General features: G+C 71.8%; 50 protein-coding genes and 3 pseudogenes. 32 read left to right on the forward strand and 21 right to left on the reverse strand.

Features of this window, described 5'->3' with window-relative positions:
* Positions 1 to 94: 94 nt before the first annotated feature.
* The gene (locus ACIA8D_RS23475) at positions 95 to 2,272 is read right to left on the reverse strand and encodes an acyl-CoA dehydrogenase (RefSeq protein WP_399235082.1); all 2,178 of its coding nucleotides are present in this window, start codon (positions 2,270 to 2,272) and stop codon (positions 95 to 97) included.
* 332 nt (positions 2,273 to 2,604) lie between these two features.
* Between ACIA8D_RS23475 and ACIA8D_RS23480 the strand changes: the two genes are divergently transcribed.
* Entirely contained in the window at positions 2,605 to 4,338 is a 1,734-nt protein-coding gene (locus tag ACIA8D_RS23480) for an MFS transporter (RefSeq protein ID WP_399235084.1), read from the forward strand.
* Positions 4,339 to 4,484: 146 nt separating this feature from the next.
* The gene (locus ACIA8D_RS23485; RefSeq protein WP_399235085.1) at positions 4,485 to 4,988 is read left to right on the forward strand and encodes an N-acetyltransferase; all 504 of its coding nucleotides are present in this window, start codon (positions 4,485 to 4,487) and stop codon (positions 4,986 to 4,988) included.
* Between the two features lie 4 nt (positions 4,989 to 4,992).
* Here the strand turns inward: ACIA8D_RS23485 and pepE are convergent, their stop codons facing one another.
* Together pepE and ACIA8D_RS23495 are read right to left on the reverse strand one after the other, a co-directional pair.
* The gene (gene pepE, locus ACIA8D_RS23490) at positions 4,993 to 5,712 is read right to left on the reverse strand and encodes a dipeptidase PepE (protein ID WP_399235087.1); all 720 of its coding nucleotides are present in this window, start codon (positions 5,710 to 5,712) and stop codon (positions 4,993 to 4,995) included.
* A 46-nt stretch (positions 5,713 to 5,758) separates the two neighbouring features.
* On the reverse strand, positions 5,759 to 6,580 hold the full coding sequence (locus ACIA8D_RS23495; protein ID WP_399235089.1) for an IclR family transcriptional regulator: 822 nt from the start codon (positions 6,578 to 6,580) through the stop codon (positions 5,759 to 5,761).
* Positions 6,581 to 6,710: 130 nt separating this feature from the next.
* On the opposite strand from ACIA8D_RS23495, the gene ACIA8D_RS23500 reads away from it, so the two are divergent.
* From ACIA8D_RS23500 to ACIA8D_RS23530, 7 genes are all read left to right on the forward strand, one after another.
* Positions 6,711 to 7,664: a DUF1177 domain-containing protein gene (locus ACIA8D_RS23500; RefSeq protein ID WP_399235091.1), complete on the forward strand. Its 954-nt coding sequence runs from the start codon at positions 6,711 to 6,713 to the stop codon at positions 7,662 to 7,664.
* 3 nt (positions 7,665 to 7,667) lie between these two features.
* Complete coding sequence (locus tag ACIA8D_RS23505; protein WP_399235092.1) at positions 7,668 to 9,029, forward strand: cytosine permease; 1,362 nt, start codon at positions 7,668 to 7,670, stop codon at positions 9,027 to 9,029.
* On the forward strand, positions 9,026 to 10,336 hold the full coding sequence (locus ACIA8D_RS23510; protein ID WP_399235094.1) for a M20/M25/M40 family metallo-hydrolase: 1,311 nt from the start codon (positions 9,026 to 9,028) through the stop codon (positions 10,334 to 10,336). The genes ACIA8D_RS23505 and ACIA8D_RS23510 overlap by 4 nt, the downstream gene beginning before the upstream one ends.
* Before the next feature lie 114 nt (positions 10,337 to 10,450).
* Positions 10,451 to 11,116: a class I SAM-dependent methyltransferase gene (locus tag ACIA8D_RS23515; RefSeq protein ID WP_399235097.1), complete on the forward strand. Its 666-nt coding sequence runs from the start codon at positions 10,451 to 10,453 to the stop codon at positions 11,114 to 11,116.
* Between the two features lie 21 nt (positions 11,117 to 11,137).
* Positions 11,138 to 12,166: an N-acetylmuramoyl-L-alanine amidase gene (locus ACIA8D_RS23520; protein WP_399235098.1), complete on the forward strand. Its 1,029-nt coding sequence runs from the start codon at positions 11,138 to 11,140 to the stop codon at positions 12,164 to 12,166.
* 138 nt (positions 12,167 to 12,304) lie between these two features.
* Positions 12,305 to 13,183: a hypothetical protein gene (locus tag ACIA8D_RS23525; RefSeq protein WP_399235100.1), complete on the forward strand. Its 879-nt coding sequence runs from the start codon at positions 12,305 to 12,307 to the stop codon at positions 13,181 to 13,183.
* A gap of 139 nt (positions 13,184 to 13,322) precedes the next feature.
* The gene (locus tag ACIA8D_RS23530; RefSeq protein WP_399235102.1) at positions 13,323 to 14,333 is read left to right on the forward strand and encodes an LLM class F420-dependent oxidoreductase; all 1,011 of its coding nucleotides are present in this window, start codon (positions 13,323 to 13,325) and stop codon (positions 14,331 to 14,333) included.
* On the opposite strand, the gene ACIA8D_RS23535 is transcribed toward ACIA8D_RS23530, so the two are convergent.
* Positions 14,330 to 14,860, reverse strand: coding sequence for a hypothetical protein (locus ACIA8D_RS23535; RefSeq protein WP_399235104.1), 531 nt, complete (start codon positions 14,858 to 14,860; stop codon positions 14,330 to 14,332). The genes ACIA8D_RS23530 and ACIA8D_RS23535 overlap by 4 nt on opposite strands.
* A 201-nt stretch (positions 14,861 to 15,061) precedes the next feature.
* Here ACIA8D_RS23535 and ACIA8D_RS23540 point away from each other — a divergent pair, with 201 nt between their 5' ends.
* Positions 15,062 to 15,307 (forward strand): hypothetical protein, encoded by a 246-nt coding sequence (locus tag ACIA8D_RS23540; RefSeq protein WP_399235106.1) that lies wholly within the window; start codon positions 15,062 to 15,064, stop codon positions 15,305 to 15,307.
* Here the strand turns inward: ACIA8D_RS23540 and ACIA8D_RS23545 are convergent.
* The 3 genes from ACIA8D_RS23545 to ACIA8D_RS23555 are packed head-to-tail and all read right to left on the reverse strand — an operon-like array spanning position 15,304 to position 18,442.
* A complete protein-coding gene (locus ACIA8D_RS23545; RefSeq protein ID WP_399235108.1) occupies positions 15,304 to 16,374 on the reverse strand; it encodes a prenyltransferase in 1,071 nt (356 codons plus the stop codon). The genes ACIA8D_RS23540 and ACIA8D_RS23545 overlap by 4 nt on opposite strands.
* Positions 16,371 to 17,111 (reverse strand): methyltransferase domain-containing protein, encoded by a 741-nt coding sequence (locus ACIA8D_RS23550; protein ID WP_399235109.1) that lies wholly within the window; start codon positions 17,109 to 17,111, stop codon positions 16,371 to 16,373. Before ACIA8D_RS23550 ends, ACIA8D_RS23545 begins: the two co-directional genes overlap by 4 nt.
* Positions 17,105 to 18,442, reverse strand: coding sequence for a glycosyltransferase family 4 protein (locus tag ACIA8D_RS23555; protein ID WP_399235111.1), 1,338 nt, complete (start codon positions 18,440 to 18,442; stop codon positions 17,105 to 17,107). Before ACIA8D_RS23555 ends, ACIA8D_RS23550 begins: the two co-directional genes overlap by 7 nt.
* A gap of 176 nt (positions 18,443 to 18,618) precedes the next feature.
* Between ACIA8D_RS23555 and ACIA8D_RS23560 the strand changes: the two genes are divergently transcribed.
* Both ACIA8D_RS23560 and ACIA8D_RS23565 read left to right on the forward strand, forming a co-directional pair.
* Complete coding sequence (locus tag ACIA8D_RS23560) at positions 18,619 to 19,257, forward strand: TetR family transcriptional regulator (protein ID WP_399235112.1); 639 nt, start codon at positions 18,619 to 18,621, stop codon at positions 19,255 to 19,257.
* Positions 19,258 to 19,369: 112 nt separating this feature from the next.
* Positions 19,370 to 19,954 carry a LuxR C-terminal-related transcriptional regulator gene (locus ACIA8D_RS23565; RefSeq protein WP_399235114.1) on the forward strand — a complete coding sequence of 195 codons (585 nt, stop codon included), beginning with the start codon at positions 19,370 to 19,372 and terminating at the stop codon, positions 19,952 to 19,954.
* A 23-nt stretch (positions 19,955 to 19,977) separates the two neighbouring features.
* On the opposite strand, the gene ACIA8D_RS23570 is transcribed toward ACIA8D_RS23565, so the two are convergent.
* From ACIA8D_RS23570 to ACIA8D_RS23595, 6 genes and pseudogenes are all read right to left on the reverse strand, one after another.
* Complete coding sequence (locus ACIA8D_RS23570; protein ID WP_399235116.1) at positions 19,978 to 20,466, reverse strand: ATP-binding cassette domain-containing protein; 489 nt, start codon at positions 20,464 to 20,466, stop codon at positions 19,978 to 19,980.
* Between the two features lie 76 nt (positions 20,467 to 20,542).
* A pseudogene (locus tag ACIA8D_RS23575) lies at positions 20,543 to 21,289 on the reverse strand (hypothetical protein); the annotation flags it as partial.
* A gap of 4 nt (positions 21,290 to 21,293) precedes the next feature.
* Positions 21,294 to 21,563 (reverse strand): annotated as a pseudogene (locus tag ACIA8D_RS23580) (ABC transporter ATP-binding protein); the annotation flags it as partial.
* A gap of 29 nt (positions 21,564 to 21,592) precedes the next feature.
* Positions 21,593 to 23,381 (reverse strand): annotated as a pseudogene (locus ACIA8D_RS23585) (lantipeptide synthetase); the annotation flags it as partial.
* A gap of 134 nt (positions 23,382 to 23,515) precedes the next feature.
* Positions 23,516 to 23,749 (reverse strand): ferredoxin, encoded by a 234-nt coding sequence (locus tag ACIA8D_RS23590; protein ID WP_399235119.1) that lies wholly within the window; start codon positions 23,747 to 23,749, stop codon positions 23,516 to 23,518.
* 2 nt (positions 23,750 to 23,751) lie between these two features.
* On the reverse strand, positions 23,752 to 25,218 hold the full coding sequence (locus ACIA8D_RS23595; RefSeq protein ID WP_399235121.1) for an aldehyde dehydrogenase: 1,467 nt from the start codon (positions 25,216 to 25,218) through the stop codon (positions 23,752 to 23,754).
* Positions 25,219 to 25,421: 203 nt separating this feature from the next.
* Here ACIA8D_RS23595 and ACIA8D_RS23600 point away from each other — a divergent pair, with 203 nt between their 5' ends.
* From ACIA8D_RS23600 to ACIA8D_RS23640, 9 genes are all read left to right on the forward strand, one after another.
* Positions 25,422 to 26,480 carry an MBL fold metallo-hydrolase gene (locus ACIA8D_RS23600; RefSeq protein WP_399235122.1) on the forward strand — a complete coding sequence of 353 codons (1,059 nt, stop codon included), beginning with the start codon at positions 25,422 to 25,424 and terminating at the stop codon, positions 26,478 to 26,480.
* A 169-nt stretch (positions 26,481 to 26,649) separates the two neighbouring features.
* Positions 26,650 to 26,895, forward strand: coding sequence for a hypothetical protein (locus ACIA8D_RS23605; protein WP_399235124.1), 246 nt, complete (start codon positions 26,650 to 26,652; stop codon positions 26,893 to 26,895).
* Between the two features lie 14 nt (positions 26,896 to 26,909).
* Entirely contained in the window at positions 26,910 to 28,073 is a 1,164-nt protein-coding gene (locus tag ACIA8D_RS23610) for a flotillin family protein (protein ID WP_399235125.1), read from the forward strand.
* Between the two features lie 237 nt (positions 28,074 to 28,310).
* Positions 28,311 to 29,537 carry a prenyltransferase/squalene oxidase repeat-containing protein gene (locus ACIA8D_RS23615; RefSeq protein WP_399235127.1) on the forward strand — a complete coding sequence of 409 codons (1,227 nt, stop codon included), beginning with the start codon at positions 28,311 to 28,313 and terminating at the stop codon, positions 29,535 to 29,537.
* 62 nt (positions 29,538 to 29,599) lie between these two features.
* Positions 29,600 to 30,190, forward strand: a complete 591-nt coding sequence (locus ACIA8D_RS23620; protein WP_399235196.1) for an SCO2322 family protein — start codon at positions 29,600 to 29,602, stop codon at positions 30,188 to 30,190.
* Positions 30,191 to 30,195: 5 nt separating this feature from the next.
* Positions 30,196 to 31,311: an energy-coupling factor transporter transmembrane component T gene (locus ACIA8D_RS23625; protein WP_399235129.1), complete on the forward strand. Its 1,116-nt coding sequence runs from the start codon at positions 30,196 to 30,198 to the stop codon at positions 31,309 to 31,311.
* Positions 31,308 to 32,933 (forward strand): ABC transporter ATP-binding protein, encoded by a 1,626-nt coding sequence (locus ACIA8D_RS23630; RefSeq protein ID WP_399235131.1) that lies wholly within the window; start codon positions 31,308 to 31,310, stop codon positions 32,931 to 32,933. The genes ACIA8D_RS23625 and ACIA8D_RS23630 overlap by 4 nt, the downstream gene beginning before the upstream one ends.
* Positions 32,930 to 33,778 (forward strand): ECF transporter S component, encoded by an 849-nt coding sequence (locus tag ACIA8D_RS23635; RefSeq protein WP_399235133.1) that lies wholly within the window; start codon positions 32,930 to 32,932, stop codon positions 33,776 to 33,778. The genes ACIA8D_RS23630 and ACIA8D_RS23635 overlap by 4 nt, the downstream gene beginning before the upstream one ends.
* Before the next feature lie 217 nt (positions 33,779 to 33,995).
* The gene (locus tag ACIA8D_RS23640) at positions 33,996 to 34,406 is read left to right on the forward strand and encodes a transglycosylase SLT domain-containing protein (RefSeq protein WP_399235134.1); all 411 of its coding nucleotides are present in this window, start codon (positions 33,996 to 33,998) and stop codon (positions 34,404 to 34,406) included.
* Between the two features lie 310 nt (positions 34,407 to 34,716).
* Here ACIA8D_RS23640 and ACIA8D_RS23645 read toward each other — a convergent pair whose 3' ends face one another.
* Positions 34,717 to 35,886, reverse strand: a complete 1,170-nt coding sequence (locus ACIA8D_RS23645; RefSeq protein WP_399235135.1) for a steroid 3-ketoacyl-CoA thiolase — start codon at positions 35,884 to 35,886, stop codon at positions 34,717 to 34,719.
* 252 nt (positions 35,887 to 36,138) lie between these two features.
* On the opposite strand from ACIA8D_RS23645, the gene ACIA8D_RS23650 reads away from it, so the two are divergent.
* On the forward strand, positions 36,139 to 37,380 hold the full coding sequence (locus tag ACIA8D_RS23650; RefSeq protein WP_399235137.1) for a cytochrome P450: 1,242 nt from the start codon (positions 36,139 to 36,141) through the stop codon (positions 37,378 to 37,380).
* Between the two features lie 46 nt (positions 37,381 to 37,426).
* Here ACIA8D_RS23650 and ACIA8D_RS23655 read toward each other — a convergent pair whose 3' ends face one another.
* Positions 37,427 to 39,454 (reverse strand): bifunctional glycosyltransferase 87/phosphatase PAP2 family protein, encoded by a 2,028-nt coding sequence (locus ACIA8D_RS23655; protein WP_399235139.1) that lies wholly within the window; start codon positions 39,452 to 39,454, stop codon positions 37,427 to 37,429.
* Positions 39,455 to 39,811: 357 nt separating this feature from the next.
* Here ACIA8D_RS23655 and ACIA8D_RS23660 point away from each other — a divergent pair, with 357 nt between their 5' ends.
* Together ACIA8D_RS23660 and ACIA8D_RS23665 are read left to right on the forward strand one after the other, a co-directional pair.
* Positions 39,812 to 41,197: an MFS transporter gene (locus ACIA8D_RS23660; protein WP_399235141.1), complete on the forward strand. Its 1,386-nt coding sequence runs from the start codon at positions 39,812 to 39,814 to the stop codon at positions 41,195 to 41,197.
* 299 nt (positions 41,198 to 41,496) lie between these two features.
* Positions 41,497 to 42,183: an O-methyltransferase gene (locus tag ACIA8D_RS23665; protein ID WP_399235144.1), complete on the forward strand. Its 687-nt coding sequence runs from the start codon at positions 41,497 to 41,499 to the stop codon at positions 42,181 to 42,183.
* Here the strand turns inward: ACIA8D_RS23665 and ACIA8D_RS23670 are convergent.
* The gene (locus ACIA8D_RS23670; RefSeq protein ID WP_399235146.1) at positions 42,168 to 42,575 is read right to left on the reverse strand and encodes a hypothetical protein; all 408 of its coding nucleotides are present in this window, start codon (positions 42,573 to 42,575) and stop codon (positions 42,168 to 42,170) included. The genes ACIA8D_RS23665 and ACIA8D_RS23670 overlap by 16 nt on opposite strands.
* A gap of 77 nt (positions 42,576 to 42,652) precedes the next feature.
* On the opposite strand from ACIA8D_RS23670, the gene ACIA8D_RS23675 reads away from it, so the two are divergent.
* Both ACIA8D_RS23675 and ACIA8D_RS23680 read left to right on the forward strand, forming a co-directional pair.
* Positions 42,653 to 43,078, forward strand: a complete 426-nt coding sequence (locus ACIA8D_RS23675; protein WP_399235148.1) for a DUF1992 domain-containing protein — start codon at positions 42,653 to 42,655, stop codon at positions 43,076 to 43,078.
* A gap of 25 nt (positions 43,079 to 43,103) precedes the next feature.
* Positions 43,104 to 43,421 (forward strand): antibiotic biosynthesis monooxygenase family protein, encoded by a 318-nt coding sequence (locus tag ACIA8D_RS23680; RefSeq protein ID WP_399235149.1) that lies wholly within the window; start codon positions 43,104 to 43,106, stop codon positions 43,419 to 43,421.
* A gap of 352 nt (positions 43,422 to 43,773) precedes the next feature.
* On the opposite strand, the gene ACIA8D_RS23685 is transcribed toward ACIA8D_RS23680, so the two are convergent.
* Positions 43,774 to 44,217 carry a hypothetical protein gene (locus ACIA8D_RS23685; RefSeq protein WP_399235151.1) on the reverse strand — a complete coding sequence of 148 codons (444 nt, stop codon included), beginning with the start codon at positions 44,215 to 44,217 and terminating at the stop codon, positions 43,774 to 43,776.
* A 5-nt stretch (positions 44,218 to 44,222) separates the two neighbouring features.
* A complete protein-coding gene (locus tag ACIA8D_RS23690; protein WP_399235152.1) occupies positions 44,223 to 44,864 on the reverse strand; it encodes a hypothetical protein in 642 nt (213 codons plus the stop codon).
* A 126-nt stretch (positions 44,865 to 44,990) separates the two neighbouring features.
* Between ACIA8D_RS23690 and ACIA8D_RS23695 the strand changes: the two genes are divergently transcribed.
* Positions 44,991 to 45,545, forward strand: coding sequence for a GNAT family N-acetyltransferase (locus ACIA8D_RS23695; protein WP_399235154.1), 555 nt, complete (start codon positions 44,991 to 44,993; stop codon positions 45,543 to 45,545).
* Here ACIA8D_RS23695 and ACIA8D_RS23700 read toward each other — a convergent pair.
* Positions 45,472 to 47,544 carry a DHA2 family efflux MFS transporter permease subunit gene (locus ACIA8D_RS23700; RefSeq protein ID WP_399235156.1) on the reverse strand — a complete coding sequence of 691 codons (2,073 nt, stop codon included), beginning with the start codon at positions 47,542 to 47,544 and terminating at the stop codon, positions 45,472 to 45,474. The genes ACIA8D_RS23695 and ACIA8D_RS23700 overlap by 74 nt on opposite strands.
* Positions 47,545 to 47,798: 254 nt before the next feature.
* Between ACIA8D_RS23700 and ACIA8D_RS23705 the strand changes: the two genes are divergently transcribed.
* Entirely contained in the window at positions 47,799 to 48,632 is an 834-nt protein-coding gene (locus tag ACIA8D_RS23705; protein ID WP_399235157.1) for a peptidoglycan-binding protein, read from the forward strand.
* Positions 48,633 to 48,723: 91 nt separating this feature from the next.
* On the opposite strand, the gene ACIA8D_RS23710 is transcribed toward ACIA8D_RS23705, so the two are convergent.
* The gene (locus ACIA8D_RS23710) at positions 48,724 to 49,401 is read right to left on the reverse strand and encodes an HAD-IA family hydrolase (RefSeq protein WP_399235158.1); all 678 of its coding nucleotides are present in this window, start codon (positions 49,399 to 49,401) and stop codon (positions 48,724 to 48,726) included.
* 215 nt (positions 49,402 to 49,616) lie between these two features.
* Positions 49,617 to 50,363 carry a DUF4142 domain-containing protein gene (locus ACIA8D_RS23715; RefSeq protein ID WP_399235160.1) on the reverse strand — a complete coding sequence of 249 codons (747 nt, stop codon included), beginning with the start codon at positions 50,361 to 50,363 and terminating at the stop codon, positions 49,617 to 49,619.
* A 246-nt stretch (positions 50,364 to 50,609) separates the two neighbouring features.
* Between ACIA8D_RS23715 and ACIA8D_RS23720 the strand changes: the two genes are divergently transcribed.
* From ACIA8D_RS23720 to ACIA8D_RS23735, 4 genes are all read left to right on the forward strand, one after another.
* Positions 50,610 to 51,281: an HNH endonuclease family protein gene (locus ACIA8D_RS23720; protein WP_399235161.1), complete on the forward strand. Its 672-nt coding sequence runs from the start codon at positions 50,610 to 50,612 to the stop codon at positions 51,279 to 51,281.
* A gap of 106 nt (positions 51,282 to 51,387) precedes the next feature.
* A complete protein-coding gene (locus tag ACIA8D_RS23725; protein ID WP_399235162.1) occupies positions 51,388 to 53,019 on the forward strand; it encodes an alkaline phosphatase D family protein in 1,632 nt (543 codons plus the stop codon).
* Positions 53,020 to 53,414: 395 nt separating this feature from the next.
* A complete protein-coding gene (locus ACIA8D_RS23730) occupies positions 53,415 to 55,346 on the forward strand; it encodes an FAD/NAD(P)-binding protein (protein ID WP_399235163.1) in 1,932 nt (643 codons plus the stop codon).
* Positions 55,347 to 55,442: 96 nt separating this feature from the next.
* Positions 55,443 to 55,895, forward strand: a complete 453-nt coding sequence (locus ACIA8D_RS23735; protein WP_399235165.1) for a DoxX family protein — start codon at positions 55,443 to 55,445, stop codon at positions 55,893 to 55,895.
* The last annotated feature ends 16 nt before the right edge of the window (positions 55,896 to 55,911 follow it).

Raw genomic sequence — 55,911 nt, forward strand, 5'->3', positions numbered from 1 at the left:
CCCGGGGGGGGGGGGGGGGCCCCCCCCCCGGGTGACCTAGGGCCTGTCGTTTGGATCAGGCCGGGCTCGCGGGGCCTGATCCAAACGACAAGCCCTAGTCCCTCGGGAGGCCCAGGATCCGTTCCGCCACCACGTTGAGCTGCACCTGCGTCGTGCCACCGGCAATCGTCAGGCACCGCGACAGCAGGAACCCGTGCAGCGCCCGCTCCCCCGGCCCCTCGCGGAGCGCCCCCGCCGGGCCGAGGAGTTCGAGTGCCAGTTCCGCCACCTTCTGCTGGTGCGGCGTCTGCACCAGCTTCCGCACCGACGCCCCCGCACCCGGCTCCACACCCGCGACCTGCTGCATGGTCGTACGCAGCCCGACGCACCCCAGCGCGTGCGCCTCCGCCGCGAGCGCCCCGATCCTCGCCCGGTACGCCCCGTCCAGGTCACCGGCGCGCGCGAGCAGCGCCTCAAGACCCGTGTCGAACGTCAACTGGTCCGCCATGTGCACCCGTTCGTTGCCGAGCGTGTGCCGGGCGACCCGCCAGCCGTCGTCGACCTCGCCGACCACCGCGTCGGCGGGCAGCACCACGTCGTCGAAGTAGACCTCGTTGAACAGGGAGTCCCCCGTGATCTCCCGCAGGGGCCTGATGTCGATGCCCTCCGTCGCCTTCATGTCGAGGACGAAGTACGTGAGGCCCTTGTGCTTGGGCGCGTCCGGGTTGGTGCGGGCGAGCAGGATGCCGTGGTCCGCCCACTGCGCGGCGCTCGTCCACACCTTCTGCCCGTTGATCCGCCACCGCCCGTCGGGCATCCGCTCCGCCCGCGTGCGCAGCGAGGCGAGGTCGGAGCCCGCGCCCGGCTCGGAGAACAGCTGGCACCACAGCGTCTCGCCGCGCAGGGTCGCCGGAAGATACCGGTCGCGCTGCTCCTGGGTGCCGTACGAGATGAGGGAGGGCACGACCCACGTGGCGATGCCGAGGTCGCTGAGCTTCACCCCGGCGGCCTTCAACTCCTGCTGCACGGCGAGCTGTTGGACCGGCCCGGCGCCGAGCCCGTACGGCGGCGCGAGGTGCGGCGCCGCGTAGCCGGTGGGCGCGAGGGCCCGGCGCGCCGCCTTCGGGTCGAGGCCGTGCGCCTCCTCGATCACCGCGCGGGCCGCCTCCCGGTGCCCGTCCGCCTCTGCGGGCAGCGCGAACCGCAGTTCGCGGCGGACCCCGGACTCGGCGAGCCGCACGGCGCGCAGCCGGTGCGCGTCCCCGGCGCCGAGCAGCTGGCGGGCGACGACGGCGCGGCGCAGGTAGAGGTGGGCGTCGTGCTCCCAGGTGAAGCCGATGCCGCCGAGGACCTGGATGCAGTCCTTGGCGCAGGAGTACGCGGCGTCGAGCGCGGCCCCGGCGGCGAGCGCGGCGACGAGCCCGCGCACGTCCGCCCCGCAGTCCTCCTCCACGGCCCGCGCCGCGTCCCACGTCAGTGCGGCCGCCTGCTCCACCCGTACCAGCATGTCCGCGCACAGGTGCTTGACGCCCTGGAACTGTCCGATGGGCCGCCCGAACTGCTCGCGCACCTTGGCGTGTTCGGCCGCGGCGTGCAGCGCCCAGGCGGCGGTGCCGCAGGCGTCGGCGGCGAGCAGCACACCCGCCAGGTCGCGCACAAGGGTGCCGTCCACGTCGAGGACCCTGTCGCCGGGCACGACGGCGCCCGCCGCCGTGACCTCGGCGGTGGGCCGGGTCGGGTCACCGCTCTCGTGCGCCCGCACCGTGAGGCCGGTGGTCTCCGCGTCGACGGCGAACCACACCACGCCGTCGGCGCTCTCCGCCGCGAGCACGAGCAGGTCGGCGTCGGCACCGGCGAGGACGGGCGGCGCGGCCCCGTCGAGCACGAACCCGTCGGGTCCGGCGACGGCGCTGAGCCCGCCGGGGCCGAACGCGACGGCACCGATCCGCTCCCCTTCGGCGAGGGCGCGGGCCGGCTCGCGCCGCCCGGCCCCGCGCAGCACCTCGGCCGCGAGCACGCTGCCGAGGAAGGGTCCGGGCAGCGCCGCGCGGCCCGCCTCCTCCACGACGACCGCGAGGTCGAGCAGGGTCCCGCCCCCGCCGCCGTACGACTCGGGGAGGTGTACCCCGAGGAGGCCCTGCCCGGCGACGCCGTCCCAGTAGGAGGGGCGGCGGCCGGGCGCGGCCGGGGCGTCGAGCAGCTTGCGCACCTCGTCGGGCGGTACGGCGCGCGCGATCCAACCGCGCACGGCGTCCGCGAGTTCCCGCTGTTCCTGCGTGATGGCGATCCCCATGCGGCGCACGGTAGAACACGTTCCAGTAGACCGGAAGACCAAATCTGACACCGGGTCAGGAACTTGGGGAATCACTGTTCATCGAGCGGTGACGTAATGAAGAGGTAAAGGATTCCGCTCGTACGACGACCGTCGGAATAGTCGCCCCAGCCGACCGGTTCGACATACACACAACCTGCCCGCAGACCGTCCGCGGACGGCCGCGCACCGAGCGCGGACAGCCCGCACACCGACCGCACAGCGCGCGCCCCGACCCCGGCGGCGCGCGTTCGCCGTCCCAAGCGTCACGTCTCAGTACGTGGACCGAGACCGCCTTCCGGAGGCCTTCCTTCATGTCCCAGCCGACGACTCAAGCCCGCCCGTCAGGCGGCGTCGTCCCCGTCCTCGCCTTCGCCGGCATCACCGTGGCGGTCATGCAGACGCTGCTCGTGCCGGTGATCAAGGACCTGCCCGAGCTGCTGACCACCGCTCCCTCCAACGCCACCTGGGTCATGACGTCGACGCTGCTCGCCGGCGCCGTGTCGACCCCCATCATGGGCCGCCTCGGCGACCTGGCCGGCAAGCGCCGGATGCTGCTCATGAGCCTCGCCATCATGGTGGTCGGCTCCCTGATCTGCGGGTTCACCGACAACCTGCTCGTCATGATCGTGGGCCGCGCGCTCCAGGGCTTCGCGATGGGCGCCATCCCGCTCGGCATCGGCCTGATGCGGGACATGCTGCCGCGCGAGAAGCTCGGCTCCGCGATGGCCCTGATGTCCTCCTCCATCGGCGTCGGCGGCGGACTCGCCCTGCCGGCCGCCGCGCTCGTCGCCCAGCACGCGAACTGGCACGCGCTGTTCTTCGGCGCCGCGGGACTCGGCGTCGTCGCGATGGTCCTCACCCTCGTCTTCGTCCCGGAGAGCCCGCTGCGCGCGCAGGGCACCTTCGACGTCGCGGGCGCCCTCGGCCTCTCCGCGGGCCTGGTCCTCTTCCTGCTGCCCATCACCAAGGGCAGTGACTGGGGCTGGAGTTCGGGCACGACGCTCGGTCTGTTCGCGGCGGCGCTCGTGGTCCTGCTCGCCTGGGGCGCGATGGAGCTGCGCCTGAAGGCCCCGCTGGTCGACCTGCGCACGACGGCCCGCCGTGAGGTCCTGCTCACGAACCTCGCCTCGATCATGGTCGGCGTCGCCTTCTACGCGATCTCCCTGGTCCTGCCCCAGCTGCTCCAGCTCCCGAAGGGGACGGGCTACGGCCTCGGCCAGTCGATGGTCGTCGCGGGCCTGTGCGTGGCGCCGCTCGGCCTGACGATGATGCTGACGGCGCCGGTCTACGCCCGCCTGTCCGCGAAGTTCGGCCCGAAGGTCACCCTGCTCCTCGGCCTGCTGATCATCGCGATCGGCTACGGCGCGGGCCTCGGCCTCATGAGCGCCGCCTGGCAGACCATCATCATCTCGGTCCTGGTCGGCGCGGGCATCGGCCTCGCCTACTCCTCGCTGCCGGCCCTGATCATCGGCGCGGTGGACGCCTCCGAGACCGGCGCGGCCAACGGCCTCAACACACTGATGCGTTCCATCGGAACGTCGGTGTCCTCCGCCGTCATCGGCATGGTCCTGGCCAACACGGCGGACAACGTGCACGGCGTCGCCGTCCCGACCATGGACGGCTTCCACATCTCCTTCCTCATCGCCACGGCCGCCGTCGCGGTCGGCGTACTGCTGGCCTTCGGGCTGCCGGGCCGCCGGAAGCCGACGGTGCAGCTGCGCGCGAGCAGCGAGGAGGACGCGGTCCTGGAGCGCGTCGAAGAGGCCCTGGCCGCCCGGTTCCACGGCCGGGTCCTCGACCCGGCGGGGCTGCCGGTGCCGCGCGCCAAGGTCACCCTGATCGACCGCCGCGGCCGCCAGGCGGGCGCGGCCCTCACCGACGTCGAGGGGCAGTACGCCCTCGACGTCCCGGCGGGCGGCTCGTACGTGCTCGCGACCACGGCCTCCGGCCACGCCCCGCGCGCGTCGGCCGCCACGCACCACGGCGAGAACCGTCCGGTGCGCGTGGACCTGGCGCTGGAGGCGCCGGCGGAGGCGGTCCGGTAGCGGCGGGGGGGGGCAGGGGCTGCGGGCAGCCTCGCCGAGGGGACGCGGAGCGCGGGAGCGCGACGCGTCCCCTCGGCTTTTGTGACGCCTGCCCTCCGCTTTTATGCGGTACTGCGGGCGCCGCACCGCCAGTACGCTCGCCCCTCATGAGCTGGCTACCCGCGGACTTCGTCCACCCCGTCCACGTCCCCGTACCGGGGACCGCCCTCCATCTGCGGCCGATCCGCGAGGCGGACACCGCGATCGACTACCCCGCCGTGATGGGCTCCCGCGAACGGCTGTGGGAGATCTTCGGCCCGGCCTGGGGCTGGCCCGCCGAGACCATGACGTACGAGGCGGACCGCGTCGACCTGCTGCGGCACGAGAAGGAGATCGCGGCCCACCAGTCGTTCAACTACGCCCTGTTGAACGAGGACGAGACCGCGCTCCTCGGCTGCGTCTACATCGACCCGCCCGAGCGCACCGGCGCCGACGGGGAGATCTCCTGGTGGGTGGTGGACGAGCTGGCGGGCGGCGCGGACGAGCGCGCGCTCGACGTGCTGGTCCCCGAGTGGATCGCCGCCGACTGGCCGTTCCGGCAGCCCCGCCTCATCGGCCGCGACCTCACCTGGCAGGAGTGGCTGGCGCTGCCCGAGGCCCCGCAGGACTGACGCCCTACGCGTCGAACCTCGCCTCCACGCCCAGGAGTTCGGACACGTCCGAGCCCGCCGCCAGCTCCCGCGGCTCGGCGCCGCGCCGGAACAGCCGGGCCGGGTGGGCGCCCTCCACGGAGGCGCGCTCCCCCGCCACCCGCAGCCACGAGCCCTCCCGCAGACCGAGGACCGGGACGTCGTTCTCCTCCAGGAACTCCGTGAGGCGCTGCTCGCGAGTCTCGCCCTTGTGCGTGGAGGACGGGTCCGGGTCCAGGTAGTGCGGGTTGATCTGGAACGGGACGAGGCCGAGCGTCTCGAAGGACGGCGGCTGCACGATGGGCATGTCGTTGGTCGTACGGAGGGTGGGCGCGGCCATGTTGGTGCCGGCGCTCGCACCCATGTACGGCAGGCCCGCGCGGACCGCCTTCGCCACGGCGTCCCGGAGCCCGGTGCGGTACAGCGCGCCCAGCAGCCGGAACGAGTTGCCGCCGCCGATGAACACCGCGTCGGCCGCGGCCAGTTGGGCCAGCGGGTCGCCGCCCTCGTGCACGCCGCGCACCTCGATCCCCGAGCCCTCCAGCGCGCCGCGCACCTTCGCCGTGTACGCGTCGTGGTCGGCCAGCGCGTACGGCACGAACGCGAGCCGGGCCCCCGCCGGCAGGAAACCGGTGACGGTGTCCAGCGCGTGCTCCAGGTAACCCTGGCCGTGCTGGGTGGAGTTGGAGAGCAGCAGAAGGTTCACGACGGGGTCGCTCCGATCGACGTAATCAACAGGCTGTGCACAAAGGTCAGTTGGCGGCGCCGCGGGTGCGGCGCGCAGGCTGCGGCGGGTGCGTCAGGCGCTGCTCCAGGAGGCGGGCCGCCTTGCGCAGGACGTCGATGCGGTCGCCCGGCCCGTCGGGGAAGCGCTCCTTCGCCGCGCCGAGGCTGAGGCTCCCGTAGGGCTCGCGGCCGAGGAAGACGGGCACGGCGAGCGTGCCGATCCCGGCGTCGTACTCGCCGACCGTCCACGCGTAGCCCTGGGCGCGGACCTTGAGGAACTCCCGCTCCAGCTCGTCCGCGTCGGTCACCGTGCGCTCGGTGAAGCGGGCCATGGGACGGCCCCGGAAGAGCCGGTGGCGCTGGTCGTCGGGGAGGAACGCGTAGTACGACTTGCTCGTCGCGCCCGCGTGCGCCGGATACAGCTCGCCCACCAACGGGTAGTAGCGCAGCGGCCCTTCCTCACCCTCGACGGCCGCGACGCAGCGCATGTGGAAGCTGTCGGGCAGACAGAACAGGACCGTGTCACCGGTCGCCGCCCGCAGTTCTTCGAGGACCGGCCCGGCAAGCAGTTCCAGGGAGCCCGAGCGCTCCCACAGCCTGCCGAGCCTGAGCACCGCGGGCCCGATCCGGTAGCGCCGCGTCACCGGATCCGAGACCAGGAAGCCGCGCCCGGCCAGCGTCGAGAGCAGTCGCTGCGCGACCGAGGTGTCCCAGCCGAACTCGGCGGCGACCTCCGTCACGCCCCAGTCCGGCCGCGTCCGCTCGAACGCGAGCAGTACGAGGAGGGCCCGGTCGACGGTTTGCAGGGCGCCGGCCGGGGTCTTGCGGTCGAGCGGGATCTCCGGCACGCCATCTCACCATCCAGACCTGTATTGCAAATAACGGGAAATGCTTGCCGACAACGCTATCCGATCCCGAATCTGCTGTCAGTACCGGTGGAAACAGCGACCGGGCACAGCGCAGCGAGAGGGACCCCGCATGTTGAAGTACGTCCTCGATGTCGTCGATCTGCTGGACGACCCCGACGCCGACGGCAAGCGCGCCGTCGCGTATCTCGACTCGGTCGCGGGCGCGGAGGGCTCCGGCGCCGAGGTGACCACGGTGGAGGGCGAGCGCGGCTCGACCGACTTCGTGCTCGTCCGGATCCCCGGCGCCAAGGGCCGCGGCCGCGGCGGCAGCGCCCGCACGCTCGGCGTCGTCGGCCGCCTCGGCGGGGTCGGTGCCCGGCCCGAGATGACCGGCCTGGTCTCCGACGCGGACGGCGCCGCCGCCGCGCTCGCCACCGCCGCGAAGCTCCTCGACATGCGCCGCCGCGGCGACGTGCTGGACGGCGATGTCGTCGTCGCCACGCACGTCTGCCCGGACGCCCCGACCGCGCCGCACGACCCGGTGCCGTTCATGGACTCCCCGGTCGACATCGCGACGATGAACCGGCACGAGGTGACCGAGGACATGGAGGCCGTGCTCTCCATCGACACCACCAAGGGCAACCGCGTCATCAACCACAAGGGCCTCGCCCTGTCCCCCACCGTCAAGGAGGGGTGGGTGCTGCGGGTGAGCGAGGAGCTGGGCGAGCTGCTCGCCGTCGTCACCGGTGAGCCGTTGGTCACTTACCCCGTGACCACGCAGGACATCACGCCGTACGGTAACGGGGCACATCACATCAATTCGATCCTTCAGCCGGCCACGGCGACCGCCGCCCCGGTCGTCGGCCTCGCGGTCACCTCGGCCTCGGCGGTCCCCGGCTGCCAGACCGGCGCCAGCCACGAGACGGACATCGCGGCCGCGGCCCGGTTCGCCGTCGAGACCGCGAAGGCGTTCGGCGGCGGGCGCCTCGACTTCCACGACGCCGAGGAGTTCGACGCCCTCGTGAGCCGCTACGGCTCCCTCGCCCACCTTCAGACCCTCGGCAATGCACCCACGGAGTCGTAAGCCATGGCCACCACCAAGAAGAGCGTGGGCAGCGACGACTACGCGCTGTCCAGAGTCCCCAAGGACAAGCGGCTCGGCTTCTGGACGATGCTGCTCCAGTGGCTCGCCCAGTCCGGCTCCATCTCGCAGTTCACGCTCGGCGCCACCATCGGCGTCGGGATGACCTTCGGCGACGCGTTCTGGGCGTTCACGCTCGGCGCGGTGATCCTCGAAGTCGTCATCTTCCTGATCGGCATGGCGGGCATGCGCGAGGGCCTCGCGACGCCGCTGCTGACCCGCTGGGTCGGCTTCGGGCGCAACGGCTCGGCGCTGGTCAGCTTCATCATCGCGGTCAGCCTCGTCGGCTGGTTCGGCGTGCAGAACACGATCTTCGGCGACAGCGTCTCGTCGCTGGTCGGCGGCCCGTCGTGGCTGTGGTGCATCGTCGCGGGCCTGGCCATCACGGTTCTGGTGATCTTCGGCTTCCGCTACATGGCGATCTTCGCGAAGATCGTGACGCCCCTCTTCTTCGCGATGGTCGCCTGGTCGGTGATCGACGCCCTCGGCGACCACTCCATCGGCGACCTCATCAGCTCCCCGCCGCCCGGCCAGGCCATCCCGCTCTCGGTCGCCGCGACCGCCATCGCGGGCGGCTACATGACCGGCGCGATCGTGGCCCCGGAGATGACCCGCTACAACAGGAAGGGGTCGCACGTCTTCCTTCAGACGGCGTCCTCGATGATCCTCTCCGAGTACATCGTCGGCCTGACCGGCGTGCTCCTCGGGCACATGGTCAAGAGCGACCAGGTCTCGCAGATCGTGCTCTCCACGTCCGGCGTCTTCGGCGTCCTCGTCGTCCTGATGTCGACCGCGAAGATCAACGACTGGAACCTGTACGGCTCCTCGCTCGGCGTCGTCAACTTCTTCCAGGTCGTCTTCAAGAAGCGCCTGCACCGCGGCGCCGTCACCATCGCCCTCGGCGTCGCCGGCACCGCCCTCTCGGCGGTCGGCATCATGACCCACTTCACCGAGTTCCTGTCGGTGCTCGGCGTGGCCATCCCGCCCATCGGCGGCATCGTCGTCGCCGAGTACTGGGTGGTCCGCAAGATGCGCAGGCCGCTCGACGAGACCCGGGAGGCGGGCACCCTCCCCGCCACCTCCCCGACCTGGGTCCCCCTGTCCCTCGTGATCTGGGCCGCCGCCTTCTGCGTCGGCAAGTTCTACGACGGCGGCATCCCGGCCCTGAACTCCCTGGCCACCGCGTTCGTCCTCTACACCGTGCTCGGGCTGCTCGGCTGGATCAGGACGTACGGCACCACCACCCTGGCCGACGACGAGGACACCCGCCCCGCCGCGACCGAACAGACCCCCGTAGGAGCGGCATGACCACCCTTGCTTCTGAAGACTCCCAGCGCGAAGTGGTCGAACTCTGCGCCGAGTTGATCCGCTTCGACACCTCCAACCCGACGAGCGACGAGCGGGCCTGCGCCGACTGGGTCGTGGCCCGCCTCACCGAGGCCGGCATCGACTCCGAGCTCGTGGAGAGCGCACCCGGCCGCGCGAGCGTCATCGCCCGCATCGAGGGCACGGACCGCACCCGCGGCGCGCTCCTGGTCCACGGCCACCTCGACGTCGTCCCGGCGGACGCCGCCGAGTGGCAGGTCCCGCCCTTCTCCGGCGAGATCCGCGACGGCTACCTCTGGGGTCGCGGCGCCATCGACATGAAGGACACGGTGGCCGTCATGCTGGCCACCGCCCGCCACTTCGCGCGCACGGGCACCAAGCCCTCCCGCGACCTGGTCCTCGCGTTCCTCGCCGACGAGGAGGCGGGCGGCAAGTTCGGCGCGCACTGGCTGGTCGAGCACCGCCCCGACCTCTTCGAGGGCGTCACCGAGGCGATCGGCGAGGGCGGCGGATTCTCGTACGCCCTCGACGACACCCGGCGCCTCTACCCGATCGAGAACGCCCAGCGCGGCATGGCCTGGATGGAGCTGACGGCGAACGGGCGCGCGGGCCACGGCTCGTCGCCCAACGACGAGAACGCGGTCACCGACCTCGCCGAGTCCCTGACCCGCATCGGCCGCCACACGTTCCCGGTCCGTCTCATCGAGCCCGTACGGGCCCTGCTCCAGGAGGCCGCCGACCTCCAGGGCGTGGACATCGACTTCGAGGCCGAGGACCTGGACGCGGAGCTGGCCAAGCTCGGCCACGTCGCGGACTTCATGCAGGTGGTGCTCCGCAACTCCGCGAACCCCACCATGTTCAAGGCCGGCTACCAGACCAACGTGATCCCCGGAAAGGCCACGGCCCGCGTCGACGGCCGCTTCCTCCCCGGCCACGAGCAGGAGCTGATCGACGCGATCGACGGACTGCTCCTGCCCTCCGTCTCCCGGGAGTGGGTCAACCACGACATCGCGATGGAGACGACGTTCGACGGTCCGCTGGTGGACGCCATGTGCGACGCGGTGCGCGCCGAGGACCCGGACGGCCACCCGGTCCCGTACTGCAACCCCGGCGGCACCGACGCCAAGGCGTTCACCAAGCTCGGCATCCGCTGCTTCGGCTTCAAGGGCCTGAAGCTGCCCGCCGACCTGGACTACGGGCGGCTGTTCCACGGCGTGGACGAGCGGGTGCCGCTGGAGGGGCTCCGCTTCGGCGTGCGGGTCATGACCCGGCTCTGGCAGGGCTGCTGAACGGCTCCGCCGTCGAGGACTGTGACGTGTGATGACAGCGGGAGCGTCATCACACGTCACAGTCCGCCCCACCCCCGGGCCGGGCCGCCGTACGCGTAGGGCAGAGTGAGCGGCATGAGCATCACAAGCCGCAGCCACACCCCCGCCCCGGACGTCCTCGCCGCCTTCGAGGCGGCCAAGGGATTCATGCCGCGCGGTGAGGGTCTCGCGCTGTACGCCGCCGCCGTCGAGGCGGCGGCGCTCGGCCTGCCCCTGCTGGAGGTCGGCACGTACTGCGGGCGCTCCACGATCCTGCTCGCCGACGCGGCGCGCGCGGCCGGGGTCACGGCGCTCACCGTCGACCACCACCGGGGCAGCGAGGAGCAGCAGCCGGGCTGGGACTTCCACGACCCGGAGACGGTCGACCCCGTGGTCGGGCTGATGGACACCCTCCCCACCTTCCGGCGCACGCTGCACGCGGCGGGCCTGGAGGACCACGTGGTCGCGCTCGTCGGAAAGTCGCCGAAGGTCGCGAAGGCCTGGGGCGGCCCGCTCGGCCTGGTCTTCATCGACGGCGGGCACACCGACGAGCACGCCACCGCCGACTACGAGGGCTGGGCCCCGCACGTCGCCGAGGGCGGCTACCTCCTCATCCACGACGTCTTCCCGGTGAAGCACGACGAGTGGACGGGGCAGGCGCCGTACCGCGTGTACCAGCGGGCACTCGCGTCCGGGGCGTTCACCGAGGTCTCCGAGTGCGACTCGCTGCGCGTCCTGCGTCGAAGTGGCGCAGGTGTCTGAGCGCGCGGTTAAGGTCGGAACGTGTCGTATGTAGGTCCGGAACCCGATGGCTTCGATCCCGATGGGTGGGACGGCCGGGGCGGGGCGCCAAGCCGCCGCTTCGGCGGGCGTCCCGTGCTCGTCACCTTCGCCGCGCTGGTGCCGACGGCGCTCGCGGCGTGGCTGGTGTGGCAGGTCGTGAGCGGCCCCGCGGACAGCGAGCCGCCGAAGGTGCTGCCCGCGCCCGGCCAGTCCTCGACCGCCTCGCCCTCGCAGGACGCGAAGGCGTCGAGCCCGGCGCCCTCGAAGTCCGAGGCGTCGAAGTCCGCGCGGGAGTCCGCCTCGCCCTCGAAGTCGAAGGCCGCCAAGGCGCCCGCGAAGCCCGCAGGCGGCTCGGGCCCCCTCAAGGGCAAGGTCGTCGTCATCGACCCCGGCCACAACCCGGGCAACTTCCAGCACGCCACCGAGATCAACCGGTCGGTGAACGTGGGCAACGGCAAGAAGGAGTGCGACACCACGGGGACGTCGACGAACGCGGGCTACACCGAGGCCCGGTTCACGCTGGACGTGGCGAAGCGCATGCGGGCCGTCCTCGAACAGCAGGGCGCGACCGTCCGGTTGACCCAGAACGGCGACCGTTCCTGGGGCCCCTGCGTCGACGAGCGCGCACACATCGGCAACACCGCGAAGGCCGACGCCGTCGTCTCCGTGCACGCGGACGGCTCGGGCGAGGGCAACCGGGGCTTCCATGTGATCCTTCCCGCATCCGTGCACGCCGGAGCCGCCGACACCACCCCGATCGTGAAGCCCTCGCGCGACCTCGGCGAGCGGATCGCGGGCAATTATCTGAAGGCCACGGGCCAGGCCCCCTCGAACTACATCGGCGGCGGCACGGGCCTCGACACCCGCAGTGACCTGGGAGGACTCAACCTTTCCAGGGTTCCGAAGGTCTTCATCGAGTGTGGCAACATGCGGGACTCGCAGGACTCCGAGCGACTGACCTCGGGCGCCTGGCGGCAGAAGGCGGCGCAGGGCATCTCTGAGGGAATCGTGAGTTTCCTCGGCGGGTAACCGTCACCCTGTGGATCTCGGCAGACACTCCCCGGACCCGGGCGATAGGGTCCTTCGTACGATGTGGGGCCACCCCTGCGCGGTTGCGCCGCCTCCCACCCGATGACCAGACGACTGACGACTGACTAAGGACTTGCAGTGAATATCCGCTCCCTCACTCGAGGCGACGGCGTGGTGATCGGAGCAGCGGTATTGCTGTTGATCGCCTCGTTCCTCGATATCTACTCCGTCGACGGAGCACCCGACAGCTTCGAGTTCCCGAACTCCTGGGAGAGCGGCCCGGTTCTCATGAGCGTGGTGCTCGCGGGCATCATCGGCGCGGTGCTCATTGTGGTCAGCCGCGGTATGCCGCAGCCCCGCAAGGTCGCGGGGATCGACCTCGGCCAATTCGGTATCGCGGCCACGGTGCTCGCGGCGTGGGCGGCGCTCGGCAACGTCTTCGACCCGTCGGGCGGCTCCAACAACGTCCAGACCGGCCTCAGCAACGGCAGCTCCGACGGCCCGACCGCCGGCATCGGCCTCATCCTCGCCCTCGTCGCCACGCTGGTCATGGCCGCCGCCGCGATCGCGACGCCGCTGGTCCCGGCTCTCAAGGGCGCCCTCCTCGGTGCCCCGCGCCCGCAGCAGCCGCAGCCCTACGGCGGCCAGCCGCAGCAGGGTTACGGCTACCCCGGCGCCCAGCAGCAGCCCGGTGGCCCCGGCCAGCAGCAGCCCTACGGCGCGCAGCAGCCGGGCCCGGGTCAGCAGCAGCCGTACGGCGGTCAGCCGCAGCAGCAGGGCGCCCCGGCGCCGCAGGCCGCCGCGCAGCCGCCGGCCGCGGACTTCTCGCCGTTCTGGTTCGCCGTGCCGGTGCCGCGCCCGCTCTTCGCGGAGGACGGCTCGCAGGCGCAGATCGCGGAACTGGCGCCCGGCACCTGGTACTTGGCGGTCGAGCAGCGGGGTACCGGCCTCGTCGCCCAGACCCAGGACGGCCGCCGCGGCGTGCTCCAGGACACCTCGGGGATCCAGCGCGGCTGACCTGATTCGCCGTACGGGGATCAAAGCAGTTCAAGGCCCCTCGCCCGTCTTCCGGGCGAGGGGCCTTTCGCGTACAGTCGCGCACCGGAAGCTGAACTGACGGGTCATCAGTTACGGGTCATCGAACATGGGGGCGCGCATGCGGCTCGGAATCGCACTCGGCTACTGGGGTCGCGGACCGAACCCCGATCACCTGCAACTCGTGCGCGAAGCCGAGGAGTTGGGATACGACTCGGTGTGGACGGCGGAGTCCTGGGGCAGCGACGCGTTCACCCCGCTCACCTGGTTCGCCGCGCACACCTCGCGGATCCGGCTCGGCACGGCGATCGCGCAGATGGCCGCCCGCTCCCCCACCACGACCGCGATGCACGCGCTCACCCTGGACCACCTCTCGGGCGGCCGGATGATGCTGGGCATGGGGCTCTCCGGGCCGCAGGTCGTGGAGGGCTGGTACGGGCGCCCGTTCCCCCGCTCCCCGCTCACGGCCACCCGCGAGTACGTGGACGTCGTACGGCAGGTGCTGCGGCGCGAGGGGCCCGTCGAGGTCGACGGGCGCTTCCACTCGCACCCGTACCGGGGCGAGGACGGCACCGGGCTCGGCAAGGCCCTGAAGCCGATCACGCACCCGCTCCGCGCCGACCTGCCGATCCTGCTCGGCGCCGAGGGCCCAAAGAACATCGCGCAGACCACGCGGATCGCGGACGGCTGGCTGCCGCTGTACTGGTCGCCGACGCGCACCGACGTGTACGAGGCGTCGCTGACCGACCTCCCGGAAGGCTTCACCATCGCGCCCATGGCCCGCGCGAAGGTCTGCGACGACGTCGCCGAAGGGCTGCTCCCGGTGAAGGCGATGCTCGGCTTCTACATCGGCGGCATGGGGCACACGACCCGAAACTTCCACGCCGATCTCATGGCGCGCATGGGGTACGAGGTCGAGGCCCGGCACATCCAGGACCTGTTCGCCGAGGGGCGCAGAGAAGAGGCCGTCCTTGCCGTGCCGGACGCGTTCGCCGACGAGATCTCGCTCGTGGGACCGCGCGAACGGATCGCGGAGCGCCTGGAGTCGTGGCGCAAGGGCCCGGTGACGGACCTGCTGGTCCTGTCCCCGGACCCGCACACGATGCGCGTCCTCGCGGAGCTGAACTCCTAGGAGTTCTTGGCGAGTTGCGAGGCCGAGGGGACCTTGTTCGTCACCTCGGCGCCCGCGCTCTTGCCCGCGTCCTTGACGCCGTTGATGACGTCGTCGAAGGAGGAGGTCACGTCGCCGAGGCCCTCACCCTTGCGCAGCTTGGTCGACAGGCCCTTCAGCGAGGCGATGCCGGCCGACAGCGGCCCGACCGCCTTCGAGAGCGTCGGGTCGCCCTCGGCGTTCTTCGTCGCGGCCTTCAGCCGGTTGTACGTGAACGCGCCCGCGAGGCCCGCCTTGATGAGCGCGAACTTCCGGCCGTCCGCACCGGCCTTGAACTTGCCCGCGCGGTACGGCTTCACGATCCACTGGTACGTGGCCCCCGCCGCGAGCCCCGCGTTCGCCGCGAACCGGGTCTTGGCGAACTTCTGCTTCTCGGCCTTCGTGGTGGCGCTCGCCGACGCCTTGGTCGTGGACGCCGAGTCGCTGTCGGAGCCGCACGCGGTCGCGCCCGCGAGCAGCGCGCCGCACAGCAGCAGGGCCGTGAGCATGCGTCGTACGGGAAGAGAGGAACGGGTTACCACCGACTGCCTCCGTGTCTCGAGTGGCACTCGTGGCAGCGTCACCCGGCTGCTGCGCATGCGCCACTTGAGGAAGCCCGTACGGGTTTCGCCGGGGCCACAGCGGCAACCCGGAAGAACATGTCTGCGAATCGGCATTACCGAGGGACCAACGAGGCAGCCCGCGTCGTGATGATCGTGGCCGATGTACTCGCCGTGATCCTCGGACTGTGGATCCTGATGTACCTACTGGACGCCAACCGCGGCAACGACCTGGTCCAGGTCGTCCACGACGCGTCCGCGTGGCTGGCCGGCTGGTCCCACGACCTGTTCACCTTCGATGCGGCCTGGGCCCGCGTCGTCGCCGGCTACGGCCTCGCGGCCGTGGTCTACCTCTTCGTCGGCCACGCGGTGGCCAACCGGCTGCGGCGCTACTAGCAGCAGTCCGGTTCGACGCCCGTCGGGAGCAGTTGGCCGCCGAACACCGAGCAGGTGGCCTCGTCCCCGCCGAGGGCCGCCACCGCGAGCAGCACGGAGCCCGCGGTCCACGTCGTCAGCTCCTCCGGCCAGATCGCCTTGTCGTCGAACACGTAACCCGTCCAGTACAGGCCGGTCCTCGGGTCCCGCAGGTGCTGGATGTCCTGGAGGATCTCGAGCGCCCAGTCGGACTCGCCCATCGCCCAGAGCGCGAGGGCGAGTTCGGCACTCTCGCCGCCCGTCACCCAGGGGTTGGGGTCCACGCAGCGCACGCCGAGGCCGGGGACGACGAAGGTGTCCCAGGACTCCTGGATGCGCGCCTTCGCCTCGGCCCCGCGCAGGGCGCCGCCGAGGACCGGGTAGTACCAATCCATCGAGTAGCGGTTCTTGTCGAGGAACCGCTCCGGGTGGCTGCGGATGGCGTGCCCGAGCGCGCCGAGCGCCAACTCCCAGTCGGGTTGCGGCTCTTCGCGCTGGTCCGCGATGGCGAGCGCGCAGCGCAGGGCGTGATGGATGGACGAACTGCCCGTCAGGAGCGCGTCGTCGACGGGCGTGCCGTCCTCCTCGCGCTTCCAGCCGATCTGGCCGCCGGGCTGCTGGAGGCGGAGCACGAACTCCGTCGCCGCGCACACGGCGGGCCACATGCGGTCGAGGAAGGTGTCGTCACCGGTGGAGAGGTAGTGGTGCCAGACGCCGACGGCGATGTACGCGACGAAGTTGGACTCGCGGCCGCGGTCCGTCACGTCGTCCGGGTCGCCGTCGCGGTAGGCGGCGCACCAGGAGCCGTCCTCGCCCTGGTGGCGGGCCAGCCACTCGTAGGCCCGCTCGGCGGCCTCGTGCTCGCCAGCCACGTCGAGCGCCATGGCGGCCTCGGTGTGGTCCCACGGGTCGAGGTGGTGCCCGCGGAACCACGGTATGGCCCCGTCGGCGCGCTGCACCGCGAGTATCCCGGCGACGGTCTGCGCGGCCTGATCTGCCGTCAGCACGCCGGGCAGTACGAGGAGTTCGGTCCGCTCCGGGCTGCTCACTCAGCGGCCCCGTCGGCCTTCGGCAGGTGCGGCTTCGTGGCGTACGCGACGAAGCTCTTGCCGACGACGGGGTTGAGGAGTCCTTCGGCAACCCGGGTCAGCGCGGGCTTCTTCATGATGTCCCAGACCAGGAGCTTGTGGTACGCCTTCACCGGCAGCGCCTTGTCGTTGTCGACACCGAAGGCGCACTTGAGCCACCAGTACGGGGCGTGCAGGGCGTGCGCGTGGTGCGTGCCGTACGGCTTGAGGCCCGCCTCGCGCATCTTGCCGAGGAGCTCGTCGGCCTTGTAGATGCGGATGTGACCGCCCTCGACCTCGTGGTACTCGTCGGAGAGCGCCCAGCACACCTTCTCGGGGCCGTAGCGCGGCACGGTGACCGCGATCCGGCCGCCCGGCTTCAGGACCCGCACCATCTCGGCGAGCACCCCCTTGTCGTCGGGGATGTGCTCCATCACCTCGCTGATGATGACGACGTCGAACGACTCGTCGGGGAAGGGAAGTTGGAGCGCGTCACCCTCCATGGCGGTCGCGGTGGCGCCCGCGGGGGCCTCGCCCGCCTCCTCCATCGCGGCGAACCACTTGGCGACCTCGGCGATCTCCTCGGTGTTCTGGTCGAGGGCGACGACCTGCGCCCCGCGCCGGTAGCACTCGAACGCGTGCCGTCCGGCCCCGCACCCGAGATCGAGGACGCGGTCGCCCGCGGCGAGCGGGAAACGGGTGAAGTCGACGGTCAGCACGTGGCCCTGCTTTCCTGGGGGGTTTCGGTGACAGCGGTGGTGCTCGCGGGGCGGGCCGGCCGGGGTGCGGCCCCCATCGCCTCGCGGTAGAGCTCGGCGGTGCCCTGCGCGGCGCGGGCCCACGTGAAGCGTTCCAGGACGCGGGCGCGGCCCTCGGCGCCGAGCCGGGCGCGCAGCTCGCGGTCGCCGAGCAGCCGGCCGAGGGCGCCCGCGAGCGCTCCCGCGTCGCCGGTCGGCACGGACAGACAGGTCTCACCGTCGCGGCCCGCCACCTCGGGGATCGCGCCGCCGGTGGTGGCGACGAGCGGGGTGCCGGTGGCCATGGCCTCGGCGGCGGGCAGCGAGAACCCCTCGTACAGGGACGGCACGCAGGCGACCTGCGCCGAGCGCACGAGGTCGACGAGTTCCTGGTCAGTGATGCCCTTGACGAACTCGACGGCGCCTTCGAGCCCGTAGCGCGTGATGGCCTGCGCGACGGGGCCCTCCTCGGGCCGCTTGCCGACGACGACGAGGTGCGCGTCCGGCTGCTCGGCGCGCACCTTGGCGAGCGCCTCGACGAGGAAGACGAGACCCTTGAGCGGCACGTCGGCGCTGGAGGTCGTCACGATCCGGCCCGGCACCTCGGCCACGGCCGGGTCGGGCGAGAACAGGTCGGTGTCGGCGCCGATGTGCACCACGTTGATCCTGCCCGGACGTACGCCGAGGTGCTCGACAATCTCGTCGCGGGACGTGCCGGAGACGGTGACCACGGACGGCAGCCGGCGCGCGACCCGCTTCTGCATGCGCGTGAACGCGTACCAGCGGCGCTTGGACATCCGCTGCCGCCAGTTCTCGGCGGCGTCGATCTCCAGCTGCCGGTCCACGGTGATCGGGTGGTGGATGGTGGTGACGAGCGGGCCGCCGATGTCGCCCAACAGCCCGTAGCCGAGCGTCTGGTTGTCGTGCACGACGTCGAACTCGCCGCGTCTCGCGCGCAGATGACGGCGGGCGCGCAGCGAGAACGTCAGCGGCTCGGGAAAGCCGCCGGTCCACATGGTGCCGACCTCGAGGGCGTCGACCCAGTCGCGGTACTCGCCGCGCTTGGGTGTACGAAAGGGGTCGGGGCTGCGGTACAGGTCGAGGCTCGGCAACTCGGTGAGCGAGAGCCCCTCCAGGGCCGCACCGTCGACGGCCTCGTCGAGCACGGGGTACGGCTGGGAGCCGATGACCTCGACGCGATGCCCGAGCCGGACCAGCTCCCGCGAGAGGTGGCGGACGTACACGCCCTGACCACCGCAGAACGGGTTGCCTTTGTACGTGAGGAGAGCGATACGCAAGGACTCCGCGGTCACTCCAGGCCACCCTTCTTCCTGCTTGCCCGTGGACACTACGTGGGACGCTAATCTAGAACAAGTTTCAGACTTGATCGTTCAAGAGCATCGAATCTACCGGCTGGTAGCCGGGCCGTAAGGGGTGGATCAGGTGATTCACGCCACGGCCGGCCCCACGGGACACGGAAAGCCTTCTGATGACAGCTCCGGACGCGAGAACCACCACCCGCACGACCCCCGCGCTCACTGAGCGTCAGGAGGCAAGGCGCCGACGCATCCTGCACGCGAGCGCGCAGCTCGCGGCGCGCGGCGGCTTCGACGCGGTGCAGATGCGGGAGGTCGCCGAGTCGTCCCAGGTCGCGCTCGGCACGCTGTACCGCTACTTCCCGAGCAAGGTGCACCTCCTGGTGGCCACGATGCAGGACCAGCTCCAGCACATGCACACGACGGTCCGTAAGCGCCCGCCGTCCGGTGATTCCCAGGCCGAGCGGGTGGCCGAGACGCTGATGCGCGCCTTCCGCGCGCTACAACGGGAGCCGCATCTCGCGGACGCGATGGTGCGGGCGCTGACCTTCGCGGACCGCAGCGTGAGCCCGGAGGTCGACCAGGTCTCCCGGCAGACCACGGCGATCATCCTCGACGCGATGGAGCTCGACGGCCCGACCCCGGAGCAGCTCTCCGCGGTGCGGGTCATCGAGCACACCTGGCACTCCGCGCTGATCACCTGGCTGTCCGGCCGGGCGTCCATCGCCCAGGTAAAGATCGACATCGAGATGGTGTGCCGGCTGATCGACCTCACGGCACCGGCCGGCCCGCGCGCCGAAGACGTCCGATAGCCGACGGTGTCGTCCAGTTCCACCCATCCCCTACGGGGCACCCGCCGGTTGAACCGCTCACGCACCGAGGTACCCGAGGGGTCGGCCGGGGCGGCGGCTTGAGGGGGCAGACGTGACCCGCGTACTTCTCGTGCACGACTCCTGTCCGATGGGTTCGGCCCTCGCAGAACGACTCACCAGGGAACCGGACTTGGAAGTGGAGCACACGCCATGGTGCGGCGCGCCGGGCAGGGCGGGCGCCCTGCACCCGCAGATCTGCGTGGCCGACCTGGAGTGCGAGGAGGGGTACGGCGTTCCGCCGCTCGGCGAACTCCACTGCTCCCTCGTGGTGTTGGGAACGATCAGCAGGCCGGGGCTGCTGCGGCGGGCGATGGAGGCGCAGGCGCTCGGCTACGTGGACAGAACCGGCCCCGCGGAGCGGCTGCTGGCGGGCATCCGGCATGCCGCGCGCGGTGAACGGTTCGTCGACGACGCGCTCGGTTTCGGCTTCCTCAAGGCGTCCCAGAACCCGTTGACGCGCCGGGAGTCGAGCGTGCTGACGCTGGCCGCGGAGGGCGCACCGGTCTCCGAGACCGCCCGGCGGCTCCATCTGTCCAAGGGGACGGTCCGCAACTACATGGCCGCCATCACCCGCAAGATCGGCGCCCGCAACCGGATCGACGCGATACGCATCTCGCAGGGCGAGGGCTGGCTGTAGGAAGGTCGCCGGGCGCTTCCGGTTCAGGATGCGGTGGGCAGGCCGTCCCAGGTGCCGGTCAGGTCGCGGTAGAGCGGGGAGCGGTCGAACAGTTCCTCGTGACGGCCGCAGACGGTGCGCGGGCCGTCCATGACGAGGGTGCGCGCGGCCCGCCGTGCGGAGCTGACCCGGTGGGCGACGACGATCAGGGTGCCGCCGGGCCGGGCGGCGAAAGCCCGTTCCGCGCGGGCCTCCGCGGCCGGGTCGAGGTGGCAGGTGGCCTCGTCGAGCACGGCGAGCGGCGCGGGCGCAAGCCAGGCCCTGGCCAGCGCGATCAGCTGCCGCTCCCCCGCCGACAGGACCGCCGGGTCGACCCGCCCGTCCAGGCCGCCGAGCCGCTCCAGGAGCGGGCCGAGCCCGATCGCCTCGACGGCCGAGCGAAGCTCGTCGTCCGACGCCGGTCGTGGGCACAGGTAGTCGAGGTTGGCGCGCAGACCGCCGCTGAACACGTACGCCTCCTGCGGTATCAACACCTGGCACGGCATGTTGGGCGCGCGCAGACACCCCGGACACCCGCACCGTCCCCGATCCGGGCACGAGCAGTCCCGCCACGAGCCCGGCCAGGGTCGACTTCCCGAACCCGCTCGGGCCGACGACGGCCAGGTGGCCGCCCTGGGGGACGGCCAGGTCGAGTCCGTCGACGACGGGCTCGGCTCCGGGGCCGTAGGCGAAGGTGAGTGCGGAGATCTCCAGGGCGGGGGCGCTTTCGACGGGTGCCGTACGGGTGGGCGCCAACACCCTGGCGGGTTGGGGGAGTTCTGGTTCCGGCGGGTTCGTCAGGCGGCGCAGCACCACCACCAGGCGGGAGCCGCCCACGCCCAGGCCGTGGACCAGGTTGTGGAGGGCCGGGAGCAGGGACTGGGTGACGTACGCGATGGCGCCGACCAGGGCGCCGGGCGTCACTCCGTGCCCGAGGGTCCAGGGGGCCGTCGCCAGGAGGAGCAGCAGGGGGAGCCGGCCGCCGACCCCCAGGGCCAGGACGCGAACGACGGACCAGCGGGCCAGGCTGGTCGATGCCCGGCGGCCACGGTCGACGAGCGCGCCCGCGGCCCGCGCCGTGGGGTCCTCCGCGCCTGCCGCCGTGATGTCCCTGAGCCCGGCGCACACCGCGCCGAGCCGCGCCGCCACCGCCTCGTCGGCGGCGAGGAACTCCTCCTGCCTGCGGGCCAGCGGGCGCAGGGTCCCGAGGAACACGGCCACCCCCGCGGCCAGCGGCGGCGCGGCTCGGCGCGGTGTGCGCGGCGGCGATGGTGCGGGCCCCGCCGATGGCCTCGGTGAGCCGGGCCGCGATGTCACCCTGGGCGCGCAGATACGCGGCGACGCAGTCGGAGGAGGCCCGCGCGAAGGCGCGCAGCAGCAGCGCGAGCGCGGGCGCCCCGGCAAGGAACACGGCGGCGAGCCACGGGTCGGTGAGCCCGAGCGCGACGACGGCGCCGACCGGTGTGACGAGCGTGGCCAGCAGCGCCGCCACGCTCGCGGGCGCGGGACCGGCCTGCCCCGCGCCGCCGACCAGGCGGGCGACCAGATCCCCGACGGGCAGCCGTTCCGTGGCGCGCGGCCCCGCGGCCAGGGTGTGGAGTCCGGGGACCGGTCCCGTTCGCGTACGTCGACGATCCGGTCGGCGACGATGCGTGCCGCCTCCGCGGCCCGGTCGGCGAGGGCGCTCTCACCCGTGCCGCGGGCGAGGTGGTCGAGGACGAGGCCGACCCCGGCGAGCCCGCCGTGCAGATGTCCGGCGAGGCGCTGCCAGTTCTCCTTGAGCAGGGTCTCGACCAGGTCGAGGGCGCGTTGGCGGTGTCCCAGGCGGTCGAGGACGTACGCGACGCCGGCGATCCCGTCGTAGAGGCCGAGCGCGGCGCCGGGCGGGACGGGGTCGGTGTGGTCGAGCAGCCAGCGCTCGCCTGCCTCGTACGGTGCGGCGCCGGCCTCGTCGAGGGCGTACAGGACTCCGGCGGCGCCGTGCGCGAGGCCGAGGCCGCCGCCGATGGCGAACTGGGCGACGTCGCCGGGGAACAGCCGGTCGTCGCGGTCCGGGGTGGCCGCGACGAGGGAGTCGCGGCTGCGGGGCCAGTCGCCGGGGGCGGGGATGGAGGCCGCGCCCGAAGTGAAGGACGCGGCGCCCGGCTCGTACCCGCGGAGGATCTCGGCAACAGCCTCGCCGAGGAACTCCCGGGGCAGCGTGGGGAATTGGGCCGCGATGACGTCGGCGAGGTGCGCCGCCCTGCCGCGGTCGACAACGAAGAGGGTGGTCACCGGGAGGAACATGGCGATCCGCAGGCAGGCCAGCGCGTAGCGGTCGATGTCGGTGCCGGTGCGGTCCATCGGCGCCCAGAAGCCGGGGTGCGCGAGGAGCTGGCTGCCGCTCTCCTCGGCGGAGGTGGCGGCCTCGAAGTCGATGAGGGTGACGGACTCCTCGTCGGGGGCGACGAGGATGTTGAACATGCGAGGAAGCGGTGGTCGCCGACGGTGAACCAGTCGCGGACCTCGGGCGCGACCCCGAGCCCCGAGAGGCGTTCGAGGGCGGCCTTCTCGCGTTCCAGGCGGGCGACGGCGTCGGCGCCGTCGGAGGCGAGGCCCGCGTGCGGGCGGCCCTCCTTGAGGACGACGGCGCGGCCGTCGCGGGTGTCGGTGCCGCGGTAGACACCGCCGCCGTTGGAGAAGTGCAGCGCCTTCTCGAAGCGGTGCGGCAGGTCGGTGACGGTCGTGGCGTTGCGGGCGTCGAGGTGGGGTATCAGGAAGCCGGGGAGGGGTACCCAGGCGGGGACCTGGAAGGCGGGTTCGCGGTTGTCGGGGACGAGTCGGCCCTCGCCGTCCTCGATGGCGCTCACGAGGGTGCCGCGTTCGTTGACGACCATGCGGCGGGCGAACGCGCCGTACCGCACGTACAGCGGCCCTTCGCCCCATCGGAGGTCGGTGAGAATGTACGGCCCTTCGAGGCCGTGCAGCAGATCCCCGAGTTCCTCCAGAATGCGCCCACAGCTGTCTTCGTCCGCCGGATAGACGGTGGCGAATTTCCCGCTGATGTCCCGGCCGGCGTATTTCGTGTTCCGTAGGTGGAGCAGATGCGGGCCCGGCACGAATTTGAACGGAATACCACGCGGTACGCAGTAGTCCCACACGATTCCGGCGGTCTTCTCGGCGTGCGCGCGGGTGGCGGACGAGTGGATCTTCCAGCCCTGCCGGGGGCCCTGGCGCGGCTCGCCCCGTGCGTCCAGGGGCGTGAGATTCAGCCACTCACCATTGTTGTCGGCGCGCCACCCCTCGGGCACGGGCCGGCGGGCCGTCTCGTAGTCGGGAAGGCCCCGGCCTCCCCTTCGAGGCTCAGCCGGTCGGGCGTCTCGTAGAAATGCGGGTCGGCTAGCGCATAGACCTCGTACCGCTTGTCCATGACCTGCGCCCCTCCCCTGGCGAACCCGTGGGCGGCCTTTTCGCTGCCGCCAGACGAGATTTGCACGCCGCCGGGGAGGGGGACAGTGTCGGTTGTCACGAGAAAGCAGTGCGGAACTCACAGGAATCCTGGCGTCAGTCCTCCGGCGGGAAGACGACCTCTCCGGAGCCGAGGAGCGTGATGGTGATCGCCTCCACGGGGCAGCCCTCGGCGGCCGCGAGCACCTTCTCGTTCGCGTCCGCCTCCGCGTCCACGGGGTGCGACTGCCGGGCGGTGTCGAGCCGGAAGCCCTCCGGCGCGGCGTTCACGCACATCGCCGACCCGATGCACACGCTCCGGTCGACCTCCACATGCCAGCGGTCACCCATGCTCAGTTCGCCTCCGGCTCGTAGCCCGCGGGCAGATGGATCATCTTGTGCTCGAAGTACTCGCCGTACCCCTCGGGCCCGAACTCGCGGCCCAGGCCGGAGTTCTTGTAGCCGCCGAACGGCCCGAGCATGTCGAGGCTGAACGTGTTGACGCTGTACGTGCCCGTCCGCACCTGGCGCGCGATGTCGACGCCGTGCGCGGTGTCGGCGGTCCAGACGCTGCCGCTGAGGCCGTAGTCGGAGTCGTTGGCGATCTTCACGGCCTCGGTCTCGTCGCCGTACGGGAGCAGGCAGATGACCGGGCCGAAGATCTCCTCGCGGGCGATCCGCATCGAGTTGTCGACGTCGCCGAAGAGGGTCGGCTCGACGTACCAGCCCTGCTCGAAACCCTTCGGGACGCCGCCGCCGGTGAGGATCTTGGCGCCCTCGTCCTGGCCGATGCGGATGTAGTCGAGGGAGCGCTGCTGCTGGCGCCTGGCGACGAGCGGGCCGAGCTCGGTGGCCGGGTCAAGCGGGTCGCCGACCTTCAAGGACGAGGCCGCCGTGGCGAACGCGTCGGCGAACTCGTCGTAGCGCGAGCGCGGAACGAGGATGCGGGTCTGCGCCACGCACGCCTGCCCGTTGATCATCCAGGCGAAGGGGACGATGCCGGAGACGGCGGCCTGCGCGTCCGCGTCCTCCAGGATGACCGCCGCGGACTTGCCGCCGAGTTCGAGGGTGACGCGGGTGAGGTTGCGCGAGGCGACCTCCATGACGCGCTTGCCCGCGGCGACGGACCCGGTGAAGGAGACCTTGTCGACGCCGGGGTGCCCGACCAGGTACTCGCTGACCTCGCGGTCGGCGGGAAGGATGGAGAGCACGCCCTCCGGAAGCCCGGCCTCGGTGGCTATCTCGGCCAACAGATACGCGTCGAGCGGCGTCTCCGGCGAGGTCTTCAGAATCACCGGGTTGCCGGCGAGCAGCGCGGGCGCGAGCTTCGCGGCGGCGGTGAACTGCGGGACGTTCCACGGGACGACGGCCGCGACGACACCGACGGGCTCACGCCGGACGAGGAGCTTGCCGAGGGCGCCGTCGCGCGTCTCCTCGTACGTGAAGCCCCGGGCGACGTTGATCGCGGAGTCCCAGACCATCATCGCGGCGAGTGCCTGCACCATGACGCCCGAGGTGTAGGGGGTGCCGTTCTCGCTGCTGATGACGCGGGCGATCTCCTCGTGCCGGACCGCGAACGCGTCCTTGATCTTCGTGATGACCTCGATGCGCTCGTCGAGGCTCATCCGCGGCCAGGGACCGTCCTCGAAGGCGCGGCGGGCGACGGCGACGGCCCGGTCGACATCGGCGGGCGCGGCGTGCGGCACCCGGCCGAAGACCTCGCCGGTGTGCGGCGAGACGACCTCGATGACGTCCTTGCCGAGCGGGTCGGTCAACTCCCCGCCGATGAACAGTTGTCCGTGTTCCACGAGCTCGGTCATGGCTGGCATCCTCACGCACGACATTTCTGACGGTGTTTCAGAACTGATACCAGTTCTAGTTGCGATCCGGAAGGGCGGTGTGCCCCTGAAGACCGCGCTGAAGGTCGTGCGCTCAGGCGACCATTGAAACAAGTTCTACAAGTTCCCGTACAGTGGCCGCAGTTCGGGTACGGCAGTTCGGCTGGAGCGGCGGAAGGCGACCGATGACAGAGGCGACGCAGGTGACCGACCACAGCGGGGGCGTGCACAGCATGCGCGTGCCGATCCCCGACAACCCGCTCGGCTACACCCTCGTCCACCTGGTCGACACCGACGCGGGCCCCGTCCTCATCGACACGGGCTGGGACGACCCCACCTCCTGGGACGCGCTGACCTCCGGCCTGACCGCCTGCGGCACGAGCGTCGAGGAACTGACCGGCGTCCTGATCACCCATCACCACCCGGACCACCACGGCCTGTCGGCGAAGGTGCGGGAGGCGTCCGGGGCCTGGATCGCGATGCACGAGGCGGACGTCGCGGTGGTCCGCCGCACCCGCGAGAACAAGCCGGAACGCTGGTACGCGTACATGGTGGCGAAGCTGATCGCGGCCGGTGCGCCCGAGGAGCACATCGCGCCGCTGATCGCGGCCCGCGACTCGGGCAAACCGCGTGAACTGCCGGGCTTCGCGCCCGCGTTGCCGGACCGCACCATCACCCCCGGCGACCTCCTCGACCTGCCGGGCCGCAGGCTGCGCGCGATCTGGACGCCGGGCCACACCCCCGGCCACGTATGCCTGCACCTGGAGGAGGAACACCCCTCGGGCCGCGCGGGCAACGGCCGCCTGTTCTCCGGCGACCACATGCTGCCCGGCATCACCCCGCACATCGGCCTGTACGAGGACCCGGACGACGCCACCGTCACGGACCCGCTCGGCGACTACCTCGACTCGCTGGAACGGGTGGGGCGGCTCGACCCGGCGGAGATCCTCCCCGCACACCAGCACCCCTTCACCGACGCCCCCGCGCGCGTACGGGAGTTGCTCGACCACCACGAGGAACGCCTCACCGGCCTGCTCACGCTCCTCGCCTCGCCCCTCACCCCGTGGCAGCTCGCCGAGCGCATGGAGTGGAACCGCCCGTGGGCCCAAATCCCGTACGGGTCACGGACGATCGCGGTGTCGGAGGCGGAGGCCCACCTGCGACGGCTGCAGAAAACCGGCCGGGTGGAACAGGTCCCGGACAGTGTTCCAGTGACGTACCAATCAAGCCCCTGCGGCGATTGAGCAGCGGGGTCCGGGGCAGCGCCCCGCGACCACAACACCGGCGCCGGTGAACAAGGGCCCGCACCTCCGGAGGATCTTTGCCGTGCCTTCATCGAAGGTGCGCCCGCAGAGGCGTATCTTCGGCCCCCAAGAGCTCTCACGAGCTGGAACGACAAGGGGGCGCCCGCCGATGACGCCGGACGAGGCAGTGGTCGGCCGAACGGGGAAGCTGGTCATCGGCACGCGTGGAGCCGGCGGTCCGGGTGAGGTGTTGGTGCGGATCAGGGGCGGGACCGAGACCTTTCTCGCGTACTCGGACGAGCCCCTGGAGCGGGGCGCCACCGTGCTCGTGATCGAGTCCCGCGGGAGCCGGCAGGTCGCGGTCATGGCCTGGTCCGACCCACTTCTCTCCGGTGGCGAGGGCGACGCCCGCTAAGGAGACGTACAGGCATGTTCGGATATCGCGTTCCCGCACCCGACGAGGCGATGCTGATCTCGGGCGGCAGGCGGGGGCTTGGGGGAGCGCCGTTCCGCGTCGTCACCGGGCACGGGAAGTTCGTGCTCCCCGTGTTCCGCAAGACCCGCTTCCTGTCGCTCGCGATGAGCGAGGCGGAGGTCGTCGAGAAGTGCGTGACCAAGCAGGGCATCGCCCTGACCGTGCGCGCGGTCATCGCCTTCAAGGTCGGCAACGACCATGAGTCGATCGTCAACGCCGGTCAGCGCTTCCTCTCCGACCAGGACCAGATGTCGGTCCTCACGGGGCGGATCTTCGCCGGTCACCTGCGCTCGATCATCGGCTCGATGACGGTCGAGGAGATCGTGACCGAGCGCCAGAAGCTCGCCACCGAGGTGCTCGACACCTCGAAGGCCGAGATGGCGAAGATCGGCCTGCACGTCGACTCGCTGCAGATCCAGTCCATCGACGACGGCCAGACCGGCTACATCGAGGCGATGTCGCGCCCGCACAAGGCAGCCATCCAGCGGCAGGCGCAGATCGCGCAGGCGCAGGCCACGCAGGCCGCGGCGGAGGCCGAGCAGGCGGCGACGCGCAAGCAGGCCGAGTACGCGCGGGAGACCGCGGTCGTGCAGGCCGAGTACAACGCCGAGGTCGACCGGGCCAAGGCGCAGGCCGACCAGGCGGGCCCGCTCGCGCTCGCCCACGCCCAGCAGGAGGTCCTCGCGGCGCAGACGGCACTGGCCCTGCGGCAGGCCGAGTTGCGGGAGAAGCAGCTGGTGTCGGAGATCGTCAAGCCGGCGCAGGCCGACGCAGAGCGCATCCGCGTCCTGGCCCTCGCCGAGGCCGAGCGGATGAAGATCCAGGCGGAGGCGGCGGCGTCGTACGACCGGGTCGCCCTCGACCGCATGCTCATCGACCAGCTCCCGCAGATCGTGAAGGAGGCCTCGGCGGGCCTCGCGGGGGCGAACGTCAACGTCCTGAACGGCGCGGACGGCCTGGGTGAGATCGCGGCGGGTCTGGTGGGCCAGGGCCTCACCATCCTGGACTCGGTCCGCAAGAACCTCTCCGGCGAGGGACCGGACGGGGTCGGCTCGGCCGTGGAGCGCTATGTGGGCGCTCAGCGCGGGGGCGACGACGGTCCGGTCGACGTCCGCTGACGCCTCGGGGCTCCGCCCCGGACCCCGCGCCTCAATCGCCGGCGGGGCTTGATGTGGCTCGGCTTGTCAAGCCCCTGCGGCGATTGAGCAGCGGGGTCCGGGGCGGAGCCCCGAGGCCGCAACACCGGCGCCGGGTACAGTAAAGACGTCGTCAGAACGTACGCGGAGCCGGAGCCGCCCGGTACCTCCGTGTGCCGCGCCGCCCCGCTCCCCGCAGGGAGAGGCATCCGCCCCACCATGAACATTCGCCGCAGCGCCGCGCTCGTCGCCGCGACCGTCACGATCGGCGCCATGGGCGCGCAGGCCGCGAGCGCGGACAGTGCCTCCCCCTCGCCGAAGACGGTCGTCCCGTCGGGCCTGTACGGCAAGGGCGACCCCACGTACGACGGAGTCTGGCGGCAGTCCCTCGCGCTCGTCGCGCAGGACACGGTGGGCGTGAAGCCCGCGAAGAAGGCCGTCGACTGGCTGGCCGGGCAGCAGTGCGAGAACGGCGGCTTCGCCGCCTTCCGCGCCGAGCCGGGCAAGGCCTGCGACAAGAAGGCCAAGATCGACAGCAACGCCACCGCGGCCGCCGTCCAGGCGCTCGCCGCGGTCGGCGGCCGGGACGGCGAGGTCGCCTCGGGCGTCGCCCTGCTGAAGAAGAACCAGAACGCCGACGGCGGCTGGGGCTACAGCCTCGGCATGGACAGCGACGCGAACTCCACGTCCGTCGTCATCGGCGCGCTCGCCGCGGCGGGCGAGAAGCCGGCCGAGGTGACGTCGTCCAAGGGGAAGACCGGCACCGACGCCCTCGCCTCGCTCGCCCTCCCCTGTTCCAAGGGCAAGGACGGCGGCGCCCTCGCCTACCAGCCCGACAAGAAGGGCAGGCTCGCCGCGAACGCCGACGCCACCGCGGCGGGCGTGCTCGGCGCCCTCGGCACCGGCTTCGCGCCCGGCAAGGGCACGGCCCCGGACGCGTACACCTGCAAGGACGGCAAGAGCGCGCAGGACATCGCGCACAACGGCGCCGTCCACCTCCAGAACCAGCTCGACACCCACCTCTATCTGAAGTCCCAGCTGGCCGGCTCCACCGACCAGCCCGACTACGGCAACACCGCCGACGCGGTCACCGCCGTCGCCGCGGCCGAGGGCATCAAGGCCACCAAGGACTCGTACACCTGGCTGGAGAAGAACGCGAAGGGCTGGGCCGCGCAGACCGGGCCCGCCGCCTACGCCGAGCTGATCTTCGCCGCGCACGCCACCGGCAACGACCCGCGCGACTTCGGCGGGACGGACCTGGTGAGCGCGCTCAACGAGACGGGCCCGGAGCCCGCCTCCGCGAAGTCCTCGGACTCCGCCGCGGACTCGGACGAGAAAAAGGACGACGGCGGTGGCGGCGCCAACTGGTGGATCATCGGCGTGATGTTCATCGCCGCCGTGGGCGCCGGTTTCCTGCTCAGCGGCCGCAAGAAGCAGCAGCCGTGACCGCGCGCAGGTCGGCCGGGCTCGGCGGGCTCGTCCTCGCGCTGCTCGGCGCGCTCCTCGCCATGACCGTCACCCCCGCGCAGGCGGCCGGGTACCGGTACTGGTCGTTCTGGGAGCGGGACGGCAAGCAGGCGTGGACGTACGCGACGGCGGGCCCCTCGCAGGCCAAGCCGGCGGACGGGGACGTGCAGGGCTTCCGGTTCGCGGTGAGCGCGGACTCGAAGGACGCGAAGCAGCCGCGCGGCGCGGCGGACTTCGACTCGATCTGTTCCGATAGGCCCGCCAAGGACGGCACGAAGCGGATCGCGCTCGTCGTCGACTTCGGCACGGGGGCCGACGCCCCGTCGGGCGAGACCCCGCCGAAGCCGCGCACCGCGTGCGCGCAGGTCGCGAAGGACGCGACGAGCGCCGACGCGCTCGCCTCCGTCGCGAAGCCGCTGCGCTACGACAGCAGCGCGATGCTGTGCGCGATCTCGGGCTACCCGAAGTCGGGCTGCGGCGAGCAGGTGTCCGGCAAGAAGACCGACAAGGCGTCCGCGCAGCCCGCCGAGAAGGAGGACTCCGGCCCCTCGGTCGGCCTCATCGCGGGCGTCGCCGTCGTCGTGGTGCTCGGTGTCGCGGCGGGTGTGCAGGCCCGACGCCGCCGCGGCTGACCCCGATGTCCGGTCGTACGCTGCGCGCCCCGCGGGCGCACCGCTCCAACGCGCTGCACCCGGGCGCCTGGTGGATCTGGGCGCTCGGCCTCGGCACGGCCGCGTCCCGCACCACGAATCCCCTGCTGCTCGCGCTGCTGATCGGCGTCGCCGGATACGTGGTGGCGGCGCGCCGCACCGAGGCGCCGTGGGCGCGTTCGTACGGGGCGTTCGTGAAGCTGGCGCTGGCGGTGCTCGGCATCCGGTTGGTCTTCGCGACGCTGCTGGGCTCGGCGATCCCGGGCACCCACCTCCTGTTCACCCTCCCCGAAGTCCCGCTGCCGGACTGGGCGCAGGGCGTCCGGATCGGCGGCCCGGTCACCCTCGAAGGCCTCGTCTTCGCGCTCTACGACGGCCTGAAACTGGCCACTCTCCTCATCTGCGTGGGCGCGGCGAACGCGCTCGCCTCCCCGTCCCGGCTGCTCAAGTCGCTGCCGGGCGCGCTGTACGAGGCCGGGGTCGCGGTCGTCGTGGCGATGACGTTCGCCCCGAACCTGGTCGCGGACGTCCGCAGGCTGCGGGCGGCCAGGCGGCTGCGCGGCCGCCCGGACAGCGGCCTGCGCGGACTGCTCCAGGTCGGCCTCCCGGTTCTGGAGGGCGCGCTGGAACGCTCGGTCGCACTCGCCGCCGCCATGGACGCGCGCGGCTACGGCCGCACCGCCGAGGTGCCGCCCGCCGTCCGCCGCGCCACGGCCGCGCTCACGCTGGGCGGCCTGATCGGGGTGTGCGCGGGAACGTACGGGCTGCTGGCGGCCTCCGGCTCCGGGTACGGGCTTCCGGTGCTGCTCGCGGGGGTCGCCGCCGCGCTCGGCGGGCTGTGGCTCGGCGGGCGTCGCACGGTGCGCACCCGCTACCGGCCCGATGTGTGGGGCGTTCGGGCCTGGCTGGTCGCGGCGTCCGGGGCGACGGCCGCGGCGACGATGATCTGGGCCGGTGCACGGGACCCCGCGGCGCTGCAACCCCCGGTGGTCCCGCTCGCGGCACCGGAGCTGCCGCTGTGGCCCGCGGCCGGCATCCTGCTCGGCCTGCTCCCGGCCTTCCTCGCACCCGTTCCCGACAAGCCGACGGAGGCGTCGTCATGATCCGCTTCGAGAACGTCTCCGTGACCTACGACGGCGCGCCCGACCCCACCGCCCACGGCATCCACCTCCACGTGCCCGAGGGCGAGTTGATGCTCCTCGCGGGTCCCTCCGGGGTCGGCAAGTCGACCCTGCTGGGCGCGGTGAGCGGGCTCGTCCCGCACTTCACCGGGGGCACGCTGGCCGGGCGGGTCACGGTGGCGGGCCGCGACACCCGTACGCACAAGCCGCGCGAACTCGCCGACGTCGTCGGCACGGTGGGCCAGGACCCGCTCGCGCACTTCGTGACGGACACGGTCGAGGACGAACTCGCGTACGGCATGGAGTCGTTGGGCCTGACCCCGCCGGTCATGCGGCGCCGCGTGGAGGAGACCCTCGACCTCCTCGGCCTCGCGGACCTGCGCGACCGCCCGATCTCCACCCTCTCCGGCGGCCAGCAGCAGCGCGTCGCGATCGGCTCCGTCCTCACCCCGCACCCCCAGGTCCTCGTCCTCGACGAACCGACGTCGGCCCTCGACCCGGCGGCCGCGGAGGAGGTCCTCTCGGTCCTGCAACGCCTGGTCCACGACCTGGGCACGACGGTCCTGATGGCGGAACACCGCCTCGAACGGGTCATCCAGTACGCGGACCAGGTCGCCCTGCTCCCGGCCCCGGGCGAGCCCCTCCGGGTGGGCGCCCCGGCGGACATCATGGCGACATCCCCGGTGTACCCACCGGTGGTGGGCCTGGGCCGCTTGGCGGGCTGGGACCCCTTGCCACTGACGGTCCGGAACGCGAGGAGAGCGGCGGGCCCCCTCAAGGAACGGCTGGCTGTACTTGAAGCCCCTGCGGCGATTGAGCAGCGGGGCCCGGGGCAGAGCCCCGAGACGTCAACCACCTTGGCCGCAACGAAGAACCTGGCCATCAGAAGGGGCCGCATCGAAGCCCTCCGCCACATCAACCTCCAGGTCACCACCGGCGAGGTGCTCGCCCTGATGGGCCGCAACGGCGCCGGCAAATCCACCCTCCTCTCGGCCCTGGTCGGCCTGCTCCAGCCCACCTCCGGCACGGTCACGGTCGGCGGAGCCACCCCGCACAAGACGACCCCCCGCGACCTCATCCGCAAGGTCGGCCTGGTCCCCCAGGAACCCCGCGACCTGCTCTGCGCGGACACGGTGGCAGCGGAGTGCACCGCGGCGGACAAGGACGCGCACGCCACGCCGGGCACCTGCCGCTCCCTCCTGCACGACCTGCTCCCCGGGATCGCCGACGACACCCACCCCCGCGACCTCTCGGAGGGCCAGCGCCTCACGCTGGCCCTGGCCATCGTGCTGACGGCGGCCCCGCCGCTGCTCCTGCTCGACGAGCCGACCCGCGGCCTCGACTACGCGGCCAAGTCCCGCCTCGTCGCGATCCTGCGGAATCTCGCGGCCGAGGGCCACGCCATCGTCATGGCGACGCACGACGTGGAACTGGCCGCGGAGCTGACCCACCGCGTGGCGATCCTCGCGGACGGCGAGATCGTGGCGGACGGCCCCACCCCCGACATCGTCACGTCATCCCCGTCCTTCGCCCCGCAGGTCGCGAAGATCCTGGCGCCACAGCGCTGGCTCACGGTCTCCGAGGTACGGGAGGCCCTGGCATGACGGCGACGACCACGAAGCCGCCGACCGCCGCGGGCCGCGCGAACCCCGTACGCCTCGGCCCCCGCTCCATCGCCGCGCTGCTTCTGGTCAGCGCCGTGGGCGTGGTCGGCATCGGCTGGCCGCTGATCACCGGCCCGGGGTCCGAGGTGAACGCGCACGCGGCGGACGCGCCCTGGCTGTTCGCGGCGCTGCTCGTGCTGCTGGTCGCCGTGGTCGCGGCCACGATCTCGGAGTCCGGGATGGGCCCCAAGGCGGTGGCGATGCTCGGGGTGCTGGCCGCCGCGGGGGCGGCGCTGCGGCCCATCGGGGCGGGGACGGCCGGCCTGGAGCCGATGTTCTTCCTGATGGTCCTGAGCGGCCGGGTCCTCGGTCCCGGCTTCGGCTTCGTCCTGGGCTCCCTCAGCATGTTCACCTCGGCCCTGCTGACCGGGGGTGTAGGGCCCTGGATGCCGTTCCAGATGCTGTCGATGGGCTGGTTCACGATGGGCGCGGGGCTGCTGCCGGGCGCCTGGTCGCTGCGCGGCCGCGCCGAGCGCGTCATGCTCGCCGCCTACGGTTTCCTGGCCGCGTTCGCGTACGGCACGATCATGAATCTCGCGGGCTGGCCGTTCATGAACGCGCTGGCCTCCTCGGTGGCGTACCAGCCGGATGCGGCGCTGCACGAGAACCTGGCGCGCTTCCTCGCCTACTGCGCGGCCACCTCGCTCGGCTGGGACCTGGGGCGCGCCGCGCTCACCGTCGTCCTGACGCTGGTCGTCGGCGGCGCCGTCCTCAAGGCACTGCGCCGGGCCACGCGGCGGGCCGCCTTCGAGGCGCAGGTCACATTCGACGGCCCGCGGGCGTGAGGCCACGCACATGACCCACGTCACCTACTAAGCGGGACCGTAGTCCCGCACCGCGCCCCCCCCTTGACCCCACAACGGACATTTAGGTACATCATCGCCACATCCGACCTTCCTTAGTAAAAGCTGACATTGCTTACGACCCCCGGTCTTTGTTTCTGTGGAGCAACCGCAAGGCACCAAGCCCTGCACCCCCCTGCCTCCCACGGAAGGTTCCGTTTTGACCGCCACGCTCCTGCGCCGCATCGCCACTCCGAAGAAGGCCCTCGCCGGCGTCACGCTCGCCGCCGCCACGACCGGTTTCCTCTTCGCATCGGCTCCGGCCCAGGCCGCGTCGACGTCGGGTTCGGCGAAGGCCATCGCCCAGCAGAAGATCTCGAACTCGGCCGAGTTCAGCTGCTTCGACAAGATCGTGTCCCACGAGAGCGGCTGGAACCCGAACGCGACGAACGCCTCCACCGGTGCGTACGGCCTGGTCCAGGCGCTCCCGGCCAACAAGATGGCGTCGTCCGGCTCCGACTGGAAGACGAACCCCGAGACCCAGATCGACTGGGGCGTCAAGTGCATGAACGACCGCTACGGCAGCGCCTGCGGCGCGTGGAGCCACTGGCAGTCCAACGGTTGGTACTGATCGCCTCCGGCGTTCGACCCGCCACCCACTCGCAGCAACGCCCCGCCCCTCAAGCCCTTCCGGCGCTTGAGGGGTGGACCTTTTGCCCCCCCATGAAGGGGGCGCCCCCAAGCCCCCCCCCGTGACACCTGAGCGCTGCGCGTTCAAGCCCTCCCCGGCCCCTGAGCGGCGGGCCGATCAAGCCCCTGCGGCGATTGAGCAGGCGGCGCCGTGGGCGACGTCTCGAGGCTCCGCCCCGGACGCCGCTGCCCAATCGCCGCAGGGGCTTATTTCGCTCACCCGTACCAGGGGCTCGATTTGCCCACCCGGCCTACAAGCGCTGGATGATCGTGCCGGTCGACAGCGCGCCACCCGCGCACATCGTGATGAGCGCGAACTCCTTGTCGCGGCGCTCCAGTTCGTGCAGCGCCGACGTGATCAGACGCGCCCCCGTCGCCCCCACGGGGTGACCGAGGGCGATCGCGCCGCCGTTCACGTTGACCTTCTCCAGGTCCTGCTCGAAGACCTGCGTCCAGCTCAACACCACCGAAGCGAACGCCTCGTTGATCTCGACGACGTCGATGTCCTTCAAGGTCATCCCCGCCTTGCCGAGCACCGCCCGCGTCGCGTCCACCGGCCCGTCCAGGTGATAGTGCGGGTCCGCACCGACCAGCGCCTGCGCCACGATCCGCGCCCTCGGCCTCAGCTTCAGCGCCCGCGCCATCCGCTTCGACGCCCACATGATCGCGGACGCCCCGTCGGAGATCTGCGAGGAGTTGCCCGCCGTGTGCACGGCCGTCGGCATCACCGGCTTCAGCTTCGCGAGGCCCTCCATGCTCGTGTCGCGCAGCCCCTCGTCCCGGTCGACGAGCCGCCACATGCCGTGCCCCGCGGCCTGCTCCTCCTCCGTGGTGGGCACCTGCACCGCGAACGTCTCGCGTTTGAACCGCTCCTCGGCCCACGCGGTGGCGGCCCGCTCCTGGGAAATCAGCCCGAGCGAGTCCACGTTCTCCCGCGTCAACTCCCGCCTGCGTGCGATGCGTTCGGCCGCCTCGAACTGGTTCGGCAGATCCACGTTCCACTCCTCGGGGAACGGCTTCCCCGGCCCGTGCTTGGACCCGGACCCCAGCGGCACCCGCGACATCGCCTCGACACCGCAGCTGATCCCCACGTCGATGACGCCCGCCGCGATCATGTTGGCCGTCATGTGCGAGGCCTGCTGCGACGAACCGCACTGACAGTCGACCGTCGTCGCCGCCGTCTCGTACGGCAGCCCCATCGTGAGCCACGCCGTGCGCGCCGGGTTCATGGACTGCTCGCCCGCGTGCGTGACCGTGCCGCCCACGATCTGCTCGACGCAGTCCGGCTGAATGCCGGTACGGCCGAGGAGTTCGCGATAGGTCTCGCCCAGCAGATAGGCGGGATGCAGATTGGCCAGCGCGCCGCCGCGCTTGCCGATCGGGGTGCGTACGGCTTCGACGATGACGGGCTCGGCTGCCATGACCTACGTCCTCTCCAGGATTCCCGGACCAGCACGACCAGAACTGGACAGACTTCGCGGACCTCGTACACACGAAACTAGAACGCGTACCAGTTCTGCTTGCAGTCTCATGGGCCTTACCCCCGGTACGCAAGGGGCGTGCACGCACAACGCACCGAACCGACACGACCGGGGGCCTTGCTACTTCTAGAACCCGTTATTACCTTCACAGCCACAACTGACGGAGCGTCAGACCACCACGGGAGTGACTCCATGCCGTGCCCCGCGCTGCCCGACGGGTTCGACTTCACCGACCCCGATCTCCTCCAAAACCGCGTGCCATACCCGGAGTTCGCCCAGCTTCGGCAGGCCGAACCGGTCCGCTGGATCCCGCAGGAACACGGCATCTCCGGCTTCGACGACGCCGGCTACTGGGCCGTGACCCGCCACGCGGACGTCAAATACGTCTCCACCCACCCGGAGATCTACTCGTCCAACACCAACACCGCCGTGATCCGCTTCAACTCCTCGATCGAGCGCGACCAGATCGACGTACAGAAGATGATCATGCTCAACATGGACCCGCCCGAGCACACCCGGGTACGCCAGATAGTGCAGCGCGGGTTCACGCCGCGCGCCATCCGGTCCCTGGAGGAGAAGCTCAGGAACCGCGCCCGCGACATCGTCGCCACGGCCGTCCAACAGGCGGGCCCCGACGGCGCGTTCGACTTCGTCACCAACGTCGCCGTCGAACTGCCGCTGCAAGCCATCGCCGAGCTCATCGGCATCGAGCAGAAGGACCGCGCCAAGGTCTTCGACTGGTCCAACAAGATGGTGGCGTACGACGACCCGGAGTACGCGATCACCGAGGAGATCGGCGCCGAGGCCGCCATGGAGATCGTCGGCTACGCGATGAACCTCGCGGCCGACCGCAAGAAGTGCCCGGCCAAGGACATCGTGACCCAACTGGTCGCGGCCGAGGACGAGGGCAACCTGTCCTCCGACGAGTTCGGCTTCTTCGTGATCCTGCTCGCCGTCGCCGGCAACGAGACGACCCGCAACGCCATCACCCACGGCATGCACGCCTTCCTCACCCACCCCGACCAGTGGGAGCACTACAAGAGGGAGCGCCCGAGCACCACGGCCGAGGAGATCGTGCGCTGGGCGACCCCGGTCGTCTCCTTCCAGCGCACCGCCACCCAGGACACCGAGCTGGGCGGCCAGAAGATCAAGGCGGGCGACCGGGTCGGCCTCTTCTACTCCTCCGCCAACCACGACCCGGAGGTCTTCGAGAACCCGGACGCCTTCGACATCACCCGCGACCCGAACCCGCACCTCGGCTTCGGCGGCGGCGGCCCGCACTTCTGCCTCGGCAAGTCCCTGGCGATCCTGGAGATCGACCTGATCTTCAACGCCCTGGCCGACGTGGTCCCGGACCTCCGCCTCGCGGGCGACCCCCGCCGCCTGCGCGCGGCGTGGCTGAACGGCGTCAAGGAGCTTCAAGTGGCTACTTGACCCCCTCTCCCGGGCGGGCAATCAATGCCGCTGCCCGGGTGGGCAATTAGAGCCCCTGCGGCGATTGAGCAGCGGGGTCAGGGGCAGCGCCCCGCGACCGCGACACCGGCGCCGCCAAAGAGACCCGCGGCCCCGACAACACATACGTAAGGCCAAACCCGGCCCCAACGACCACCGCACCCCCCACCGCGTCGAGCACCCAATGGTTCCCCGTCGCCACGATCGCGGACACCGTGAACAAGGGGTGGAGAAGGCCCAGCGCCTTCATCCACCACCTCGGGGCGAGCGCCACGATCACGACGCCGCACCACAGGGACCAGCCGAAGTGCAGCGACGGCATCGCGGCGTACTGGTTGGTGACCGCGGTGAGCGTCCCGTAGTCCGGCTTGGAGAAGTCCTGCACGCCGTGGACCGTGTCGATGAAGCCCAGCGTGGGCATCAGGCGCGGCGGCGCGAGCGGGTACAGCCAGAAGCCGACGAGGGCCAGCACCGTCGCGAAGCCGAGGGAGGCGCGCGCCCAGCGGTAGTCCGCGGGGCGGCGCGCGTAGAGGACCGCGAGGACGGTCAGCGGCACCACAAAGTGAAAGGACGTGTAGTAAAAGTCGAAGAAATTGCGCAGCCATCCGACCGGGACGACCGCATGGTTCACCCAGTGCTCGATGTCGATGTGCAGGAACCTCTCCAGTGAGTGCACCTGCGCCCCGTGCTGTTCGGCCCGCTCCCTGCCGCCCGCCGCGACGATCCTGACCTGCTGGTACGCGGTGTATCCGACGCGGATGAGCAGCAGTTCGAGCAGCAGGTTGGGGCGGGCGAGCGCACGCCGCCACACCGGCAGCAGCGGCACCCACGCCCAGCGCGCGGGGACCGGCTCCGTATGGACGGTGGGCCGCACCGCCCCGTAGGCCGGATCGGCGCGCCGCAGGAAGGGGACGGCGCAGGCCGCGGCGAGCACGGCGACCAGGACGAGGTTGTCCCGCAGCGGCGCGAGCACCGGCAGCTTCGGCAGGATCGAGGAGGCCGGCAGCGTCATCACCAGGACGACGGCGACCGGCCACACCGCCCGGTCGGCGGTCTTGGCCCCCACGCGGCCGACGACCGCGAGCAGCACCCACAGGAGCTGGTGCTGCCAGGTCGTCGGGGACACCGCCACCGCGACACAGCCGATGATCGCGACGGCGAGCAGCAGTTGCCCGTCGCGCGCGTACGCGACGGAACGGCGCAGGCCGAGCACGGTCACGGCGACGCCGAGCGCCAGGAACAGGGCGATCTCCAGCGGCCCGGAGAGGCCCAGCCGCAGCAGCATCCCGTGCAGCGACTGGTTGGCGACGGCCGCCGGATCGGCGGCGAGCCCGGTGCCCGCCACATGATGCACCCAGTACGTCCACGAGTCCTGCGGCATCGCGAGCCAGGCGACGCCGGTGCCCGCGACGAAGGCGGCCCCCGTCGCCGCGGCGGCGCGTCTGCGGCCCGTGAACCAGAGGAGCGGTGCGAACAGCAGCACCGTCGGCTGGAGCGCGGCGGCGACGCCGATCAGCACGCCGGACGCCACCTGCCCGCGCACGGCGAAGCAGCCGAGCAGCACGAGCAGGACCGGCAGGATGCTGGTCTGGCCGAGCGTGAAGGCGTTGCGCACCGGCAGCGACAGCATGAGCAGGCTGATCGCGACGGGCGCCGCGAACTGGGCGGTGCGCCGGGAGACGGGCCGCGGCAGGGCGTGCGCGGCGACCACGCCGAGCGCGACGACCAGGGCCAGCGAGCCGAACGTCCAGCCCCAGCCGAGTGCTTGCTCCGCCGCGCGGGCGAGCGGCTTGAGGACGAGCCCCGCGAACGGGGGCCCGGTGAACCGGTCCGGCGCGTCGTACAGCGATCCGCTGACGTGCAGCACCCCTTCGGGGCCGATCCAGGTCTCCAGGTCGGTGAGGCGCTCGTCCGCGGGAGTGCTCAGCACCGCCACGAGTTGCCGCGCGCCGAGCACGGCCGCGATCAGCCACAGGCCGGCGCGCAGCACGCCGAGCCGCCCCGTCACCGGATCCATGGATCCCGGCGCCACTCCTCCGTGCTCCGCGTTCGCCACGCCTTTCGGACCTCCCGCTCAACTCGGCCGGTTCACCGACATACACCGCACTCCCGGTAAGACGCAGGCAACTGCTCCTTCACCTGTCTGTCCACCGGGATTTGACGGATAGGCAGTGTCTTCGGCCACTTTGTCCCAGCCTTCACACGTGCGGTTCCGCGACATAGATCACAAGAATTTGCATCAGCACCGCGCGAACGCTTCGACGTTTCCCCAGGCCGGAGGGCATTTCCTCACGGATAGAAGTTAACTGAACACTACCCGTTACGGGCGCGGGCGCCCCTATGGTCGATGCGTCGGCCGTTCCGCGTGAACGGCCGTTGCTCTTGTCCCCGACGAAAGGAAGGCGAAGGACCCGTGTCCAGCGCCACTTCCATCGCCCCCGATACCGGCAGGTCCTCCGCTCCCGCGCGAGACCTCACCTCATCCGAGCCCACCACCACCGACCCCGCGCTGGTCAAGCGCGCGGTCAAGGCGGCAGCCCTCGGCAACGCGATGGAGTGGTTCGACTTCGGCGTCTACGGCTATCTGACCGCGACGCTCGGCCACGTCTTCTTCCCCACGGCCTCGAGCACGGCACAGGTCCTGTCCACGCTCGGCACCTTCGCCGCCGCTTTCCTCGTGCGCCCCCTCGGCGGCGCCTTCTTCGGCCCGCTCGGCGACCGCATCGGCCGTCAGCGCGTCCTCGCCATCACCATGATCATGATGTCGGCGGGCACCTTCGCGATCGGCCTGATTCCGTCGCACGGCGCCATCGGCATCTGGGCGCCCGTGCTGCTGATCGTGGCGCGCATGGTGCAGGGCTTCTCGGCCGGTGGTGAGTACGGCGGCGCGTGCACGTTCATCGCCGAGTACGCGCCGGACAAGCGCCGCGGCTTCTTCGGCTCGTTCCTGGAGCTCGGCACGAACGCCGGTTACGTCGCCGGTGCCGCCCTCGCGACGGTGCTCACGACGACGATGGCCACCGACGACCTCTACAGCTGGGGCTGGCGCATCCCGTTCCTGATCGCGGGCCCGATCGGCCTGGTCGGTCTCTACGTCCGGATGAAGCTCGAGGAGACCCCGGCGTTCAAGAAGCTGGCGGACGAGGCCGAGGCGAAGGAGAAGTCCTTCCCGAAGCCGAAGCTCAAGGAGATGTTCGTCGGCAACGCGAAGCCGATGTTCCTGTGCATCGCGCTGGTCCTGGTCTTCAACGTGACCGACTACATGCTGCTCTCCTACATGCCGACGTTCCTCAGCGAGGAGCTGAACTACGACGCCACGCACGGCACGCTGATCCTGATCGGCGTGATGCTGCTGATGATGGCCGTGCAGCTCCCGATGGGCCTCGCCAACGACCGCTTCGGCCACCGCTGGGTGATCGGCATCGGCTGCGCCGGCTTCCTCGCGCTGTCCGTCCCCGCCATCCTGCTGATCCAGCAGGGCTCCACGTGGGCGATCGCGCTCGGCCTGGCCGCGCTGGGCCTGCTGCTCGTCTCGTTCACCTCGTCGATGCCCTCGACGCTGCCCGCCCTGTTCGACACGAAGGTCCGCTACGGCTCGCTGGCCGTCAGCTTCAACCTGTCCGTCTCGATCTTCGGTGGTACGACGCCGCTGGTCGTGGCCTCCCTCATCGCGGCCACGGGCAACCTGATGATCCCGGCGTACTACATGATGGCCGCGGCCGTCATCGGCGGTATCGCGGTGTGGCGCATGAAGGAGTCGGCGGGCAAGCCGCTGCCGGGCTCGCCGCCTGCGGTGTGACGCGCACGTAGTTCCGCGTAGTTCTTCGAGCGGGCGGGGGGGGGGGGGGGGGGGGGGGGGGGGGGGGGCCGGCGCCGCCCCCCCCCCCGGCCCGGCCCCCCCCCCCCCCCACCACCCACCACCCCCCACCCCCCCCCCCCCCCCCCCCCCCACCCCGGGGGGGGGGGGGGGGGGGGGGGGGGGGGCGGGGGGGGCGGCGGGGGCGGGGGGGGTGGGGGGGGGGGGGGGCCCCGCCCCCCCCCCCCCCCCCCCCCCCCCCCCCGCCCGCTTTCGCGTTCCCCCTGCCTACGCTGACGGCCATGACGACTCACCCGCACACCGGTCGGCCCGAGTCCGCCGCCGCCGTCGACGCCTACCTCGCAGGCCTCCTCGCCCCCGCCGACGAGGCCCTGGCCGCGGCCCTCGCCGACAGCGAGGCGGCGGGGCTGCCCGGCATCAACGTCTCGGCCACCAACGGGAAGCTGCTGCACCTGATCGCCCGCGTCCAGGGCGCCCGCCGGATCCTGGAGATCGGCACGCTCGGCGGCTACAGCACCATCTGGCTGGCCCGCGCGCTCCCCGCCGACGGAACGCTGATCACCCTGGAGTACAGCGCCCGGCACGCCGAGGTGGCCCGCGCCAACATCGCCCGCGCGGGCCTGGAGAAGGTGGTCGAGGTCCGGGTGGGCGCGGCGCTCGACTCGCTGCCGCGCCTCGCCGAGGAGAGCGCCGACTTCGACCTCGTCTTCATCGACGCGGACAAGGTCAACAACCCGCACTACCTGGAGTGGGCGCTGCGCATGACGCACCCGGGCAGCGTGATCGTCGTCGACAACGTGGTGCGCGGCGGCCGCGTGACGAACCCCGACGCCACGGAGGACGACGTCGTCGGCACCCGCGCCGCGCTCCAGTTCCTCGCGGACCACCCGCGGCTGGACGCGACGGCGATCCAGACGGTGGGCTCGAAGGGGCACGACGGGTTCGCGCTCGCCTACGTGAGTTCGTGACAGAAGCCGACGTTCACGCTGCGCGGTCCGCTCCGGTCGGCCACCAGCACCTCGCCGGAGGAGCCGCGCGGCAGCGTCACCACCCCGCCGTACGTGACGGGTTGTCCCATCCCCCGGCCGTGCGGGCCGAACCGCACCCGTACCTCGGAGGCCGGGTCGTCCTGCGAGCCGCGCAGCCAGAACAGGCCCCAGTCGCCGTCCGGGCCGCACCGGAACTCCAGGTGCACCCGCGACACGAACAGCCAGTCCTCCGGGGTCACGAGGCGGCACACGCTCGCGTCACGGCCGACGCGCAGCACGGCGCCCGGCTCGCTGCGGGCCTCGGCCATCGCCATCGCGGCCGTCGCTCCCGCGTCGCCACCGGACATGGTGGCCATGGTCAGTTCGAGCACCGTGCTCCCCCCACCACCGTCGTGCCTTCGTCACTCGCAGCCTATGGCGCCCCGATCCGCTCTGGGACACTTGCTTCATGACCGAACGAAAACCGCCTGGAGTCAGCTTCGAGTCATTCGTCGACAAGCAGATCCGTGACGCGGAACGACGCGGCGACTTCTCCTCGCTGCCCGGCGCGGGCAGCCCCCTCGATTCCTCGGCCGACACCACGTACGACGAGAACTGGTGGATCAAGGGAAAGCTGGCCCGCGAGGGCTTCTCCGTCCTGCCGCCCTCGCTCGCCCTGCGCAAGGAGGCCGAGGACACGCTGGCGGCGCTGGCGAAGGCGCCGTCGGAGCGGGTCGTGCGCGACAGGCTCACGGAGCTGAACGACAAGATCCGCGACATGATGTTCAAGCCGCCGCCGGGCCCGCCGCTCGGTCTGAAGCCGTACACCCCGGACGAGATCGAGGAGTTGGTACGGGAGTGGCGGGCGGCTCGGCCGGGCCGCGATTCGGCCTGAGGGGGCGCTGAGGCACGATGGACGCATGAGCGTAGTCAAGATCAACGTGCTGACCGTCCCTGCCGAGCAGCGGGAAACCCTGGAGAAGCGCTTCGCATCGCGCGCGGGCGCCGTCGAGAACTCCGACGGCTTCGAATGGTTCGAGCTTCTCCGTCCCATCGAAGGGACCGACGACTACCTCGTCTACACGCGCTGGCGTGACGAGGAGTCCTTCCAGGCGTGGATGGAGGGCCCGATGAAGTCGGCCCACCAGGGCGGCGGCGACCGCCCCAAGCCCGCGTCGAGCAGCGCCGCGGTGTGGTCCTTCGAGGTCGTGCAGCAGGCGGCACCGAAGTCGGCGTAGCACCTCCGGCGCCCTGCCCCACCCGGGCGGGGCGCCGCCGTGACGTTCCGGGGTGCGCTGGCCCGGTGTGCTGGTGGACCGGGGCCCCTGGGCTACCGGAACCGGGCCCCGTGGCCTACCGGGACCAGGCCCCGTGGGCCTGACTCGGTCACCCCGAGGCCCCTCGCCCACCTCCCACCACCCGCCCCCTCCGGGGGCTCCCGCCCCGAAGCGGGCGGGGCCCAGAGCGAGACGGGCGCCGCCAGGCGCGGAACGCAGGACCCGGAACCGGCACACTCGCTGCGCCGCGTCGCCAGGCGCGCGGGCCTCGGCCCGCCGCGGGGTGTCGCGGCGGGCCGAGGAGCCGGGGCGTTCAGAGCCTCAGCAGGCGTTCCGCCGTCTCCCGGTAGTCCCGGAGGGCCTGGCGGAGCTGTTCCGTGTCCTGGGTCGAGCCCTGCCAGGACGTGCGCAGGGTGCGACGGTGGCTCGCGAGGGTTTCGGCGAGGCGGGCCGTCAGGTCCTCCAGGACGTGGTCGGCCTCCTCCACCGAGGCACGCGGCTCGTCGACGAAGCCGGTGAGCGCGTGCCGCAGCCGGCCCTCGAGCTCCTCGCGCTCACCCGTGGGAACGAGGACGCCGCGCCGTTCGTGCGTGGGGGCCGCCGACCTCGGGCTCTCCGGGTCGGCCGCGGTACTCGTCGGGTCCCGCACGATCCTCTCGTCGGCCTCGGCCCGCCGGCCGGGAGCCGCCGGCCTCCCCGGGTCCATCGCGATCCCCTTGTCGACCCCGTCGGCCTCGGCCCGCTCGATGTCCGTCATCGACCTCAACTCCCCTTCGCCAGACGCCCCTTGAACGCACCGGAACGCTTGTGTGTGGGCCGGTCCGTGGCGCGGCCGCGGGGCGTCGCGCGATCCGGTCCGACCAGTTCGTCGAAGAGCGGCCGCGCCTCGACCATCGCCTCGCGCAGCTCCTCCGTCCCGGTTCCGCTCTCCGCCGCGCGGCCCGTGCGGGCGTGCGCCGCGCGGTGCACGCGCCGGTACCCGTGCACATGCGAGCCGTGGTGGACGGAGAGCGCGTCGAGCTGCTCCTCGTAGTGGACGCCGTCCGGGAAGCCGCGCTCGTGCGCCAGGTCGGCGAGGAGCGTGTCGGCCTCGGCGACGGCGACGTCCGGGGACTCGACGAAGCGTTCCTGGGCGTCGGCCCAGCGCGCCAGATAGCGCTCGCGGGCGACGGGGTCCAGCGGCTGCTCGCGCAGCGCACCGTGCCGCTTCACGCGCTCGGTGAGCTCCCGCTCCGCCGCCCTGGTGTCACCGTCGTGCCGTGCCACGGTCCGCTCGTACTCGGGCCCGAAGCGGCGCCGCAGGCCGCGCCCGCCGCGGGGCGCGGTCCGCGCGGCGAAGATCCCCGCCGCGACGACGACCACGACCCCCACCACGATCAGAGCGATGATCAAGCCTGTGGACATGACTGCCTTCCCTCAACTGTGGCTGTTCCACGCCGGGTTGCCCCGGTCGACGGCCTGAAACAGATCCGAACCGGCCACGGTGAAACCCGGTTGCGCCACACCACCCCACCGGCCTCACCATGTCCCATGAACACCACGTCCTGGACCGTCTCCCCGGAGCCGTACGACTCCCCCGTCGCGGCCGCGCTCTGGCGCGCGTACTACACGGAGGTCAGCGACCGCTGGTACCTGCTGCACGAGGGGCACGCCACGGATCCGGCCGAGCTGGAGCCGGCGATCGCCGCCGAGTCCGGCAGCGAACTCGCGCCGCCGCACGGCCGGTTGATGCTCGCCCGGTACGCGGGCGAGCCCGCGGGGACGGCGGGCGTACGCCTCGTGGACGCGGACACGGCGGAGCTCACGCGCGTCTACGTACGCGACGAGCTGCGCGGCAAGGGCGGCGCCGCGCTCCTCGTGGCCGCGGCCGAGGACGCGGCCCGCGCGCTCGGCGCCACCGCGATCCGCCTCGACACCCGCAGCGACCTGGTGGAGGCGCGGTACCTGTACGCCCGGCTCGGCTACGCGGAGACGGCGCCGCACAACGACGACGTGTACGCCGAGCACTGGTTCAGGAAGCCGCTGGCGCCACCCCGGTCCTCGCATGCGGCCGCTCCGCGTCCGAGCCGCACATCTCCGCGTTGAGGTCGGCGACCAGTTCGACGAGGTCGCGGGGCCGGTCCGGGCCCCACCAGTCGCCGAGCAGTTCGGCGAGGGACTCCTCGCGGGCGCGTCCGAGGCGTTCGGCGACCGTGCGGCCCTCGTCGGTGAGGATCAGGTCGGGACCCTCGCGCACGGCGAGGTGACGCTCCTCGACCTGCCGGGCGGCGTCGAGGATCACGGGCAGCGGGATCGCCGTGTACTCGGCCAGCACGCCCGGCTCGGCCCACCCGTTGCGATGGGTGCGCAGGACCAGCCAGCTCGCCGCGGGCAGCAGGTCGTAGCCGGCCTTCGCGGTGATCTTCTCGTACACCTCGCGGCGCCCCTCGCGGCTGCCGAGCGTGGACAGGGCGCGCGCCGCCTCGTCGTAGGAGGAGCGCTCGACGGGGTTGCTGGCGAGCGTCTCGGTGACGTCGGGCGCGGTGACCGAGCCGCGCAGCGGGTCCTCGTGCAGCAGCAGCGCGAGCGCGAAGGCGAGCAGCGTGATCGGGACCGCGTACAGGAAGACGTCCGTGATGGACGTGGAGTAGGCGTGGATGACCGGGTCCCGCACGTCCGGCGGGAGGGCGGCGATGCCGCGCGGGTCGGCGCCGAGCGAGTCCGGGGTGACGCCCGGTGGCAGCTGCCGTCCGGTGAGGGCGTCGCCGAGTCTGCTCGCGAGCTGGTTCGCGAAGATCGTGCCGAAGATCGCCACACCGAACGAGGCTCCGATGGACCGGAAGAACGTGGCGCCCGATGTGGCCACGCCCAGATCCTCGTACGGGACGGCGTTCTGCACGATCAGGACCAGGACCTGCATGACGAGGCCGAGGCCCGCGCCGAAGACGAAGAAGTACAGGCTCATGATGCCGGTGGCCGTGTGCTCGTCCATGTTGTGCAGGAGCAGCAGCCCGATCATGGTGATGGCCGTGCCGGCGACCGGGAAGATCTTCCAGCGGCCGGTGCGGCTGACGACCTGCCCGGACAGCGTGGTCGACAGCAGGATGCCGAAGACCATCGGCAGCATGTGCACACCGGACATGGTCGGCGTGACACCCTGGACGACCTGCAAGAACGTCGGCAGGTACGTCATCGCGCCGAACATCGCGAAGCCGATGACGAAGCTGATGACCGCCGACAGGGTGAAGGTGCGGACGCGGAACAGGTGCATCGGCAGGACCGGCTCCGTCGCCCTGAACTCGACGAACACGAAGGCCGTCCCGAGCACGACGCCCAGGATCGCGAGCCCGATGATCTGCGGGGAGCCCCACGCCCATGTGGTGCCGCCGAGCGAGGCGACCAGGACGAGACAGGTGGCGACGGAGGCGACGAGGAACGTGCCGAGGTAGTCGATGCGGTGCTCACGGGAGCGGACCGGGATGTGCAGGGCCGCGGCGATCACGAGGAGCGCGACGACGCCGATCGGCAGATTGACGTAGAAGACCCAGCGCCAGCTCAGATGCTCGGTGAACAGGCCGCCGAGCAGCGGCCCGAGGACGCTCGTCGCGCCGAAGACCGCGCCGAACAGGCCCTGGTACTTGCCGCGTTCACGCGGCGAGACGATGTCGCCGACGATCGCCATGGACAGCACCATCAGGCCGCCGCCACCGAGTCCCTGCAGGGCCCGGAAGCCGATCAACTGCCCCATGTTCTGGGCGAGTCCGCACAGCGCCGAGCCCACCAGGAAGATGACGATGGCGAGTTGGAAGAGCTTCTTGCGTCCGTACTGGTCGCCGAGCTTCCCCCACAGTGGGGTCGCCGCCGTCGCGGCGAGCATGTACGCGGTGACGACCCAGGACAGATGTTCCAGGCCGCCCAGGTCGCTGACGATGGTCGGCAGCGCCGTCGACACGATCGTCTGGTCGAGCGAGGCCAGCAGCATGCCGAGCAGCAGCGCGCCGATCGACACGAGGACACCGCCGGTCTTGGCGTTCTCCTTGGACGCGGCGGGGGCTCCACGACCGCTGTCTCCGGGCCCCACGGCATCGATGTCCTGGCTGCTCATGGCCACCTCCGAAGCCGGTCCGGCGCGGACGGAGCCGGGTGCTTGGTACTTCCCATCCTGGTAGGTGTGACCCGGTTTGGCCTGTTGAGTCATGCGTCGCACAAAGTTTTGCGCGACGGCCGGCGGTCACGGTGTGCACACGCGTAGCGACGAGCGTTTATGGGACCGGCGCTGCGGCCGGGGCCCGCGGGTCTGCATAATGCGCTGCAGCGACCGGGCGGGGGGCCAGGGCGTCCGCGAGGGGGTACCGAGCAGTGAGCGATGAACGTCGTACGTGTCCGGAGTGCGGGTCCGCGGAGGGGCCCGACGGGGCGCCGTCCTGCGCCTGCGACCCGGAAGCCTTCGCTCCGCTCCGTGTCCGCCCCTACGTATCGCTCTCGGAGCCCTCGCAGCCGGCCCCGCCGCGGGCCGTCGACCCGTACGCGTATCCACCGCCGCCCCCGCACACCGCGGACGACGCCGACGACGGCCGGGAGCCGGACGAGCCGCCCCGGCGCGGCCGGATGCTGCTGCTCTCCGCGGTCACCGGCGTGCTGAGCGTGGCGACCCTGGTGACGGTGCTGATCACGTCTCCGGGCGACGACGGCGCGTCCGCCTCGGACAACACGGCGGCGACGGCGACAGCGGTGCCCGCCGCCCCGTCCCGCTCGGCGGCCCCCACCACGCGCCCCGCGTCCCCGTCGGCGAAGACCTCACCGTCCGTATCGCCGACACCGACGCCCACGAGGACGGCCTCGGCCTCCCCCACATCGCCCCACAAGAAGCCCGACACGAAGCCGAAGGAACGCAAACCGAGCCCGTCCGCCTCGGCCTCCCGCACGTCGTCGACGACACCGGCGGACGGGACGACCCTGCGCAAGGGCGACAGCGGCCGCGAGGTCGTCGAACTCCAGTGGCGCCTCAAGCGGTTGAACCTCTACGTGGGCGAGATCACCGGCGACTTCGACGGCCCCACGGAGACCGCGGTCGGCACCTACCAGCTCTCACGCGGCATCCAGGACGACGAGCGCGGCGAATACGGCCCACCGACCCGCACGTCCTTGGAACGAGAAACCGCCGACAGACGCGACGACCACGACCACAGGTAGGCAAAAAAGGGGGCGCGGGGAACTGCGCGCGCAACCACGCATGAGCGCACCCAGCGGTCGACGCACACCTCTGTGGCCCAGGGCAAAAACGTCACCCCACGTGCAGCGCAACCTCGCCACCGGCCAAAACCTCAACCTGCACACCCGAAAGATCCGGCACACAAACGGTCGCCCCATGAGAGACCGCCCGGGGCCCGACCCCGACCACCCGCATCCCCGCGGAGCGCCCCGCCGAGATCCCCGCCCCCGAGTCCTCGAACACCACGCAGTCAGCCGGGTCGACCCCCAGCTCGGCGGCACCCTTCAGGAACCCCTCGGGATCGGGCTTGCTGGCCCCCACGTTCTCAGCGGTCACACGGACCGCCGGATACGCGAGCCCCGCCGCCCCCATCCGGGCCGTCGAGAGCGCGAGGTCGGCCGAGGTGACGAGGGCGTGCGCGACGCCGCCCGTGACCAGGGACTCCAGGAACCGGGGAGCGCCCGGTACGGCGACGACGCCCTCCACGTCGGAGGTCTCCTCGGCGAGCATCCGCGCGTTGTCCGCGTAGTTCTCCGCCATCGGCCGCCCGGGGAGCAGCTCGGCGAGCGTGGCGTGGGCCTGGCGGCCGTGCGCGACGGAGAGGACGTGCTCGGCGTCGAATCCGTGGGCGGCGGCCCAGCGGCGCCAGATCCGCTCGACGACGGCGTCGGAGTTGACGAGGGTGCCGTCCATGTCGAGGAGGAGTGCGCGCGCCGTGAGAACAGTGGGCACCGTGGGCGAGGCCGTCATCGGCGGGCTCCAGACCTGTGGAGGCGTGCGAAGGAGACAAGGCGGCCCCGCCCGCTGGTCAGGGTTGAACGGGCGGGTGCCACTTTGTTTCTCCACGATACAAAAACTCACCAGAAGATCGCCACCCGGCCCCCCACGCACCACGCCGCTCCCCTCCCACCCCGTCCGCACCGCCCCTCGGCACCTCCCGCCCGCACCCCCTTCCGCGCCGCCGCTCAGCGCGTCGTCGGCGGCGACGACGGGAACGTCTTCGTGTACGGATTCGGCAGCCCCGGCGGCGCGACCAGCGCGACCTGCGGCGCCCCGGGCTGCGGCACCGGCGGGGTCATCTGCGCCTTCGGGACCCTCGGCGGTCCGGTCTGCTCGGCGAGGGCCTGGTCCATGTTGACGAGGCCGGTCTTCTCCAGGACCTCCATGTGGTCGCGCACCACGTCGTTGGCCTCGTTCGCCAGCCGCCGTATCTCGGAGTTCTGCGTGGTGGCCCGGATGTTGCTGATGGCGGGGAAGATCTGCCCGTGCGTCACGCGCATGATGTTCGATGCCGTGGAGTCGAACTCGGTGCCGCGCTTGGACTCCACCGTCGCCACGAACTGCTGCTGCTGCGGCGTGGCTTGATTGGGAAGCGTGATGCCCAGATCCTGCGAGATCTTGCGGCAACTGGCGTCCAGCAGGGAGTGCCCGACGACGAGGTGCTGCCCGGCCGTCTTCATCTCCGGCGTCGTCCCCCGCTTCAGAACCTCCTGCCCCAGGGGGAATTCCCACAGCCCCGCCGATCTGACCTTGACCACGAAGTCCCGGTCGGCCTCGGTGAGCGGACCCCACCGGGTACTGGCGACGACGCGGGTCTGCGTCGTGGTCGTGTTCTGCACGCCGAGCATGGCCGGGTAGGCCAGGGCCGAGACGGTCACGATCAACGCGCCGATCACGAAGAGGTTTCCGGCCGTGGAGCGCGAGAGTCGCATGGTGCCTCCAGTCGCGAACGAGGGACACCGGAGAGTACGGACGCGAACCCCGCCCCGATCAGCACTCGGCGAAATTCCCCTCGTTCTTTTTCACGCCCACCCTCCGCCAACTCCCGTTTCGCCGGGACCACTTGTGATCGCCCGTCCGGCCCGCCACCATATTGACGCGACCCTGCCACATGCGGCACCCCACCGCGCGCCGCACGGCAGACCCCGGTAACTCCACCCCACCTCAAGGGAGTTCACATGCGCCGCACCTCACGCCCGCACCGCGTCGGCCGGTTCTACGCGCGTCGAATATCGATCGCCGGAGCCGCCGTCGGCACCACCGCCCTCGCCCTGCTGCTCACCACCCCGTCCGCCCAGGCCTCCCCGCCCACCCCCGTCAGCGCCGCCACCGCCCGCACGTACCTCGGCGAGCTGACCGAGAAGGCGGAAGGTTCCTCCGACGGCTACAGCCGCGACAAGTTCCCGCACTGGATCACCCAGTCCGGCGCGTGCAACACCCGCGAGGAGGTCCTCAAGCGCGACGGGAAGAACGTCCAGACGGGCTCCGACTGCGCGGCGACGTCCGGGAGTTGGTACTCGGAGTACGACGGCGCGACCTGGACGGCGTCCTCCGACGTCGACATCGACCACGTCGTCCCGCTGTCCGAGGCGTGGAAGTCCGGCGCGAGCGCCTGGACGAACGACCAGCGTCAGGGCTTCGCCAACGATCTCACCCGGCCGCAGCTCATCGCGGTCACCGACAACGTCAACCAGTCCAAGGGCGACCAGGACCCGGCCGAGTGGATGCCCTCGCGCACCGCGTACACCTGCACGTATCTGCGGATGTGGGTCCAGGTGAAGCACCACTACGAGCTGAGCGTCGACCCGGCGGAGAAGTCGGCGATCGCGTCGGGGCTCAGCGGCTGCTGAACCCCGCGGCCCTGCCGTTCAGGTATTGCCGGAACCGTCCCGCCCACCTCCGACGTTCCGTACCGTACGGGACCGGAACATCGGGGCTACGAGCGGAGGCGATCACGTGGCGAGGCTGCGCCTTGGACCACTGCTGCGGTACGTGGACGAGGAGACGGCGACGGTGTGGGTCGAGGCGAGCCGACCCTGCGTCGCCGAGGTGCGCTGCGCGGACGGCGCGTCGGGCAGCGCACCCACGTTCCAGGTCGACGGGCACCACTACGCGCTGGTCCCGGTCACCGGCCTCACGCCCGGCACGGAGACCGCGTACGAGGTGATCCTCGACGGCGGCGGGGTCTGGCCGCTGCCGGACTCCCCGTTCCCGGCGAGCACCATCCGCACCCCGGCGTACGAGGCCGACACCCCGGTGCGCGTCACCTTCGGCTCCTGCCGCTGGGCCGCGCCACCCGCCGCCGAACACGACCCCGTCGGCCCGGACGCCCTCGACACCCTGGCCGCCCGCATCGCCGCGGACCCGCAGGGCGAGCGCCCCGACGTCCTCGTCCTCCTCGGCGACCAGGTCTACGCGGACGAGACCTCGCCCGCGACGCAGGCGTGGCTGGCCCGCCGCCGCGACCTGTCCGACCCTCCCGGCACGGAAGTCGCGGACTACCAGGAGTACACGCACCTCTACTACGAGTCGTGGCTCGACCCGGAGGTCCGCTGGCTGCTTTCGACGGTCCCAAGCGCGATGATCTTCGACGACCACGACCTGATCGACGACTGGAACACCAGCGCCGCCTGGCTCGCGGACATGCGCGAGGTGCCGTGGTGGCGCGAGCGGATGCTGAGCGGCCTGATGTCGTACTGGGTGCACCAGCACATCGGCAATCTCTCACCGGCGGCGCTCGCGACCGACCCGGTCTACGCGGCGGTGCGCGCGACACCCGACGGCACGGACGCGCTGCGGGAGTTCGCGGCCCGCGCCGACGAGGACCCGGCCTCGGTCCGCTGGAGCTACCGCCGCGACTTCGGCCGCGTACGGCTGCTGATGGTGGACACGCGGGCGGCCCGGGTCCTCGACGAGCAGAACCGGGCGATGCTCTCCCCCGGCGAGGCGAAGTGGCTGCGCGCGCAGGCCCTCGCGGACCACGGCACGTACGACCACCTCCTCATCGGCACGTCGCTGCCCTGGCTGCTCCCGCACCTCATCCACGACGCGGAGGGGTGGAACGCGGCGCTGTGCCGGGGCGAACGCGGGCCGCGCTGGGCGCGGTTCGGGGAGGATCTGCGGCGCAGGGCGGACCTGGAGCACTGGGCGGCGTTCCCGGCGTCGTTCGCGGCGCTCGCCGACCTGATCGCCGAGGCGGGTTCGGGCGAGTCCGCCCCGGCGACCGTCTCGGTCCTCTCGGGCGACGTCCACCACGCGTACGTCGCCGAGCCGACCTGGCCCGCGGGCGCGGAGGCCCCCAGTGCCCGCGTCCTGCAACTCACCTGCTCCCCGGTGCACAACTCCGTGCCGGCCTCCATACGCGTCGGCTTCCGCTTCGGCTGGAGCCGGTTCGGCCGCCTCCTCGGCCGCCGCTTCGCCCGCCACGCCCGCGCGGGCACCCCCCACCTCACCTGGAGCCGCACGGGCGGCCCCTGGTTCGGCAACCAACTGATGACCCTGACCCTGCGCTCCCGCGCGGCAACCCTGACCCTCGACCAGGCGGACGCCCGCCGAGGCATGATCAGAACAGAGCAACGCTCCCTCTAGAGCCGCCGCGGCCCGGCCCCCGCATCCCAAGCCCCTGGGCGGGGGCCGGTATTTCAAGCCCTTGCGGCGCTTGAGCAGCGCCTGTCGGCGCCGGTCTCCATCTCAAGCCCCTGCGTCGCTTGAGCAACAAGCCCCTGGGCGGGGGCCCGCATTTCAAGCCCCTGCATCGCTTGAGCAACAAGCCCCTGGGCGGGGGCCCGCATTTCAAGCCCCTGCGGCGATTGAGCAGCGGGGTCCGGGGCAGAGCCCCGTGACGTGGGAGGACGCTCCCGTCAGCCAACGCCCACCACCACCGGGTGACCCCGCCCACACCCCCACCACTCCCCGAAGGGAACCGGCATGATGACCCCGTCCACCCGCTTCCCAGCAGCCCCACATGCCACGGGAGTCCCACCTTGCCTGTCCCCCACCCCGAGCTCGCCGTCGCCGTCGTCGGCGCGGGACCCCGCGGCACCAGCGTCCTGGAACGGCTCACCGCCTCGGCGGACGAGCTCCTGCCACCCGGGACCCGGCTCACGGTCCACCTGATCGACCCGCATCCGCCGGGCGCTGGCGCGGTCTGGCGCACGGACCAGGCGCCGGAACTCCTGATGAACACGGTCGCCTCGCAGGTCACCCTGTTCACCGACGACAGCGTCGACTGCTCGGGCCCGGTCCGCCCCGGCCCGAGCCTGTACGAGTGGGCCGAGCGGCACGACGTACCGGTGGGCCCCGACGCGTATCCGACCCGCGCCCAGTACGGCCGCTACCTGCGCTGGGTGTACGCCCGGACGGTGGCCGCCGCCCCCGCGTCAGTGGAGATCGTCGCGCACGCCACCCGCGCCGTCCGCCTCGACGACGCGGAGGACGGCCTGCAGACCCTCGCCCTCGCCGACGGCCCCCGCCTCACCGGCCTGCACGCGGTCGTCCTCACCCAGGGCCACCTGCCCACCGCCCCCGCCCCCGCCGAGCGCGACCTCACCGAGTACGCCCGGCGGCACGGCCTGCGCCACATCCCGCCCGCCAACCCGGCCGACCTCGACCTGGGATGCCTGGCCCCCGGCGAACCGGTGCTGCTGCGCGGCCTCGGCCTCAACTTCTTCGACCACATGGCCCTCTTGACGGAGGGCCGCGGCGGACGCCACATACGTACGGCGGACGGCGGCCTGCACTACATACCTTCCGGCAACGAGCCCCGCCTGTACGCGGGTTCGCGCCGCGGCATCCCGCACCAGGCCCGCGGCGACAACGCGAAGGGCGCGTACGGCCGCCACCAACCCGCCGTACTCACATCGGAGTTGATCGACGGGTTCCGCAAGCGGACCGAATCCGGCGACGCCCCCGACTTCCTCGCCGACATCTGGCCGCTGGTCGCGAAGGAGGTCGAGACGGTCTACTACGAGGCGCTCCTGCGGACCACCGACGACCGTCCCCGCACCGGCGAGGACGTCAGCGAGGACTTCCGGCAGCGCTTCCTCGCCACACCTCACCGCTCCCACCAAGAGGCCGCAGCCCTCAGGGAGTTCGGGATACCCGAGACCCTGCGATGGTCCTGGGACCGCGTCTCCCGCCCCGCCTCGGGCCGCACGTACACCTCTCCCGCCACATGGCGCGCCTGGCTTCTCGGCCATCTTCGCGAGGACGCCGCACACGCCGCGCTCGGCAACGTCGACGGACCGGTGAAGGCCGCCCTCGACGTGCTGCGGGACCTCCGCAACGAACTGCGGCTCGTCGTCGACCACGGCGGCCTGACCGGAGCCTCGCGCCGCGACCACCTCGACCAGTGGTACACCCCGCTCAACGCGTTCCTGTCGATCGGCCCGCCCCGGCGGCGCATCGAGGAACTGACCGCGCTCATCGAGGCCGGCACCCTGACCGTGGTGGGACCGCGCATGGAAGTGACACCCCAGGACGGCCGCTTCGTCGCGCACTCACCCGATGTGCCCGGCTCGACCGTGAGGGTCACCACACTCGTCGAGGCCCGGCTGCCCGAGCCCGACCTCCGCAGGACCGCCGACGACCTGCTCGAACAGCTCCTGAAGACCGGCGGCGCCCGCCCGCACACGGTCGAGGGGCACGAGACCGGGGGCCTCGACGTCACACCCCGCCCGTACCGCCTGATCAACCGTCAGAGTCGCGCGCACGCACGGCGGTTCGCCTTCGGAGTGCCGACCGAGGGGGTGCACTGGGTGACCGCCGCCGGGGCCCGTCCGGGCGTCGACTCGGTCACCCTCTCCGACGCCGACGCGGTGGCCCGCGCGGCCCTGAACGTCACTGGTACAGCCGTCGAAGCGGAGGCGGACCATGGCCTGATGTTGAACTTGCAAGCACTAGTTAGGTTCCCCTAATCTTTGGCGCCCCACACCGGTGGCGGCAGCGGCGACGAAGGCGCTCCGCGCGCCGGACATCTCGGTTTCGTCCCCACCGACCGAAGGAGCCCCACCATGACTGGACGTCTGAACAGCGCCCAGCCCTACGCTCTCGGCCTCTTCCGCATCGTCATCGGCCTGCTCTTCACCTGCCACGGCGCCTCCTCCCTCTTCGGCGTCCTCGGCGGCGCGACGGGCAACGGCGGCACCGTCCCGACCGGCACCTGGCCCGGCTGGTACGCGGCCGTGATCCAGCTCGTCGGCGGCGGCCTCGTGCCGCTCGGCCTTGGCACCCGCTTCGCCGCCTTCATCGCGTCCGGCTCGATGGCCTACGCGTACTTCAAGGTCCACCAGCCCGAGGCGCTGTGGCCGCTCCAGAACGGCGGCGAGGCCTCCGTGCTGTTCTGCTGGGCGATGCTGCTGCTCGTCTTCACCGGCTCCGGCGCCCTCGGCCTCGACCGCCTCTTCGCCGGACGCGGCGAGCGGGTCGAGGAGACGGCCCCGGCCGGCGAGGCAGTCCCGGCCTGACAGCCGGCACGTACGA

This window comes from Streptomyces sp. NPDC051684, assembly GCF_044453445.1.
Taxonomy (GTDB): Bacteria; Actinomycetota; Actinomycetes; order Streptomycetales; family Streptomycetaceae; genus Streptomyces.

Coding starts and splice junctions, on each gene's coding strand:
- ACIA8D_RS23475 (WP_399235082.1), bottom strand. CDS start 2,272: ATGGGGATCGCCATCACGCAGGAACAGCGGGAACTCGCGGACGCCGTG.
- ACIA8D_RS23720 (WP_399235161.1), top strand. CDS start 50,610: ATGCGCCGCACCTCACGCCCGCACCGCGTCGGCCGGTTCTACGCGCGT.
- ACIA8D_RS23645 (WP_399235135.1), bottom strand. CDS start 35,886: ATGGCAGCCGAGCCCGTCATCGTCGAAGCCGTACGCACCCCGATCGGC.
- ACIA8D_RS23630 (WP_399235131.1), top strand. CDS start 31,308: ATGATCCGCTTCGAGAACGTCTCCGTGACCTACGACGGCGCGCCCGAC.
- ACIA8D_RS23700 (WP_399235156.1), bottom strand. CDS start 47,544: ATGAGCAGCCAGGACATCGATGCCGTGGGGCCCGGAGACAGCGGTCGT.
- ACIA8D_RS23615 (WP_399235127.1), top strand. CDS start 28,311: ATGAACATTCGCCGCAGCGCCGCGCTCGTCGCCGCGACCGTCACGATC.
- ACIA8D_RS23685 (WP_399235151.1), bottom strand. CDS start 44,217: ATGACGGACATCGAGCGGGCCGAGGCCGACGGGGTCGACAAGGGGATC.
- ACIA8D_RS23505 (WP_399235092.1), top strand. CDS start 7,668: ATGGCCACCACCAAGAAGAGCGTGGGCAGCGACGACTACGCGCTGTCC.
- ACIA8D_RS23650 (WP_399235137.1), top strand. CDS start 36,139: ATGCCGTGCCCCGCGCTGCCCGACGGGTTCGACTTCACCGACCCCGAT.
- ACIA8D_RS23510 (WP_399235094.1), top strand. CDS start 9,026: ATGACCACCCTTGCTTCTGAAGACTCCCAGCGCGAAGTGGTCGAACTC.
- ACIA8D_RS23710 (WP_399235158.1), bottom strand. CDS start 49,401: ATGACGGCCTCGCCCACGGTGCCCACTGTTCTCACGGCGCGCGCACTC.
- ACIA8D_RS23610 (WP_399235125.1), top strand. CDS start 26,910: ATGTTCGGATATCGCGTTCCCGCACCCGACGAGGCGATGCTGATCTCG.
- ACIA8D_RS23735 (WP_399235165.1), top strand. CDS start 55,443: ATGACTGGACGTCTGAACAGCGCCCAGCCCTACGCTCTCGGCCTCTTC.
- ACIA8D_RS23690 (WP_399235152.1), bottom strand. CDS start 44,864: ATGTCCACAGGCTTGATCATCGCTCTGATCGTGGTGGGGGTCGTGGTC.
- ACIA8D_RS23675 (WP_399235148.1), top strand. CDS start 42,653: ATGACCGAACGAAAACCGCCTGGAGTCAGCTTCGAGTCATTCGTCGAC.
- ACIA8D_RS23590 (WP_399235119.1), bottom strand. CDS start 23,749: ATGGGTGACCGCTGGCATGTGGAGGTCGACCGGAGCGTGTGCATCGGG.
- ACIA8D_RS23530 (WP_399235102.1), top strand. CDS start 13,323: ATGCGGCTCGGAATCGCACTCGGCTACTGGGGTCGCGGACCGAACCCC.
- ACIA8D_RS23480 (WP_399235084.1), top strand. CDS start 2,605: ATGTCCCAGCCGACGACTCAAGCCCGCCCGTCAGGCGGCGTCGTCCCC.
- ACIA8D_RS23695 (WP_399235154.1), top strand. CDS start 44,991: ATGAACACCACGTCCTGGACCGTCTCCCCGGAGCCGTACGACTCCCCC.
- ACIA8D_RS23625 (WP_399235129.1), top strand. CDS start 30,196: ATGTCCGGTCGTACGCTGCGCGCCCCGCGGGCGCACCGCTCCAACGCG.
- ACIA8D_RS23605 (WP_399235124.1), top strand. CDS start 26,650: ATGACGCCGGACGAGGCAGTGGTCGGCCGAACGGGGAAGCTGGTCATC.
- ACIA8D_RS23595 (WP_399235121.1), bottom strand. CDS start 25,218: ATGACCGAGCTCGTGGAACACGGACAACTGTTCATCGGCGGGGAGTTG.
- ACIA8D_RS23620 (WP_399235196.1), top strand. CDS start 29,600: ATGACCGTCACCCCCGCGCAGGCGGCCGGGTACCGGTACTGGTCGTTC.
- ACIA8D_RS23515 (WP_399235097.1), top strand. CDS start 10,451: ATGAGCATCACAAGCCGCAGCCACACCCCCGCCCCGGACGTCCTCGCC.
- ACIA8D_RS23535 (WP_399235104.1), bottom strand. CDS start 14,860: ATGCTCACGGCCCTGCTGCTGTGCGGCGCGCTGCTCGCGGGCGCGACC.
- ACIA8D_RS23635 (WP_399235133.1), top strand. CDS start 32,930: ATGACGGCGACGACCACGAAGCCGCCGACCGCCGCGGGCCGCGCGAAC.
- ACIA8D_RS23680 (WP_399235149.1), top strand. CDS start 43,104: ATGAGCGTAGTCAAGATCAACGTGCTGACCGTCCCTGCCGAGCAGCGG.
- ACIA8D_RS23485 (WP_399235085.1), top strand. CDS start 4,485: ATGAGCTGGCTACCCGCGGACTTCGTCCACCCCGTCCACGTCCCCGTA.
- ACIA8D_RS23665 (WP_399235144.1), top strand. CDS start 41,497: ATGACGACTCACCCGCACACCGGTCGGCCCGAGTCCGCCGCCGCCGTC.
- ACIA8D_RS23500 (WP_399235091.1), top strand. CDS start 6,711: ATGTTGAAGTACGTCCTCGATGTCGTCGATCTGCTGGACGACCCCGAC.
- ACIA8D_RS23540 (WP_399235106.1), top strand. CDS start 15,062: ATGATCGTGGCCGATGTACTCGCCGTGATCCTCGGACTGTGGATCCTG.
- ACIA8D_RS23560 (WP_399235112.1), top strand. CDS start 18,619: ATGACAGCTCCGGACGCGAGAACCACCACCCGCACGACCCCCGCGCTC.
- ACIA8D_RS23715 (WP_399235160.1), bottom strand. CDS start 50,363: ATGCGACTCTCGCGCTCCACGGCCGGAAACCTCTTCGTGATCGGCGCG.
- ACIA8D_RS23600 (WP_399235122.1), top strand. CDS start 25,422: ATGACAGAGGCGACGCAGGTGACCGACCACAGCGGGGGCGTGCACAGC.